Source organism: Varibaculum timonense (assembly GCF_027694345.1).
GTDB lineage: Bacteria > Actinomycetota > Actinomycetes > Actinomycetales > Actinomycetaceae > Varibaculum > Varibaculum timonense_A.
Genome location: NZ_JAQEVU010000005.1, coordinates 173014 through 225983, shown reverse-complemented (window position 1 = coordinate 225983; position 52970 = coordinate 173014). Strand labels below are relative to the sequence as shown.

Annotated in this window: 37 protein-coding genes and 2 rRNA genes (1 of these 39 running past the window's edge); 12 read left to right on the top strand and 27 right to left on the bottom strand. The window is 51.0% G+C overall.

The features are described 5' to 3' along the window. Positions 1-99: 99 nt before the first annotated feature. From PG728_RS05995 to PG728_RS05980, 4 genes are all read right to left on the bottom strand, one after another. A 23S ribosomal RNA gene (locus PG728_RS05995) occupies positions 100-3182 on the bottom strand. A gap of 288 nt (positions 3183-3470) precedes the next feature. After that, a 16S ribosomal RNA gene (locus tag PG728_RS05990) occupies positions 3471-5009 on the bottom strand. Together the 16S and 23S rRNA genes form the textbook arrangement of a ribosomal RNA operon. A gap of 533 nt (positions 5010-5542) precedes the next feature. After that, positions 5543-6808 carry a tyrosine--tRNA ligase gene (gene tyrS / locus PG728_RS05985; protein WP_270626363.1) on the bottom strand — a complete coding sequence of 422 codons (1266 nt, stop codon included), beginning with the start codon at positions 6806-6808 and terminating at the stop codon, positions 5543-5545. Positions 6809-7011: 203 nt separating this feature from the next. Further along, positions 7012-8079 carry a PTS transporter subunit IIC gene (locus PG728_RS05980; protein ID WP_270626361.1) on the bottom strand — a complete coding sequence of 356 codons (1068 nt, stop codon included), beginning with the start codon at positions 8077-8079 and terminating at the stop codon, positions 7012-7014. Between the two features lie 83 nt (positions 8080-8162). Here PG728_RS05980 and PG728_RS05975 point away from each other — a divergent pair, with 83 nt between their 5' ends. Beyond that, positions 8163-8915 (top strand): NUDIX hydrolase, encoded by a 753-nt coding sequence (locus PG728_RS05975; protein ID WP_270626359.1) that lies wholly within the window; start codon positions 8163-8165, stop codon positions 8913-8915. A gap of 165 nt (positions 8916-9080) precedes the next feature. Here the strand turns inward: PG728_RS05975 and PG728_RS05970 are convergent, their stop codons facing one another. The 3 genes from PG728_RS05970 to PG728_RS05960 form a co-directional block, all read right to left on the bottom strand. After that, positions 9081-10217: a phosphotransferase enzyme family protein gene (locus PG728_RS05970; protein WP_270626357.1), complete on the bottom strand. Its 1137-nt coding sequence runs from the start codon at positions 10215-10217 to the stop codon at positions 9081-9083. Positions 10218-10366: 149 nt separating this feature from the next. Next, positions 10367-10678 carry a hypothetical protein gene (locus tag PG728_RS05965; RefSeq protein WP_270626354.1) on the bottom strand — a complete coding sequence of 104 codons (312 nt, stop codon included), beginning with the start codon at positions 10676-10678 and terminating at the stop codon, positions 10367-10369. 15 nt (positions 10679-10693) lie between these two features. Then, a complete protein-coding gene (locus tag PG728_RS05960; protein WP_408648207.1) occupies positions 10694-12472 on the bottom strand; it encodes a sodium:solute symporter family protein in 1779 nt (592 codons plus the stop codon). Positions 12473-12702: 230 nt separating this feature from the next. Between PG728_RS05960 and PG728_RS05955 the strand changes: the two genes are divergently transcribed. Then, a complete protein-coding gene (locus tag PG728_RS05955; RefSeq protein ID WP_270626350.1) occupies positions 12703-14646 on the top strand; it encodes an OPT family oligopeptide transporter in 1944 nt (647 codons plus the stop codon). Between the two features lie 398 nt (positions 14647-15044). Here the strand turns inward: PG728_RS05955 and PG728_RS05950 are convergent, their stop codons facing one another. The 4 genes from PG728_RS05950 to PG728_RS05935 all read right to left on the bottom strand — a co-directional run bounded on the left by PG728_RS05950 (position 15045) and on the right by PG728_RS05935 (position 17867). Continuing rightward, complete coding sequence (locus PG728_RS05950; protein WP_270626347.1) at positions 15045-15218, bottom strand: hypothetical protein; 174 nt, start codon at positions 15216-15218, stop codon at positions 15045-15047. A 423-nt stretch (positions 15219-15641) separates the two neighbouring features. Beyond that, a complete protein-coding gene (locus PG728_RS05945) occupies positions 15642-16205 on the bottom strand; it encodes a GNAT family N-acetyltransferase (RefSeq protein WP_270626344.1) in 564 nt (187 codons plus the stop codon). 68 nt (positions 16206-16273) lie between these two features. Further along, the gene (locus PG728_RS05940) at positions 16274-16570 is read right to left on the bottom strand and encodes a ferredoxin family protein (RefSeq protein ID WP_270626341.1); all 297 of its coding nucleotides are present in this window, start codon (positions 16568-16570) and stop codon (positions 16274-16276) included. Position 16571: 1 nt separating this feature from the next. Continuing rightward, positions 16572-17867, bottom strand: coding sequence for an FAD-dependent oxidoreductase (locus PG728_RS05935; RefSeq protein ID WP_270626339.1), 1296 nt, complete (start codon positions 17865-17867; stop codon positions 16572-16574). A gap of 129 nt (positions 17868-17996) precedes the next feature. On the opposite strand from PG728_RS05935, the gene hrpA reads away from it, so the two are divergent. After that, a complete protein-coding gene (hrpA, locus tag PG728_RS05930; protein WP_270626337.1) occupies positions 17997-22814 on the top strand; it encodes an ATP-dependent RNA helicase HrpA in 4818 nt (1605 codons plus the stop codon). A 3-nt stretch (positions 22815-22817) separates the two neighbouring features. Here the strand turns inward: hrpA and PG728_RS05925 are convergent, their stop codons facing one another. The 3 genes from PG728_RS05925 to PG728_RS05915 all read right to left on the bottom strand — a co-directional run bounded on the left by PG728_RS05925 (position 22818) and on the right by PG728_RS05915 (position 25279). Next, the gene (locus PG728_RS05925; protein WP_072510725.1) at positions 22818-23078 is read right to left on the bottom strand and encodes a hypothetical protein; all 261 of its coding nucleotides are present in this window, start codon (positions 23076-23078) and stop codon (positions 22818-22820) included. A 66-nt stretch (positions 23079-23144) separates the two neighbouring features. After that, positions 23145-24653 (bottom strand): serine/threonine-protein kinase, encoded by a 1509-nt coding sequence (locus PG728_RS05920; protein ID WP_270626335.1) that lies wholly within the window; start codon positions 24651-24653, stop codon positions 23145-23147. Positions 24654-24745: 92 nt separating this feature from the next. Next, positions 24746-25279 (bottom strand): SprT-like domain-containing protein, encoded by a 534-nt coding sequence (locus PG728_RS05915; RefSeq protein WP_072510723.1) that lies wholly within the window; start codon positions 25277-25279, stop codon positions 24746-24748. A 45-nt stretch (positions 25280-25324) separates the two neighbouring features. Here PG728_RS05915 and PG728_RS05910 point away from each other — a divergent pair, with 45 nt between their 5' ends. Next, entirely contained in the window at positions 25325-26002 is a 678-nt protein-coding gene (locus PG728_RS05910) for a TetR/AcrR family transcriptional regulator (RefSeq protein ID WP_270626333.1), read from the top strand. An 82-nt stretch (positions 26003-26084) separates the two neighbouring features. On the opposite strand, the gene PG728_RS05905 is transcribed toward PG728_RS05910, so the two are convergent. Then, entirely contained in the window at positions 26085-26615 is a 531-nt protein-coding gene (locus PG728_RS05905; protein WP_072510721.1) for a phosphoribosyltransferase, read from the bottom strand. 269 nt (positions 26616-26884) lie between these two features. On the opposite strand from PG728_RS05905, the gene PG728_RS05900 reads away from it, so the two are divergent. Continuing rightward, the gene (locus PG728_RS05900) at positions 26885-27364 is read left to right on the top strand and encodes a low molecular weight protein-tyrosine-phosphatase (protein ID WP_072510720.1); all 480 of its coding nucleotides are present in this window, start codon (positions 26885-26887) and stop codon (positions 27362-27364) included. 762 nt (positions 27365-28126) lie between these two features. Here the strand turns inward: PG728_RS05900 and PG728_RS05895 are convergent. Beyond that, on the bottom strand, positions 28127-29608 hold the full coding sequence (locus tag PG728_RS05895) for an amino acid permease (protein ID WP_270626330.1): 1482 nt from the start codon (positions 29606-29608) through the stop codon (positions 28127-28129). 655 nt (positions 29609-30263) lie between these two features. After that, positions 30264-31994, bottom strand: a complete 1731-nt coding sequence (locus PG728_RS05890) for an ABC-ATPase domain-containing protein (RefSeq protein ID WP_270626329.1) — start codon at positions 31992-31994, stop codon at positions 30264-30266. A 116-nt stretch (positions 31995-32110) separates the two neighbouring features. On the opposite strand from PG728_RS05890, the gene nrdF reads away from it, so the two are divergent. Beyond that, positions 32111-33085: a class 1b ribonucleoside-diphosphate reductase subunit beta gene (gene nrdF, locus PG728_RS05885; RefSeq protein WP_270626328.1), complete on the top strand. Its 975-nt coding sequence runs from the start codon at positions 32111-32113 to the stop codon at positions 33083-33085. Positions 33086-33449: 364 nt separating this feature from the next. Here nrdF and nrdE read toward each other — a convergent pair whose 3' ends face one another. The 3 genes from nrdE to nrdH form a co-directional block, all read right to left on the bottom strand. Continuing rightward, positions 33450-35606, bottom strand: coding sequence for a class 1b ribonucleoside-diphosphate reductase subunit alpha (gene nrdE, locus PG728_RS05880; RefSeq protein WP_270626326.1), 2157 nt, complete (start codon positions 35604-35606; stop codon positions 33450-33452). Further along, positions 35591-36004, bottom strand: a complete 414-nt coding sequence (gene nrdI, locus PG728_RS05875; protein ID WP_270626324.1) for a class Ib ribonucleoside-diphosphate reductase assembly flavoprotein NrdI — start codon at positions 36002-36004, stop codon at positions 35591-35593. Before nrdI ends, nrdE begins: the two co-directional genes overlap by 16 nt. Before the next feature lie 140 nt (positions 36005-36144). After that, on the bottom strand, positions 36145-36393 hold the full coding sequence (nrdH, locus tag PG728_RS05870) for a glutaredoxin-like protein NrdH (RefSeq protein ID WP_270626322.1): 249 nt from the start codon (positions 36391-36393) through the stop codon (positions 36145-36147). A gap of 883 nt (positions 36394-37276) precedes the next feature. Here nrdH and PG728_RS05865 point away from each other — a divergent pair. The 3 genes from PG728_RS05865 (at position 37277) to PG728_RS05855 (ending at position 39627) form a co-directional block, all read left to right on the top strand. Beyond that, complete coding sequence (locus tag PG728_RS05865) at positions 37277-37738, top strand: S-ribosylhomocysteine lyase (protein ID WP_270626320.1); 462 nt, start codon at positions 37277-37279, stop codon at positions 37736-37738. Between the two features lie 15 nt (positions 37739-37753). After that, positions 37754-38635, top strand: a complete 882-nt coding sequence (locus tag PG728_RS05860; protein ID WP_270626318.1) for a phosphorylase family protein — start codon at positions 37754-37756, stop codon at positions 38633-38635. A gap of 119 nt (positions 38636-38754) precedes the next feature. Next, the gene (locus PG728_RS05855) at positions 38755-39627 is read left to right on the top strand and encodes a polysaccharide deacetylase family protein (protein ID WP_270626316.1); all 873 of its coding nucleotides are present in this window, start codon (positions 38755-38757) and stop codon (positions 39625-39627) included. Positions 39628-39699: 72 nt separating this feature from the next. Here the strand turns inward: PG728_RS05855 and PG728_RS05850 are convergent, their stop codons facing one another. Together PG728_RS05850 and PG728_RS05845 are read right to left on the bottom strand one after the other, a co-directional pair. After that, a complete protein-coding gene (locus PG728_RS05850) occupies positions 39700-40887 on the bottom strand; it encodes an ADP-ribosylglycohydrolase family protein (protein WP_270626314.1) in 1188 nt (395 codons plus the stop codon). 146 nt (positions 40888-41033) lie between these two features. After that, entirely contained in the window at positions 41034-43040 is a 2007-nt protein-coding gene (locus PG728_RS05845; RefSeq protein WP_270626313.1) for a hypothetical protein, read from the bottom strand. Between the two features lie 248 nt (positions 43041-43288). Here PG728_RS05845 and PG728_RS05840 point away from each other — a divergent pair, with 248 nt between their 5' ends. Next, positions 43289-44752 carry a hypothetical protein gene (locus PG728_RS05840; RefSeq protein WP_270626311.1) on the top strand — a complete coding sequence of 488 codons (1464 nt, stop codon included), beginning with the start codon at positions 43289-43291 and terminating at the stop codon, positions 44750-44752. A 150-nt stretch (positions 44753-44902) separates the two neighbouring features. Here PG728_RS05840 and PG728_RS05835 read toward each other — a convergent pair whose 3' ends face one another. Continuing rightward, complete coding sequence (locus PG728_RS05835; RefSeq protein ID WP_270626309.1) at positions 44903-45676, bottom strand: HAD-IIB family hydrolase; 774 nt, start codon at positions 45674-45676, stop codon at positions 44903-44905. Between the two features lie 557 nt (positions 45677-46233). Between PG728_RS05835 and PG728_RS05830 the strand changes: the two genes are divergently transcribed. Continuing rightward, the gene (locus PG728_RS05830) at positions 46234-46464 is read left to right on the top strand and encodes a hypothetical protein (RefSeq protein ID WP_072510708.1); all 231 of its coding nucleotides are present in this window, start codon (positions 46234-46236) and stop codon (positions 46462-46464) included. A 1-nt stretch (position 46465) separates the two neighbouring features. Here the strand turns inward: PG728_RS05830 and PG728_RS05825 are convergent, their stop codons facing one another. Beyond that, positions 46466-47593, bottom strand: coding sequence for a zinc-binding dehydrogenase (locus tag PG728_RS05825; RefSeq protein WP_270626307.1), 1128 nt, complete (start codon positions 47591-47593; stop codon positions 46466-46468). Positions 47594-47998: 405 nt separating this feature from the next. Between PG728_RS05825 and PG728_RS05820 the strand changes: the two genes are divergently transcribed. After that, complete coding sequence (locus tag PG728_RS05820) at positions 47999-48754, top strand: sulfite exporter TauE/SafE family protein (protein WP_270626306.1); 756 nt, start codon at positions 47999-48001, stop codon at positions 48752-48754. Positions 48755-49539: 785 nt separating this feature from the next. Here PG728_RS05820 and PG728_RS05815 read toward each other — a convergent pair. The 3 genes from PG728_RS05815 to rpsQ all read right to left on the bottom strand — a co-directional run. Then, positions 49540-51132, bottom strand: a complete 1593-nt coding sequence (locus PG728_RS05815; protein WP_270626369.1) for an MFS transporter — start codon at positions 51130-51132, stop codon at positions 49540-49542. A 92-nt stretch (positions 51133-51224) separates the two neighbouring features. Next, the gene (locus PG728_RS05810; RefSeq protein WP_270626305.1) at positions 51225-52424 is read right to left on the bottom strand and encodes a Gfo/Idh/MocA family protein; all 1200 of its coding nucleotides are present in this window, start codon (positions 52422-52424) and stop codon (positions 51225-51227) included. A 314-nt stretch (positions 52425-52738) separates the two neighbouring features. Then, positions 52739-52970: the 3' portion of a 30S ribosomal protein S17 gene (rpsQ, locus tag PG728_RS05805; protein WP_072510704.1), read on the bottom strand. The gene runs 53 nt beyond the window's last position; 232 of the gene's 285 nt are visible here — the last part of the coding sequence; the start codon falls outside the window, past its right edge; its stop codon occupies positions 52739-52741.

The window sequence follows — 52970 nt, the reverse complement described above, 5'->3', positions numbered from 1 at the left end:
GGGGGGGTGTTCTTGTGGAACTATTTTTTTTGAGAGTGAGTGTGAGCGTCTTTGTAAGCTATGGTTTTTGGGATGTGTCTTGTTAGTTTTGTGTATTGGTTTTGTTTTTCCCGGTTGTTTAGTACCAGTCAGCTTTGCGTTTTACAACGTGTACACTTCTGGCCTATCTGCCCAGTAGTCTGCTGGGAACCTTGTGGAGACCTTATCTTAAAGCAGGCTTCCCGCTTAGATGCTTTCAGCGGTTATCCTTTCCGAACGTAGCTAACCAGCCGTGCACCTGGCGGTACAACTGGCATACCAGAGGTTCGTCCATCCCGGTCCTCTCGTACTAGGGACAGGCCTTTTTCAAGTCTCAACGCGCGCAGCGGATAGGGACCGAACTGTCTCACGACGTTCTGAACCCAGCTCGCGTACCGCTTTAATGGGCGAACAGCCCAACCCTTGGGACCAACTCCAGCCCCAGGATGCGACGAGCCGACATCGAGGTGCCAAACCATGCCGTCGATATGGACTCTTGGGCAAGATCAGCCTGTTATCCCCGGGGTACCTTTTATCCGTTGAGCGACAACGCTTCCATAAGCCATTGCCGGATCACTAGTTCCTACTTTCGTACCTGCTCCACCCGTCAGTGTCACAGTCAAGCTTCCTTGTGCACTTACACTCGCCTCCTGATTACCAACCAGGATGAGGAAACCTTTGAGCGCCTCCGTTACCATTTAGGAGGCAACCGCCCCAGTTAAACTACCCACCAGGCACTGTCCCTAACCCAGATAATGGGCCCAGGTTCAGACAACCAGCAACATCAGAGTGGTATTTCACTTGTCGACTCCACAAAAACTAGCGTTCCTGCTTCAACGTCTCCCACCTATCCTACACAAACACAACCAGCCGCCAATACCAAGCTATAGTAAAGGTCCCGGGGTCTTTCCGTCCTGCTGCGCGTAACGAGCATCTTTACTCGTAATGCAATTTCGCCGAGCTCGCGGTTAAGACAGCACAGAAGTCGTTACGCCATTCGTGCAGGTCGGAACTTACCCGACAAGGAATTTCGCTACCTTAGGATGGTTATAGTTACCACCGCCGTTTACCGGGGCTTAAATTCACCGCTTCGCAAAAACGCTAACAGTTCCTCTTAACCTTCCGGCACCGGGCAGGCGTCAGTGCGTATACATCGCCTTACAGCTTCGCACGCACCTGTGTTTTTGATAAACAGTCGCTTCCATCTTGCTATTGCACCCCACACCCCCTAGAACAGAAAACGCTCTTCAAGGGGCGGGGCCTCCTTCTCCCGAAGTTACGGAGGCAATTTGCCGAATTCCTTAACCACGATTCACTCGCTCGCCTTAGTATTCTCTACCCAACTACCAGAGTCGGTTTAGGGTACGGGCGGAACAAACCCTCACAACGCAGCTTTTCTTGACAGTACAGACCCACCCTGTTATCAACCCAAAAAAATGGATTCCACCATCACCCCTCACCCTTAACGCCTCCCGGATTTGCCTAGAAGACAGGCTACAGGCTTGAACACGGTAAACCACCACCGCGCCAGGCAATCTCACTGTGTCACCACGAAGCTAAAACCTTTAAACCAAAAACCCGAAACCCCACAAACCATTAAACCCCCGAAAGGGAAAAACAGTAAAAAGAAGTGTCAAGCTCAAGAAATAAAGACCAAAAAACGGTTCTGTCCCGGTAGCAGAATATCAACTGCTCAACCATCGACTACGCCTGACGGCCTCGCCTTAGGACCCGACTAACCCAGGGCGGATAAACCTTCCCCTGGAACCCTTAGTTTATCGGCGCCAGCGATTCTCACGCTGGACTCGCTACTCATGCCTGCATTCTCACTCCCACACAAAACACGACCCGTTACCAGACCGCTATAACCATGCAGGACGCTCCCCTACCCCGTAACACAAAAAGTGTTACAGCCACAGTTTCGGTGGCATGCTTAAGCCCCGCTACATTATCGGCGCACAATCACTCGACCAGTAAGCTATTACGCACTCTTTCAAGGGTGGCTGCTTCTAAGCCAACCTCCTGGCTGTCAACGCAACTACACATCCTTTCCCACTCAGCACACACTTAGGGACCTTAACCGATGATCAGGGCTGTTTCCCTCTCGACAACGAAGCTTATCCCCCGCTGTCTGACTGCCCCGCCAACTTAACGCGCATTCGGAGTTTAGCAGATCTCAGTAACCAACAAGGCCCATCAACCAACCAGTAGCTCTACCACACGCAAGCTAAAACGAGACGCTATACCTAAATATATTTCGGGGAGAACCAGCTATCACGGAGTTTGATTGGCCTTTCACCCCTACCCACAGCTCATCCCCCAGGTTTTCAACCCTGGTGGGTGCGGTCCTCCACGACGTTCTACCGCCGCTTCAACCTGGCCATGGGTAGATCACCCCGCTTCGGGTCTATGCCACGCAACTATCTCGCCCCCAGGACTCGGTTTCCCTACGACTACCCCACAACGGGTTAACCTCGCCACGCAACATAACTCGCAGGCTCATTCTTCAATAGGCACGCCACCACCACACCAGCCCGAAGGCTCCATGGCTCTGACGGCTTAAAAACGCTTGGTTTCAGGAACTATTTCACTCCCCTCCCGGGGTACTTTTCACCATTCCCTCACGGTACTAATCCACTATCGGTCACCATGCCCGTCCAGGCTTACCCAATGGTCTGGGCAGATTCACACGAGATTCCACGAGCCTCGCGCTACTCGGGAACAAAACCCAACGCCATGCATGCAAAACCAGCTACCCGACTATCACGGTCTACGGCCAGGCATCCCAACCCGTTCACCTCTCACATGCAAAAACGCTCCAAGAACCGGCAGATTCTCAACGACTTCGTCCCACAACACCGCCCGCGCAACCCCTGCCGAGTATCACACGCAAACGGTTTAGCCAACACCCGCTATCGCTCACCACTACACACGGACTATCTCACAAAAGGCGGTACTAAGATGTTTCACTTCCCACCCTACCAACACGCACCTATCAAAACTTCAATGCGCGCCAACCACACACAACTATGGTTAGGTTACCCCATTCGGAAACCCCCGGATCAACGCACGCTCGCTAACTCCCCGAGGCTATCGCCAGCCACAACGTCCTTCATCGGCACACGATGCCAAGGCATCCACCAAACGCTCAAAACAAAAAACAAACCAATAAACAAAAAAAACACCATCACCCAAAAAATGGGTGACCGCGAACAAGATTCTCTACAAAAAACAAAGCATCACAAAGACACTCACATCCACTCTCCAAAAAACAAACAACCAACCCAAAAAACCCAAAGAATATAAACCCTTTGAAAGCCAATGAGTCAAACAAACAAACCCAACAAAAAGCCTGATTGTTCCTATACCCGATAGCCCCCCAAAACCCCAAAGCCCTGGGGGAAAGTGTTTTCCCGTTCCATTTGCGCAATAATAAACAATAATCTCCCTAGAAAGGAGGTGATCCAGCCGCACCTTCCGGTACGGCTACCTTGTTACGACTTCGTCCCAATCGCTAGCCCCACCTTAACCCGCTCCCCCTCAAAAAGAGTTAGGCCACAAGCTTCGAGTGTTACCAACTTTCGTGACGTGACGGGCGGTGTGTACAAGGCCCGAGAACGTATTCACCGCAGCGTTGCTGATCTGCGATTACTAGCGACTCCACCTTCACGGGGCCGAGTTGCAGACCCCGATCCGAACCAAGACGCCCTTTAAGAGATTCGCCCCACCTTACGGTATCGCAACCCTTTGTAGACGCCAATGTAGCATGCGTGAAGCCCAAGACATAAGGGGCATGATGATTTGACGTCATCCCCACCTTCCTCCGAGTTAACCCCGGCAGTCTCCCACGAGTCCCCAACACAACTTGCTGGCAACATAGGACAAGGGTTGCGCTCGTTGCGGGACTTAACCCAACATCTCACGACACGAGCTGACGACAACCATGCACCACCTGCACACCAGCCAAAAAGGAAAACCCATCTCTGGATCGGTCCAGTGCATGTCAAGCCTTGGTAAGGTTCTTCGCGTTGCATCGAATTAATCCGCATGCTCCGCCGCTTGTGCGGGCCCCCGTCAATTCCTTTGAGTTTTAGCCTTGCGACCGTACTCCCCAGGCGGGGAACTTAACGCGTTAGCTACGACGCAGAAGACAAAAAAGCCCCCCACACCCAGTTCCCAACGTTTACAGCATGGACTACCAGGGTATCTAATCCTGTTCGCTCCCCACGCTTTCGCTCCTCAGCGTCAGTAACAGCCCAGAGACCCGCCTTCGCCACCGGTATTCCTCCTGATATCTGCGCATTCCACCGCTACACCAGGAATTCCAGTCTCCCCTACTGCACTCAAGCCAGCCCGTACCCACCGCAAACCCACAGTTAAGCCATGAGCTTTCACGACAGACGCAACCAGCCACCTACAAGCCCTTTACGCCCAATAATTCCGGATAACGCTCGCGCCCTACGTATTACCGCGGCTGCTGGCACGTAGTTAGCCGGCGCTAATCAACCCCTACACTCAACACACCCAATAGTGCGCCTTGTTCAGAGCAAAAGAAGTTTACAACCCGAAGGCCTTCATCCCCCACGCGGCGTCGCTGCATCAGGCTTGCGCCCATTGTGCAATATCCCCCACTGCTGCCTCCCGCAGGAGTCTGGGCCGTATCTCAGTCCCAATGTGACCGACCACCCTCTCAGGCCGGCTACCCGTCAAAGCCTTGGTAAGCCATCACCCCACCAACAAGCTGATAGACCGCGAGCCCACCCTTTACCGAAACAAATCTTTCCCACCAACCCCATGCGGAGAAGACGGAACATAAGGTATTAAACACCCTTTCAGGAGCTTATCCCAAAGAAAAGGACAGGTTACTCACGTGTTACTCACCCGTTCGCCACTCTCACCAAAGGTGCAAGCACCCTCGGATCCCGTTCGACTTGCATGTGTTAAGCACGCCGCCAGCGTTCATCCTGAGCCAGGATCAAACTCTCCAACAAAAACCAAAAACAAAACCCACCAAAAAAACAGCAGGCAAAAACGATCCAACCCAAAAAGAGCCAAACCAAAATGGTTCAAGCCAGAAAACAATCCAGCAAAAACAAACACCAACAATCAAAAAACAAAACGTTCCAAAATCATCAGCATCAAAAAAACAAAAAACAGAAAAAACCAAACCACCCACCAAAAACAGCAGGCAACCCAGTCAATCCCACACAAACAAAACAAAAAAACACAACTATCGAGAACACAAACAACCAAACCACAAACCAACCAAAAACAATCAGTAAAGGGTTCTGCGCGAAAAACGCGCGAGTCTCAGTCTAACAGATTTTATTTTCAACTTTCAAGTTTTTAGAAAGTGAAACAAGCCATAAAGACTCTTTCAATCTGTAAATACTAAGTCAAACAATCCCGCCCACTGAGCCAGAACCGAAGTTCTTTGCCGGGGCAACAGGTAATAACTTACACAGCGGAGAACTAAAACTTCAAACTGAGAAGCGGTGAGCTGCCACACACCCAAGTTTTACACCTATTCATGCAGGTGAGCGGCCGCTAGGTTCCTCTTCCCTTTCCTAAACAGCACCAGCGAACCCGGAAGCACGTCCTCGTGAACAATCACCCTATCCGGGTCCGTAACCTTTTGATTGTTTAGGTAGGCTCCGCCGTTCTTAATTGTACGAATCGCCGCGCCGCGCCCCTTCTCGAAACCTGCTTCTATCAGCAAATCTACTAGATTAGTCTTGCCGATTTCTACGGTAGCAGCCGGTAAATGGGCAGTTGCTCCCTTCAGAGTTGCGCCATCTACTTTCTGCAGGTCACCTCCACCCCATAGGGCTTCGGTCGCCGCAATCACCTGGTCAAGAGCTTTTTGCCCGTGTACCAGACGGGTAACCTCACCGGCCAGAGCCTTTTGAGCTTCCCGCTTATGGGGGCGGTCGGTTACCTCTTGCGCCAGCGCCTCAATCTCGTCTCGAGACAAGAAAGTAAACACTTTCAAGAAGCGGACAACATCTGCGTCCTCGGCTCCCAGCCAGAACTGGTAGAACTCGTAGGGAGAGAGCATTTCGGGGTCAAGCCAAATTGCCCCGCCCTCAGATTTGCCGAACTTGGAGCCATCGGCCTTAGTGATGAGCGGAGTCGTCATCACATGGACATCTTTGCCCTCGACCTTGTGGATTAGATCCATACCGCCAACCAGGTTGCCCCATTGATCATTCCCACCGGTTTCTAGAGTGCAGCCATAGCGACGGTATAGTTCCAAGAAATCGTAGGCCTGGAGAATCTGGTAACTGAACTCGGTATAGGAAATACCTTCGGAAGAATTAAGCCTGCGGGCTACGGCGTCTTTAGCAAGCATAGTTCCCATTCGGAAGTTCTTGCCCAGGTCACGCAAAAGTCCAATCGCGCTGAGGTTTTGAATCCAATCCATGTTATTAACCATGACTGCCGGGTTATCGCCCTCAAAATCAAGGAAATGGCTAATTTGCGCACGTAAACGCTCAACCCAGGTAGCAACTACCTCTTTGGGTTGCAGCTGCCGCTCAGCCGTCATTCGCGGATCCCCAATCAATCCGGTTGCTCCCCCAACCAGGGCTAGAGGACGGTGTCCCGCATTTTGTAGGTGTCGCATCATGATTAACTGCACCAGATGCCCATGATGCAAAGAGGGAGCAGTAGGGTCGAAACCGCAATAGAAAGTAACCACTCCATCAGCTAGGCTAGAGCGCAGTTTTTGCAGGTCAGTATGCTGAGCGAGTAGACCTCGCCACTGAAGTTCATCAATAATATCGCCCACGATTATCCTTTCCCTCTAGGCAAAGGGGACTCCGCCCTAATTGCCACTAGCTATTGTCTGCTCTTAGGACTTAGTTTAGCGAAGTGGCGAAAACTGGTTTTCCCAGGGCTTCAATCTGGACGCACAGCGCTTTAGCTAGCTATCCCATTTTGGGATTTTCCCGAGGACGAATTCGGAGTTTTTATCAGGGTTAGCAGGGGAAACTACTTTTCAAGTAGCATATCGCCGCCTTTAATCCAGCCTTTTTTACGCATTAGTTCTGCGAAAAGTAAAGACAAAGCAGCCGGGGCTATGAAATGCAGTAGCAAAATCATGCCCAATAGCGTCGGCGCCGAAGTAGTAGCTCCCATAACATTCCAGGTCATGATCTGCCCCACTAAACCGGAAGTCCCCATTCCTGAGCCAGCCGCATTTGACTCCATTTTGAACACCATGGTGGCGATAGGTCCGAGTATTGCAGAAGCCAGAGTGGGGGGAATCCAAATCAGGGGATGGCGCATAATATTGGGGACTTGCAACATGGAAGTGCCGATACCCTGGGAGATTAGACCGGAAACCTTATTTTCTCGATAGGACGCGACCGCAAAACCTACCATTTGGGCGCTGCACCCTACAGTGGCTGCCCCGGCAGCTAACCCCGACAAGCCAAGCACTATTCCTAACGCTGCTGAAGAAATTGGCAGGGTCAAAATCATGCCCATTAGCACTGCCACGATGATTCCCATAAGGAATGGTTCTCGCTCAGTCCCCCAGTTAATGATGGCTCCCAGAGAGGTCATTAACCGTGAAATACCCGGGCCAATCAGCAGACCAATAATCGCCCCCGAGGTGACGGTCACAAAGGGAGTTACCAGAATATCTACCGGAGTTTTACCCGAGACCAAAAGACCAAACTCGACTGCCACAAAGGAAGCTATAAATGCTCCTAAGGGCTCTCCAGGACCTTGCAGATGCATAGTGATTCCCTCAACGATTCCGCCGTTTATTATTTTGGCGGCGTGCGCCCCTATCATTCCGGCTAATCCGGTACCTACTACTACGAAAGTTGAGGCTTTTAGCCGATGAGCAACGCCGATGCCGATTCCCGCACCGGTGAGTACGGAGGCTACTGACCCGATTAACACCAGGGTTTTACCGATTATTCCCGGGATAAAACCTCCAATTTGCACCATGATGGTTCCGATAATCAGGGACGCAAACAGACCGTGCGCCATCCCGGTCATAGCATCAATAAAAAATAGCGACAACCAGCCTTTTATGCGTTGTTTCATCTGCGGATTTCCTTTTAGCTATTTCCCATATTTTAGTTTTCGTCTCTTAGTCGAAAACTGGATTTAAGCTACCATAAGACTTTGTGAGAACACAACCTCGAGATTCAAATGGAGTCGCCGTTTATCGCCACGAGGCACTAGCTGTGGTCTTACAGGTTCGCACTCACCCAGACGATCAATGCGAAAACACTATCAGCGCCCTAAAAAACCCCAGACCACCTTGTCTACAGGTATTAGTTGCCCGCCGCTCCCATCCCCCCTTTCAGGGAATGTACGCCCTCCCCTCCGGTCCGCTAGAACCAGAAGAAACCCTGGGAGCCAGCGCTTTTCGACATCTTTCACAGAAAATGGACATTGGCGCCCTGTCCTATATGGAACAGATTGGCACCCGTTCCGACGCCCATCGCGACCCCAGCCAACGCACCGTAGCCACCGCCTATTTAGGGCTGGTTCCCGCCGGAATCAATACCGCACTTCCCGCTCACGCCCGCTGGATAAGCCTCAATCAGCTTCCAGAAATGGCCTACGACCATGCCGATATTATTGGCGAGGGCGCAGACAGGCTACGCGCGAAACTCTCCTATACCAATATAGCGTTTGCTTTAGCTCCCCCGGATTTCACTATCGCCGAGCTAACAAACATTTATCGGGCAGCCCTGGGGCGGGAAGTTTCACCTACGAATCTACAGCGGGTACTTAGTCGGCGCGGACAGCTTATCCCCACCGGTCAGCAAGAACGCCCCGGCAGCAAAGGAGGGCGACCCGCCCGGCGTTATCGTTTCACGAAACAGACCCTACAGGTAACCGATCCCTTCGCGATTCTGCGTCCTTCCTAATTCCCCTAGCCCCAAAGAGGGGCTTGACCATTTATGACCCCACATCCTAGGGATTCGCGGGGAGGAAGGACTCCCCCCCCCCCAACAAAAGCTACCTAGACGGTAAGAGGAGGGCAGAGTCTGTTAGAAATCCTTAGATTTAGCCAAGATTTTCAGAGAAGATTTTCAGAGACGACTCCCCGCACTAGAGGCATATTTTTCAACAATCTGTTGCATTTGGGAGAACTTATCATCCATATCCGCAACTAATTTCTCCTGGGTACGAGCCCTATCTAAATTGTGTTGCGGACGGTGAATCTTAAAATAGTTATCCCCCAGCAGATAGTCAGTCAAAAACCGCATCCCGCATTCATAGGTCATCACCTGCGCCCCCAAAGGCAACAGTTCAATCTCTAAATCAGTTAGGCTTCCTTGCAGCCCCTCCAAGAAGCCTTTAGTAAACGCCGCAAACAGCTCCATAGAACACGACACTTTAGAGAGGTCAGTTTCGTCCTCCGCACCAGTAGAAGCTCCGAAACGAATGGAATCCCCAAAATCATTCATTGCCAGTCCCGGCATCACGGTATCCAAGTCAATGACCGCGATAGCTTTACCGGTGTCCGCATCTATCAGTACATTGTTGAGCTTGGTATCGTTATGGGTTACCCGCAAGGGCAGCTTTCCAGCTGCTTGCAAATCGGCAAATGCGTGCGCCAAATGCTCGTATCGGCGATAAAAATCAATATCTTCCCTAACCTGGCTGACTCGCCCTAGTGGATCAAGAGCTATCGCGTCCTCGAACTGAGAGAAGCGATCAACAGTGTCATGGAAGCGCGGAATTACTTCGTGTAAAGAATCTGCTGGAAAATCAGCCAGGCGACGCTGAAAACTGCCGAAAGCTATACCAGACTGATAAAAATCCTGCGGATTCTCAATCAAATCTAAGGTGAAAGCAGTGTCTATATAGCTGTACATCCGCCACCAGTTCCCGTCCGGATCGCGGTAACAAGGATAGCCGTCAAAAGTGCGGATTATTCGCAATGTCTCCCGATCTGGGTCACCGCCCTCCTGTTGGATACGTTCCCGTAAAAACTCGGTAACTGCCGCAATGTTTTCCATTAACTGCACGGGATTAGTAAAAATATCGGTATTAATACGCTGCAAAGTCAGTGGCAGTTCGCTGCCGTCCTCTAGGCGACATTTCGCCAACAAAGTCTCGTTGATGTGTCCCGAGCCGTAAGGGTTAGCGGTTAGGAAATCACCTTTAACCCGAAAATTATCAACTGCCCGCCGCACCTGCGCAACTCGTAAATCCTGCATCATCTAGTTCCTTTAACTACCATTGGCCAATCAGCCTTGACAAACCCAGCAAAAATATTAGCCCGCCTTTTCACCAGTTCTCAAAGAGCGAGCACGCAACCATTATCTAAGCCTACATTGCGTGCCCGCTCTTTGCGGATTAAGCAAACCGATTACTTATGTGTCTGTCTCGAATCTGTATTTTCGCGTACATGGTTAGTTTCTTCCTCCGGATGCCCCATACCAGCATCTGGATTAAACCAAGTCCACGCCAAGAAAACCAGGGAAGTGACCAGTAGCCCCACCCCAGAATACATATTGGCATTAATCGGGGTGTTATTTATTCCCTCCAGATTATTGGCAACATAGTCAGGAACCGTAGCAGGTTCAATCAAAAGCCCACAAACAATCAGGAAAACCCCAATAATGCCCAGTACCAGACCGCAAATAATCCGAATATCGTAAGGATGAATCTTTCGTTTCATAACAATTTACCTCCCCTAGTGGAACACCGAATTCAAGACGATTACCAAAACAGCTGCCACAATCGCCAGCGGAATCGGACGGCGAAGTAGTGGCAACTTGTGAAGATTCGGATCAATGCGGCGTTCCTTAGGTGTAAGCGACCAGACGAAGCCCTCCAATTCAGCGTATTCCTTGGGCTTGGTGAACACCGACACCACCACGTTTACCAGGACACCGACCACGAAAGCCGCACCAGCCGCGATAAATGCTTGACCTTGACCGGGCAGAACCAAAATCTCATTCCAACACAAAACATTGACAAATAGCGCTGCTAAAGTACCAAATAACAAACCGGTCCAACCACCAGAGGGAGTTGCCCGCTTCCAGAGCATACCGATAATGAAAGAAGCAAACAGGGGCGCATTGAACATAGAGAACAATTGCTGAAGCAAATCCATAATGTTCGGATACAGCGAGGCAATCAACGCAGTAAATACCGCTACTGTACACGCCACGATAGTGGCATTACGTCCCACTTTCAGATAGTGCTCATCGGATTCATTCGGTTTGAAATAGGCTTCATAAATATCAACCGTAAACACCGTGTTAAAGGCAGATACGTTCGCTGCCATCCCCGCCATAAAGGAAGCGAGCAAACCGGCAATCGCCAAACCTAGCAAACCATTAGGAAGCAAATCCCGCATCATTAGCAGCATGGCATCGTTATAGCTAACTTCATAACCCGCCGGGACGTGTGAAGATAGCTTCGCGAGCGCTTCCTCGCCTACTGCCATATAGTCTGGCCCGCCCTTTAATTTCACGATTTCAGGAATCAACACCCCGGCAACCATACCGGGGATAATCACGATGAAAGGAACAAACATTTTAACGAAAGTCCCAATAATCGGGGTCTTTTGAGCGGCAGCAATAGAATCTGAGGCCATTGCCCTTTGCACTTCAACGAAGTTAGTTGTCCAATACCCGAACGCGAGAACGAAACCTAGCCCCATGACTAGACCGAATACGGAAAGCACCGGGGAGCTAAAGCCCGAAAGCAAGGTGCCTGGCCATGAATGGAGCTGGTTATTTGGATCTTGATAGGAGGCAGCAGTAGCTTGCGTAGCCCATTTAGTAATTTTTTCAGTCAGCCCTTGATAACCCCCTACGCGGTACAGACCAATGAGGGTTACTGGCAGTAGCGCCGCCACGATTACGAAGAACTGGAGTACTTCATTATAAATAGCAGCTGCTAGACCCCCGATACTGATGTAGGTGAGCACGATTAGCGCTGCAATAATCAGGGAAATCCATAGCGGGATTCCCAACATTCCGTTGACGATTTTACCTAGCAGATACAGGTTTACACCCGCAATTAGTAGCTGGGCAAGCGCAAAAGAAAGCCCATTAATTAGGTGGGCGGCTTTGCCGTAGCGTTTAAGCATAAATTCGGGAACCGAGCGAACTTTCGAGCCATAATAGAACGGCATCATCACGATGCCAAGGAACAGCATTGCCGGAATCGCTCCCAGCCAGAAATAGTGAAAAGTGGGTAAACCATACTGGGCGCCGTTCGCGCTCATACCCATGATTTCAACTGCCCCCAGGTTCGCGGAGACGAAAGCCAGACCGGTAACCCAGGCCGGTAACGAACGCCCACCAGTCAAGAATTCGTCAGATGAACTGGCTTTTCGTTTCATCATGAACCCTACGGCCACTACGAAAGCAAAGTAGATAACTATCGGAAAATAGTCATATAACTTTGGTTCAATCAGGGTTGTCACCTCAGTAGGTGTTAATAATATCGGGCGGATCATTCCCTCCCCCTCTTCTCAGAACTTCATTATTCTTTCACTGCTCAAGCTTTCATGCCGTTAAAAGTATTCGAGCAGGAACATCTGTCAGTATAGTGTTATTGTCTCCACACAAAGGACGATTTTAATAACTTTTATCTTTATCTTTACTAATAAATTTGATTCTAGGATTTTCTAATACTCCTGTTCGGTCGTATCCTTTTCATGTATTCCAGGCAGGAGAACGCATATTAATGACAACAGAATCTAAAACAGCAGTAAAAGAACTAACTATTCGCGGAGTGATTATCGGGGGAATCATTACCTTAATTTTCACTGCCGCCAATGTCTACCTGGGGTTAAAGGTGGGTCTGACTTTTGCCACCTCTATTCCGGCGGCCGTTATTTCCATGGCGATTCTGCGGTATTTCAAAGATCATACCGTGCAAGAAAACAACATTGTGCAGACCATTGCTTCAGCGGCTGGCACTTTATCGGCAATTATTTTCGTCCTGCCCGGTCTGATTATGGTCGGCTGGTGGAGCGGCTTCCCCTATTGGACTACCGCCCTCTTATGTGCCATGGGCGGGATTTTGGGGGTTACCTATTCTATTCCCTTACGGCGCGCCCTCGTAACCGGTTCTGACCTTTCTTTTCCCGAGGGCGTAGCGGCGGCAGAAGTCCTAAAAGTCGGGGACACTAGCGAAGGAGCCGCCGACAACCGCCGCGGCCTGCACGTGATTGTTTGGGGAGCGATTTCCTCCGCATTTTTCAGTCTGCTCACTAATCTTAAAGTCGCGCTTTCCTCTGTCACCACCGCTTTCAAAGTGGGAGCGGGGGGCACTATGGTGGGAACTAGCCTGTCCTTAGCGCTTATCGGGATTGGGCATTTGGTAGGTCTGGGTGTCGGCATTGCCATGATTTGCGGCATGGTAATCAGTTATGGGGTGCTACTACCCTACTTTTCTTCTGGGCAGCTCGGCAGCGGGGATATTTCCGAGGGCGTGCAAGCGATTTTTGCCTCCGATGTACGGTTCGTGGGGGCGGGCACCATCGCCATTGCTGCTATCTGGACGTTCTTAAAAATCATTGGACCGATTTTTCAAGGAATGCGCGAATCCATTAGCGCGTCTCGTAAACGTAAAAGTGGATTCACCCTCCCCCCGCAAGAACGAGACCTGCCCGCTTCTTGGGTTATCGGTATCACCCTAGCTTTAATGATTCCTATCGGGGTTCTATTGTGGCTATTCTTGCGAGGCAGTTCCTTAGAGCATCACACGGGTGGACTAATTTTCTTGTCAATCGTGTTTATTTTGGCACTTGGGCTGGCAGTTGCCAGCGTCTGTGGCTATATGGCGGGACTGATAGGTTCGTCGAACAGCCCGGTCTCTGGGGTGGGAATCTTGGTGGCAATTCTGACGGCTCTGGTAATTAAACTAGCGACTCCGGCCGATGCCGACCCTAAGACTCTTGTCGCCTACACCCTGTTCACGGCGGCAATCATATTTGGTATTGCCACTATTTCTAACGACAACTTACAAGACCTTAAAACCGGTCAATTGGTGAACTCTACCCCTTGGAAACAGCAGGTGGCGCTGATAATAGGAGTAGGATTCGGCTCTTTAATAATTCCACCGGTGTTACAGCTGATGAACACAGCTTTCGGATTTCAAGGAGCCCCGGGTGCGGGCAAGAATGCACTGGCTGCTCCGCAAGCCTCTCTGATTGCTGAACTTACCAAAGGGGTATTTGGAGGCGATATTGACTGGAGTCTGCTGGGATTAGGCGCTGTAATCGGAGTGGCGATAATCGTCATTGATGAACTGCTAAAGCACCTGACCTCTCGCTATTCCCTGCCCCCGATTGCAGTCGGGATGGGAATGTATCTGCCTATCACCCTCACCATCTTGATTCCGGTTGGCGCTACCTGCGGAGTTCTCTTTAACCGCTGGGCTAAAACCAGAAAGAATCCGGAGGCGGCTTCCCGAATGGGAACTTTGCTGGCTACCGGGTTAATCGTGGGGGAAAGCCTGTGGGGCGTAGTTTATGCCGCGATTGTGGGTGGTACTGGCAGCGGAGAGCCGCTGGCAATAGTACCTGATTCCTGGTCGGGAACGTCCTCCCTGGTCGGGCTGGCTATTTTTGTCGCTATAGCACTTTGGGGCTACCGCTACGCAAAGAAACAGGCTTCTGCCTAAAAGATTTCCAAAAACACCAACACTTATTGCTATTTCCTTTGCTATTTGTAGCATTGCTTGGGTAGGCAACATTACGCGCCGTTTTCACCCTCCACAGACAAAACCACCCTCCCAATACCGGCAAAACACCCCAATTTCAACCACATTTCCCATCTCGGGAGGGCGATACTGCACCGGGAGGGCGGAAACGTCACCCAAAAGGGCGGAACCGGTAAGGGATGTGTAAGCACCGACAAGAAGGGCGAGGGCGGTTTTTGCCTCGCGCCCCGAAATCCGGAAAATGCTCTCGCATTTTCACGGATTTAACGCCCGAAGCCAACCCCTCGGCATAAAACCACCCCCGCACCGGCAGCTTTCAGACACATCTCCAGGCAACCACGACCCCTAGTGCAGCATTTTCACCCTCCCGAGACAAAACCGCCCTCCCAATGCCGCCAAAGAGCCTCCATATTGACCACAATTCCCATTTCGGGAGGGCGCAACTGCACCGGGAGGGCGAAAACGTCACCCAAAACAGGCGGGGAGCCTAGGTTTTTCCTCCCGCCCAAGAAATTTGGAAAACGTAGCGACATTTTCCAAATTCTTATGCCCACCGCACCCACTCGGATAAAACCTAGGCTCCCCGCTCGCTAATACCAAACCCACCAAAGACGCTGAGACATAAGACTTCGCAAGGAACCCACTAAGCACCCCAAGACAGATTCACGCAAAAAGAAAAAATTTCAAATCACAAGGGTGCAACCGCTAAGAAGGTATGGGAGTAACGATTAGAAAGACCGGAGATAGTTTCGTCCAGACAGGTGCGAGGACGGGTATATGCCGAGGGATAAGCAAGGAAAGCAAGGGGCGCGGCCGGTAAAAGATACGAGAGGGGCTTGACCGGCGTAGCCGGTCACGGGGTCCCCGGAGTGCTTTTACCGAGCCAGCCCCGCACCGGGACACAACAGGTAGCAACCCACCGCACCCACTCGGATAAAACCAATCCCCCGCGCAGCCTATAGCCAGCGGCCGGGAAACTGCACCACACTGGCCTGCGGCTCCACCAATTTCACCAGGTCGCGATGTTCGATTCCAGCATCCAGGTAGGGGTCGCGGGCAGTAACTAGGTGGTAGCCGAGTTTTTGATAGAACCCGATTACTGGAGCCTGCGCCGCGACTTGCAACAACACCACTCCGCCGCCCTCGGAACTCCCCCAATTACTAAGCGCTAAACGTTCGGCACCGAGTACCAGTTCTTTACCGTTACCGCACCCGCGGGCGGCAGGCAGTACGACGAAACGTCCTAAATTTCCGGTTATAGTGTCCCGCGGTAACTGAGGAAACATTTCTGCGAGGTCGGCTGGAATCCCGATTTTCGGTGGGGTAATCCGGCCGGCCGCGATAGTGCCGGAGGCATCTTCACCTAAAAGGTGGATGGTTCCCTTAGCAAAGTCGATATCGTCTATTTCTAGGTCAAGGGAGATTCCTTGTTCCCGGTGGAAAACCGCGAGGCGGGTTGCAAAAATATCGAGAATATCGCGCGCGCTTTCAGCTCGGCGGACTTGCATAGCGGTGCTCATACTTTTAAGGATATTTATTTTTTGTTTCTAGGGGAGACTTCCGAGGGGAATTTCCAAATAAATAGCGCTTAGCCCTGGCGGTAACTAATGCCCATCATAGAGCGCGGGTAATGCCATTTGAGCACCCCAGGAGGAGCTACTGCCAGGCAGGTGCCACATTCTAGGCAGGCGGCGTATTCGATATCGACTGACCCGTCCTCGCGGGCGGTATAGACATGAGCAGGGCAAACGCGCTCTAATAGTTTGCCGGCGCCCGTGGATTTCGCTAGTTCTTGGTCGATAACGATATGAGATTCTTCTTCGTCAACCTCATAAATATTGGCGCTAAGTCTCTCAGATACGGATTCGGGAAGGTAATCAGTCATTTTAAATCGACCTCACTGCTTGTAAACCGAGCTTCACCAGGCGGCGCATACTCAGTGGCGATTTCTTCAACGCTGCCCGCGTCACTGGTAATAGCCGCTGTCGCGGGGTGGTATCCAGGTTATAGACCCCGTGGAACACGTCCGCCGCGAGCTGGCCTACCTGACCGTATAGTTCCTGGTTGTGTAGGAACTGTGGCGCGCGCGCGAAAGTTTCCATATCTTTGCCCACGAAAGTCGCCTGGTAGTTTTCTAGATATTTATTTAACGAGGACGTGCTATAGTTTTCTGCTTTGAGCGCTATGTCAATGGCGCTGGCGGCGGCTTGGGCAGATCCGGCTGCCAAGTCCATTCCGCGAATCGTGAACCCGGTGTTGAGGGTGAAACCGGCGGCGTCGCCTATCAGAATCAGCCCGTCATGTACCAGTCCTTGTTGCATGGATTTACCACCCTCGGCTACCAGATGGCAGCCATATTCGAGCAGTTTCCCTCCGCGCAGGAACGGTTCGATATAGGGGTGCTGTAAGAAATGATCATGCAGTTCAGAGGAGGATAACTGTTTTTTCTTCAGGTCATCTAGCATTGCCACGATTCCGATAGATACCGAGTCGCGGTTGGTATACAGGAAACCGCCGCCAGCTACCCCCTGGGTGCAGTCCCCTACCATTTGATAGGCCGCGCCCTCGCCCTCTTGCAGGTTGAAGCGTTCTTTCAGGGTTTCTTCCCCTAGCTGGATAACTGATTTCACCCCCACTCCCAGGTGATTCAGCGGCTCTTTAGGCCGAATCCCGGCATATTGCGCGAGGAACGAGTTTACCCCGTCAGCTGCCACGATTATTTTGCCGTAAACCGTGTCTTCCCCTGCGCGCACCCCACAGAATTTGCCGTCCTCGCGCACCAGTTCATCAACTTTCATACCCGGCATAATGGTGGCACCGGCTGCTTCTGCCTGCTCCGCGAGCCAAGGGTCAAGTTTGGCGCGCAGAACACTGACCGCGTTTACCGGCTCTGCGAGACGCTGATCCCAATAATCCAGATTGACCGCGGAGATGGGGTTCAGGAAGGACAAAGTGTTCTTGGTGATTTTCCGTTCAACTGGGGCTTTTTCAATAAAGTCGGGGAAAATCTGGTTCATTACCTGGCAGTAAAACACCCCGCCCGAAAGGTTCTTAGCCCCCACTTCCGAGCCGCGCTCAATCAATAAGACCTGGTGACCATCTTTTGCTAAAAGGTAGGCACATACCGTTCCGGCGACGCCGCCACCTACGATGATGACATCGAAATCGTATTCCACACTCATGTTTTATCTCGCTGCCTCCACTGAGTGGATATTACCTATTCAAGGTCTCCACTTTATCGCAGTTAGCAGCTTGTAATAATGACAGCGGCTCGATAACCGCTAGACTTTGCTCAGAGGTAAAGGAGGGCGATGAGCGAGCAGCACGCAGCTAGCAAACAGGATAAGCGCCCTGCGCGAGCCGAAAAAATCGATAAGGAAGCGAAGCAGCCTGCCCGCCGCCACGCGAAAACCTTAAATAATGCGCCTGCTCAAATAAGTTTTCCCACCGAACTTCCAGTAAGTGCCCGGCGGCAAGAAATCGCCGCAGCTATCAGGAATAACCAGGTGGTAGTGGTTTCCGGGGAAACTGGTTCCGGGAAAACTACCCAGATACCAAAAATCTGCCTAGAGCTGGGCAGAGGACGCGGCGCCCTCATCGGACACACGCAGCCGCGCCGGATTGCTGCTCGCTCGGTGGCTACCCGGATTGCCAGTGAGCTGGGGGAAGAGCTGGGTAAAACCATCGGCTTCCAGGTGCGTTTTACCGATGTGGTCTCTAGCAAAACCATGGTGAAGTTAATGACGGACGGGATTTTGCTCGCGGAAATCCGCACCGATCCCCTGCTGAAACGCTATGACACTATCATTGTGGATGAAGCCCACGAGCGCTCCCTGAACATTGATTTTATTTTGGGGTATTTGGCGCGCCTGTTGCCACGCCGCCCGGATTTGAAAGTCATTATCACCTCGGCAACTATTGATTCCCGGCGTTTTGCTGAGCATTTTTCTCGCCCCTCTTCCCCGGTGCCGATTATTGAGGTATCTGGTCGCACCTACCCGGTTGAGATACGTTACCGCCCTCTGGATGGCTCGGATAGCGGGGATGAGGACGAAGTAGGAGAAGAGGAAACCCCCGGGGAGAACCGCAAGAACCTTTTTAACCAGCAGAAATCGGGAAGCGCCCGCGGTGAAGCGAAAGACCAAACCGAGGGAATCTGCCAGGCGGTTGATGAACTTTTTGCTGGCGAGTCCGGGGATATTTTGGTGTTTTTGGCGGGCGAACGCGATATTCGAGACACCGAGGTCGCCCTCGCCGCGCATCTAGGTTCGCGATATGTGCGCGCCGGCGAGCGTACAAACACTCCGGGAGCAGTAGAAATCCTGCCGCTATTTGCGCGATTATCCCCGGCAGAACAGCAACGAGTTTTTGCCCCGCACCCTTATCCGCGGATTGTACTGGCCACCAATGTGGCGGAAACTTCGCTAACCGTACCGGGTATTAAATATGTGATTGACCCTGGTCTGGCGCGGATTTCTCGCTATTCGCAGCGCACCAAAGTGCAGCGCCTACCGATTGAAGAAGTATCCCAAGCCAGTGCCCGCCAAAGGGCGGGGCGTTGCGGGCGGATTAGCGAGGGGATTTGCATCCGCCTGTATTCGGAAGAAAATTTCCTGGCACGCCCGCGTTTTACTGAACCCGAGATATTGCGTACTTCCCTAGCTTCGGTGATTTTGGCGATGGCCTCGCTAAACCTGGGGAAAGTGGCCGATTTCCCCTTTATTGATGCCCCGGATCCGCGGCAAGTCCGTGACGGGGAGCAGTTGCTTTACGAATTGGGGGCTCTTTCGGAGCGGAGCGAAAACGCCGAGGGATATCGCCTTACCAAGTTGGGCAAACGCCTCGCCAAGTTACCGATTGACCCCCGACTGGGGAGAATGCTGCTAGAGGCGGAGCGGCGCGGATGCGTATCGGAGGCATTAGTTATTGTTTCGGCGCTGTCGATGCAAGATGTACGCCTGCGACCTATAGAGCATCAAGAGGCCGCAGATCTAGCCCATTCGCGTTTCTTAGATTCCAGTTCTGATTTCCTGACTTACCTGAATCTTTGGCGCTACCTGCGCACCCAATCCCGTGACCTGTCCGGGAGCGCTTTTCGAAAAATGTGCCAACGCGAATTTTTACATTACTTACGTACTCGAGAATGGCAAGACCTAACCCACCAACTGCGGCAGCTTTTAAAAGAATTGGGAATCAGTGCCCGCCCCTTGGCGAAACCCTCCCGCTCAAGCTACCCGGTAGACCCGGAATCCCGAGACCTGATTGCGGCTTGTCAAAGCCTTACTTCCAAGCATTCTGACACGGACGCAATTCACCGTTCTCTGCTGGTCGGAATGCTATCTGGGATTGGCAATTGGGATCAGCGCGCCAAACAATACCTGGCGCCGCGTGGCGCTCGCTTCATGATTTGGCCCGGTTCGGGGCTCTCAAACCACACTTTCGATTGGGTAATGGCTGCCGAACTGGTGGAAACCTCCCGGCTTTTTGCCCGCAACGTTGCCCGGGTTAATCCTGATTGGATTATTCACGCCGGAAAGCACCTGGTGAAACGTTCTTATGGGGAGCCGTATTGGTCGAGCAGGAAAGGCAGCGCAATGGTGCCGGAGCGCATTACCCTGTATGGCCTCACGATTGCCGCTGATGTGCCGGTTCCCCTGTCCCGCCTGGGCAATCGAGAGATGCCTGCGCTATCGCCGGTAGCAGCTAATCTTGACCTGCCCGGCGAGCAAAGTCCGCAAACCGCCCGGGAGTGGGCGCGCGCCCTCTTTATCACTAATGCGCTGGTCAGAGGGGAGGCCCCTTTGAACTATCCCTTCTTAAAACGCAATGAAAAGCTGCTGCAACGCGCCCTAGAAGTTGAGCAGCGTACCCGCCAAGCCGGAATGGTTGCCGGCGAGGACGCTTTGTCGGCATTTTTCGCTGCCCGCTTGGGCAAAGAGGTAACCAATCCGGGAACTTTTGCGGCCTGGTTCAAACGTCAAGATGACCCCCATATTTTGGATTATTCCGAGGACGTGTTGTTGCCGTCTGCTGCTACCGCTTGCGCTCCCCGCAACTATTCCAGCGGTGAAGCCGCAGATAAATCGATTGGAAGCCAAACCAATCTGGCGGGCAAACTCACCCAGCTTTCCACTTCGGGTTTCCCTGACCACTGGGTGGGGGCAGAGTTTAGTTTGCCCCTACAATATCAGTTTGCTCCCGGCAAGGAAGAAGATGGCATTACCTGCCAGGTTAGCTTGGAACAGCTGCCCTACCTTAATCCGCAAGAGTTTCAATGGACAGTGCCGGGGCTGTGGCCAGAGCTGTTCACCGCGCTGATTCGGGCGTTACCGAAGGCGGTGCGCCGCCAGTTAGTTCCTGCCCCGCAGGTGGGGGCGGAAGTAAGCGCGTGGATTGAGCGGGAACTGGCCAATCCCCCGGCTGCTACCGGTACAGAGGGAAACCACGAACCTACCCCGGTGCAGATTAAACAAGAGGAAGCGCTGCAAGCTTCCCTGGGACGCCTAGCTGCTTGGGCGGGGATTGACACTGACATTAAAAACACTGGTAGCAGCAACAACCAGTCTCAGAGTCAAGGAAACGCCGGCAACGCGACAGCTACAGCCCCGCCAGTGTCTGCCAATAGCGCAGGGCGCGAAAAAAACACCGACGCCTCAAAAGACCGCACCCCCGCCGCTGCCGCTAGCGCTGCAAGCACTGTTGAAAAGGATAGCCACCGCAATCAAGCAGAATCCGCAAACAATAACCATCAAACTGCCCCCTCCCGTCCGCTGGCTCAGCTTTTCATCGCGGCTCTTGACCAGCTACGCGCCGTGGAGGTAACCGAGCAAGACTTTTCCCAGGCGATCACCACCTTGCCCGCCCATTTGCGGATTCGCTTTGCGTTGCACGTAGGGAAAGAACAAATATATTCTCGCGATCTCGAAAAACTGCAGAAGCGCTACGGTAAAAAAGGGCGCGCCGCCCGCAAACAGGTAATCCGGGAAGCGCTCTCGCAGGTAAGCAAAGCCGAAAGCAGACAGAAAAACCCTGTCCATTCCCAAACGAGGCGTAGCAATCAGGAAGCTACTAAGGCTTCCAAGCAGCGTTTCCCGGAAACAGATTATGCTCACACTTGGCCACAAATACGCGGGAAAGAAGCAGTATTACCTGCTGAGATAACCACTGCTGTTGGCGGGGTGCCTGGTAGAGCCTTCCCAGGCTTACTGCCACAGCGTCTTCCTCGCCCCTTTGGGCTATCCCTCCTTTCTGGTTCATTAACCAACCGCTATGAGCCACAAAATGCCGGTCAGTCAGCGACCAATCACAAATCTATTCCCGGACGAAAAGACTCAACTACCGATAATCGCAAGGCAAGTTTTCCGGTGCGGGTAGCGCTATTTGATACGCCCGAACCGGCCAAAATCGCCCACCACTTTGGGGTTGCCTGTTTGCTTTGTTCCCAGCTGCACCTACCTCCGGCAAGAATCTCAACTCGCTGGTCAGCACATCTAGCGCTTAACATTGCCGCGTTACCCTACGAGAAAGCGGTTTTACTGACAGATTTAGAGCTGTTAGCGACCCTTTCCTGCCTGAAGAAAGCAAAAGTTGATACCTGGCTGGTGCGTGACGCGAGTGCTCTAAGCCAGCTTGCCAGGGATTTTCGTGACCGGTTCGAGGACGAAGTTTACGCCCTCTCTAAAGAGTTGGCGAAGATTGGGGAAATATATCGTGAGCTAGGTTCTTCACTGTCTAAACATTTTCCGCTGAGTGCCATCGAGGATGTAACCCAGGTGCGCACCCAGCTGTCAAAGTTGATTTATCCCGGTTTCATTTGGGACTTGAACCAGTATTTCGATGATTTAGGGCGCTATCTGCAAGCGGTTCTTAACCGTTTACAAAAAACCCACCAAGGTCAAAACACTGGCAATCTCCAAGAACAGCAGGCTCTGGCTATTTGGGAGGACGCGCGCGACAAACTTGAAAAAAGCGCCGATACCGGGGTGAATTTCTCCCAGGTAGAAGAATTATTGCGCGCACGAGGACTGCTGGAAGAGCTGCGGGTTTCTATATTTGCACAGTCCCTGGGAACTCGAGAAAAAGTATCTTTGAAGCGTCTTACGAAACTATTAAAAGACAGTCGGCACTAGGGTCTACTTTGTCTGTCCACTATCGAAACGTTCTAGGACAATCCCTCCAACTAGCAAGATAACCCCGGTTTCCACCCGGAAAAGTATTTGGATTAAAGTTCCCAAACCGGGTAGCACTGTATGTAGCACCGGATTGTAGTTATAAGCATTGGGAATACTGGCAACCCACGGTCCGATAAGCGGGGCAAAAATCCCGGCAATAAACACCACAATCCCCAACACAATCAAGGTTCGTCCTTTACATAACCGCAGCTTCTCAACCATGATTTATCCCCTTTCAAGCAATCAGTAGCGGTTTTACCTGCACAGCAAAGGTAACATTGTCCCCCCCTATAGCAATAGTAAAGTTGCCGCGACTATCAGGGTGATTAGAGTGCCAACCCCTAAACCAATCGCTACCCCAGCGAAAATTTCGGTTTTCGCACCCGACCTTTTCCCAGTGGAGAGATTCGACGGAGAACCGGTTGGCGTGGGAACTGGTGGAAAATGAACTCGCGAAGAAGAAACCGCAGGAGTGGGCGGGATTTGCGGGATTTCACGCGGATTACTAACCGCTACCGGCACGCCCTCAGGCTTAAAAACAGATTCCCCTGCCCTGGTCGCGACCGGCTGTGTTTCCTCCGGGGCTCCCCCGTCCGTCTGGATTGCTGTTTCCAGCACCCCTACGCCCTCATCAGCATTAACCATAATCGCGGGAGGTAAACCTACAGCTTGCCCAGCGGCTACAACTGGCGTTACCGGATAATCAGCTAGGTGACCGAGCGCCGTCTGCCCCGACTGCGTTTCTGCCTCATTATGAGCGGGAATAATCGGTTTTACGGAAGCAAGTGAAGTTTTCGCATCTGGCGGAGAAACGCGCACTACCTCGGCTAATGGCTGCACAGGTGGAGGTTCGGTAAAAACGTCCAGAGCCCCTAGGGAGCGCACCTTTTCAATTACCGATTTCAAGAGGACGTAGGTCTGGGCAGCACTAGGGCGCACCGAAGTTTCTTTTGCGAGCATTTGGGTAATCACATTCCACAAGGCGCTGGGAATTCCCGGAAGCATTCCCGGCATATCGTAGAACTGATGGTTTAATACCTCCCCCACAGAGCCTCTAAAGGGGGTAATTCCACAAAGCAACTCGTAAAGGATTACCCCCAGGGAATAAACATCAGTTTTAGAACTAACCCCTTTGCCCTCAATCATTTCGGGAGCCATGTAATAGGGCGTGCCGGAACGTTTCGTGGTTTGGATTTCATAGCGAGGATCAATCCACCTGGCTAAACCGAAATCTGCGATTTTTGGGATTAGATAACCACCCTGCTGCTTTAACAAAATATTGGAGGGTTTCAGATCACGATGCACAATCCCTGCTTGATGAATCAGGGAAAGACCCGCGGCAATCCCCATACAATAGTAGACGGCATCAAGAGGGGTTAGCGTTCCCTTGTGTTTAAGCAGCTCCCCCAAATCTCCACCATCGGTATATTCCATGATGATTGCCATATATTCCGGGGTTTGAATCAGGTCATACACTTCCACGATATTTTGATGCCGCACCCCGGTTACCAGGTCTTTCTCCATTCGGAAACGTTGCACAATCCCCGGTTTAATCGCCAGTTTGGAGCGCAGAATCTTCGCGGCATAAAGATTTCCCTGCCGGTCAGCCACCTGCCAAACTTCACCCATCGTGCCTGACCCTAGGGCTTTCAACAGGCGATAGCCAGCGATAGTACCTGCCACTTGTAAAGGATATGCAGATGCCGAGACAGAAGGCACTGTAGGAGACATGGCCTGATTCTGGACAGAAGACGGCGCCGCCCCAAGATTAGCCGTTATCTTCTGCTGACCGCTCATACTTCCTCTTTAAACCAGCCCTGTCACTTTCATCATTCAGTTTAAGGGTTAAACAGAGTGAAGTGGGTATTGTGCGCTATCTTGTTTTGAACCTATCGTTTTCCAACTATCTTTCGCAGTTCTCGCAGGTAAGCAGGATGATGTCTAGGTTTTTCACCCCGGCACGTCCAAGTGAAAATGTTCTCTGCTTTAAAGTCACGAGAACATTTCGAACAGGCTAAAACCCGAGTGGGAGTGCGGAAACGCTCCACGCGATGACCGGCTTTACACACCCCTATCCAGGGCGCAGGTAGGGAGGGCGCATCCGCAGGTAGCGTACGTTCAGCTCGTCCTCCGAGATTTTTAACTGCCTGCTGCCAGCGCCGACCATGCCCCGCCCGCGGTCCAACCAGGGCGTGAGCAACCTCATGTAACACGACTTCCCGCGCAGTAGCACAGTCATAAAGCGGTATCAGGTAGCGGGAAAAACTGATTCGTTTATCAGCAAAATGACACGCCCCTGCACGACGACGGGCGTGATCCACCCCGACCTCCCAATCCTGCAATCCGCAGGCATCAAGAGCGCGCCGTGCCAGTTGTAAAACCTCGTCCAAACTACCTACTTTCAGAAAAGCCAGATAAACCATAAACTAGGGCTGTTCCCCTGAATCTTAACGGAGGCAAACTCCAATATGACAACATCACCAGGCAGACCACAGGCAGTGTCGGTCAGACGGACATTAACACGCGAAAAACTATTCGCTGCGGCACGTGAACTATTTGCCAACGAAGGACTAGGGAAAACCGGGGTGAAACCCCTATGTGAAGCCGCCGGTTTTTCACGCGGAGCTTTCTATTCTAATTTTTCAGCCTTTTCCGATTTTTTGCGTCAATACATTCACGGCGAATTTGCCCAGGTTTCTCGCCAGCTTTCCCAGGTACAAGCCCTCATCAAGGCATCTTTACCCCCGGAGGATAACCCCTCTACAGGTTTTTTCTTAACCTCCCATTGGTCACGGGTAGCGGCAGCCATTTCTGAAACCATGCTTTTTGAACGCGAATTCGTGCTGGTACTGACCGAACTACGGGTGTACGCAGCGCGAAATAGAGAATTTTTTCCGATTCTACGCCAAGAAATAACAGCCATTGAAGAACAACTAGCGCAAATAATTACCGGATACCTGCAAACTTTGGGTTTACGTCTACGCGTCGCCCCTCTAGATTGCGCATTCACCGTAATCGCTCTGTGGCAAGCAGACCTGATAAATCGATCCGGACAGGCAACTTCAGGACAAATAGTGCGCCCCTCTAGTCATTTCTTAGAAACTGCTCTCCCCTGCTGCCTGGCGGGAATGGTAGCGACAGAATAATCTGAGGGCTATACGCTAGGGAAAAGCAAAACCTGAAGCTCGTCCTCGTAAAAGGGAAACCCTGGCAGCAAGAATCCTTGCTCTAATGCCCTAGGCTCGCGCCACTTACCGGAGGGAGCGTAGACCAGGGGAAATTAATCCACTTATCGGTATGTTTCAGCACATAATCAGGCTTAATAATCGACCGAGATTTTACGTAGATACAGGCGGAGCGTGCCTCAGAAACCGCGACCCGTTCGCCCTCAGATCCCGAGGGAAGCCCACGTTCACGAATCAGGCGCATCACCAAATCGAGGGTTTTACCAGAATCCGCCACGTCATCAACAACCAATATTTTTTTACCAGACAGTGCGGAAACATCCATTAACGGAGGAATCAACACCGGTTCGGGCAAGGTTTCCTCTATATCGGTATAAAACTCTACATTCATAGTGCCGATAGCTTTTAGCCCTAACGCATATGACAGCGCCCCGGCAGGAAGTAAACCGCCACGCGCAACTGCCACCACCAGCTCAGGCATCCATCCGGAATCAACTATATTTTGCGCGATTTGGCGGGTAGCGTCCCCGAATCCTTGCCAGGTAAGAACTTCTCTATTGGTGTTATCTTCCATGGAACTAGCCTAGTCATCTTTAGGCAAGATTTTGAAACTGTGGCTAATATTTTTCTGCCACTTCATCGCTGTTCTGCTATCAACAGGCTAAATACTATTTACGAAAAAAGAGCTCCAATGTTGGGCATTACTCTCCGATTTTACCTGCCCATAAATATAAAGATATAAAGATATGAAAATAGCGGAGCGGATATCCCCTTACATACGCACTCGTTACGCCAGGATTCAGGGAATCAGGGCTACCAAACTCACCGGCGAAAGGATTTAAGATGACTAAAATACTATTCGTTTGTACTGGAAACATCTGTCGGTCAGTAATGGCACAAGCCGTAGCAACCCAAAAGAGCGAAGAAGAAATGCTTGATAACCTGTTCTTTGATTCGGCGGGGGTATCCGATGAGGAGCATGGTAACCTGCCAGATTATCGCGCGATTCAAATCTTAGAAGAGCATGGTTGGCTAGTTCCTACCCATTATGCCCGCCAGATACAACCTAGTGATTTTGAAGATTTTGACCTACTCTTAGCTATGACCAGCGGGCATCAGCGCGCCCTAACTCGTATGGCGCAACGCTGGGGAGCTGATGAAAGCAAAGTCCGTCTATACCGCGAGTTTGACCCCGAAGGCGCTCCGGGTGATATGGAAGTTCCAGATCCTTGGTATGGTGGGGCGCGAGAGTTCGCCGATACTTTGGAAGTAATTGAGCGAGTAACTCCGGTAATGCTGCAGGCCCTCTCCAGTCTCTCCTAGATATTCCCTCTAAAGGCGTAACCCATACCAAAGTTCGCGTGACGTTATCACCCTCCCAAGACAAAACCACCCTCCCGCATCTACAACTTCTAGGCATATAACCAGGCAACCACGCTCACCTGAGCAACTTTTCCGCCCTCCTGATTTCAGGAATGTGCGCCGTTTTCACCCTCCCGAGACAAAAGCACCCTCCCGATACCGGCAAAACGCCTCAATATCGACCACATTTCCCCTCTCGGGAGGGCGCAACCGCACCGGGAGGGTCAAAACGTCACCCAAAAAGGGCGCGGCGGGTAAATACGCGAAAGTAATGACAGAAGGGCGGGGGAAAGTTTGATCCGAGTAGGTGCGGTGGGCATAAGAATTTGGAAAACGCCGCCACGTTTTCCAAATTCTTGGGCAGGAGGACAAACTTTCCCCCGCACCCACAACTTCCAAACACGCAAAGGCGCGGCCGGTAAAAGATATGGGTTTAAGTACAGGAAAAGCAGGAGGAAAGTTTCTTCCAAGCAGACGCAGGTAGCAGTTTTATGCCGAAGGGTAGACACCCAAGCCACCAAGATTCCCTAGAATCGGATACCTGGTAATAAATCTAAAAATCTGTAAACCTTAGGGCGTTAAATCCGTGAAAATGCAAAGCACTTTTCACGGATTTCGGGGCGCGAGGCAAAAACCGCCCCCGCCGCGCGCGACAACCCTACAAAGTCGGTCCCAGAGACCCCGGAGTGCTTTTAGCAGCCAGATGGCAGCAAAGCTAAACCATTAACGCTGCTGCTTGGCGAGGGAAAGTTCCCGGCGACGACGGGCGGCAAATTCGGCTTGAATTTTGGCGTTACGGGGGATGCGCCGCATTAGGAACGACACTGCAGTAATCACTACAATCCAGACGACACTCGCTAGCATGGCATACAGGGTAGATTTATCTAGGGCGAGGACGAACACCATGCCCAGGATAAAAGCGCTGATTACGACTACCGAGAACAATCCGCCAGGCAGGGCAAAAATCGATTTACGATGCAGATGGGGCAAGCGACGGCGATACTCCACATAGGATGCAACAATCATTACCCATACGAACATAAACAACACGGAAGCTACCGATGTAACCAGGGTGAAAGCTTCCATGACGGTTCCCCCTACCGCCATTAAGGCGATGGATGTAAGCAGGAACAAACAGGTTACTATCAGGGCGTTTAGGGGCACTGAACGCCGGGAAAGGTTACGGAAAACCCGGGGGGCGTCGCTACGTAAAGCCATGGCGTACATCATGCGGGAAGTCGAGTAAACCCCGGAATTGCACGATGAAGCTGCGGAGGTCATTACTACTAGATTCACCAAAGAGGCAGCGAAAACTAGCCCTACTAGCGAAAACAATCCAACAAAGGGTGAAGTTTCAGGGTTAAGAGAGTCCCAGGGAGTTACCGACATTATCGCTGCTAACGCGAACACATAGAACAGTAGTACCCGAATCGGAATGGAGTTGATAGCTTTCGGTAATGATTTTTCGGGATCTTTAGTTTCGGCAGCGGTAGTGCCTACCAGCTCGATTCCTACGAAACTAAAAATAGCTAGTTGGAATCCGCCTAAGAATCCGGTGAAGCCGTTGGGAAAGATGGCGCTGCCACTAACGCCTGGATGTGACCACAGGTTAGTCAAGGTAGCGCGTTGCCCATCTGGGGAGGTAAATCCCACAATAACCATTACCGCTCCACAACAAATTAACGCAATTATGGCCACTATTTTTATCATCGAAAACCAAAATTCGGTTTCTCCGAATGCTTTTACAGTCATGGCATTTAGGGAAAACAGGAGCACTACCGTCAAAATTGCTGGTATCCATTGTGGTAGATGTGGCCACCAGAAACTAAAATAACCGGCGATAGCTATCACTTCCGCTGTTCCGGTCACAATCCAACATAGCCAGTATGTCCACCCCACTACGAATCCTGCGGTCGGACCTAGCAGGTCGGTGACGAAATCAGCGAAAGTTCCGTATTTGTGGTTGGAAAGCAACAGTTCACCCATACACCGCATTACCAGGTAGAGTACCGCACCAATAATGGTGTAGACCAAGAGAACTGACGGACCGGCGAGGTGGATAGTGCGCCCGGATCCCATAAATAATCCGGTTCCGATTGCCCCACCAATCGCGATTAACTGGATGTGCCGATTAGACAGGTTACGTTGTAATCCACCCGAATGACTTTGTATGATTTCATCAATATCTGCTGGTTTATTCGTCATTACTTTCCCTTACGCTAACCTGTTTTGTCTGCCTTGATTTTATGCGCATTTTCCCTCATGCAGTTAAGCGCGCTCACCTACCTCTCTTCCATTAGTTTCCCCAGAGGGCGATTAGACGGTACTAGACGCAGAGGAAACTTTCCCCCGCACCGAGGCGCAACAGGCAGCAACCAACGACAAGGGCGAGGACGATTTGTGTCTCGCGCCCCGAAATCCGAAAAGCTTTGGCATTTTCACCCTCCCAATACCGGCAAACCGCCCCAATACCGACCAAAATTCCCATCTCGGGAGGGCGCAACTGCACCGGGAGGGTCAAAACGTCACCAAAAAGGGCGCGGACAGTAAAAGATGTGGGAGTAACGCCAGGAACTACGGGGCAAAGTTTCGTCCGAGTGGGTGCGGTGGGCATAAGAATTCGGAAAACGCCGCCACGTTTTCCGAATTTCTTGGGCAGGATGACAAACTTTCCCCCGCACCGAGGCGCAACAGGCAGCAACCAACGACAAGGGCGAGGACGATTTGTGTCTCGCGCCCCGAAATCCGAAAAGCTTTGGCATTTTCACCCTCCCAATACCGGCAAACCGCCCCAATACCGACCACAATTCCCATCTCGGGAGGGCGCAACCGCACCGGGAGGGCGAAAATGTAGCGCGACTTAGGCGGAGTGGGCTTTTAGGTGGCGATAGCGGCAAAGCGTCGCGAAAATATCTTGGAGGCGGGGTGCAGCCAGGAACGCCGGGTAGCGTCCAGCGGCGAATGCCTGCCAACTGGAGGAGTCAAATTCGGCTGCGAAGCGGTGACAAGCGTCTGCGATGGTTTCTTTGCCGTTAGCACTGGTGACTAAAGCCCGGACCGCATAGGCAATAGCTTCTGCTTGTCCGGGATCAACTACTTGGGCGAGGACGGAAATATCGATTTCTTCCCGGTTAAGACGCAAAGTGGCGGTGCCTTCCGCGCGAGTTTTTTCGCGCCGCCCCGCAGGTGGAGGCGGGCAGGATAGCAGGAGACGTTTGCGCACTGCCACCTGCGGCCACTCGGGGGCTGCACTATCCGTACTGCTTGCCGCGTCTTCTGCCCCGTTCACTTCCCGCGCCCTGGCTGTGGCATCGTAGGGCAGATAATTCTCAAGCAATAACACCTGGTCGGCTAAATCCAGGAAATCTCCCGAGCCACCCATCACCATAATCGTGGAGACTTCCAGTTCATCCCGAATACCTCCCACCCGATCAACAAGCGGAATAATTGGCTCTGTGCGCACTAGCTTCCGCATTCGACTATCACGTAATAGCAGGTTGGTGGCCGAGGTATCTTCGTCAATCAACAGCGCCCGCACTCCACACTCTATTGCTTCGGTAATCGCCGCTGCCTGGGAGGTTGATCCCGAGGCATTTTCCGTAACAAACTGCCGCGTATCACTTCCCCCCGGAAGAGATCCGATAAATAAAGAAATATCGGTGCCAGTTATCGCCCGCCCGTCCTCGGCACGTACCTTAACCGCATCGGGCAAAGTGGCTACCAGTTCGCGCCCATCCCCAGGAATATGGGGATACACCGAACGCTCCAAGGCTTCTAGCAAGGTAGATTTACCGTGATAGCCACCCCCTACAATCACCGTGATTCCTTTGGGTATTGCCATTCCGGATATTTTCCCGCTATAGGGCAGCTCTACAGTTTGCACCAGAGACGAGGGCGCGTCCTCACCTAGCACCGCAGGAAGGCAGAAAGGAACCGCATTCTTCATGGGTAAATCGCTAATGCCGGAAGCCCGAGCCAGTAGCGCCCCATCAGCAACGAAAGCCACCCAGCCACGCTCATGAAGAATATTTTGCAACGCCACATGGTCTTTGAGGGTGTGAATATGGCGGGTGAGGTCGGCTATATCGGGGCCGTCGTCCTCCCCAAAACATACGACCTTGTAAATCAGTTCACAAAGGTCATAGTCGAGGAAACGCGCAAAGTTGTGACCGAGAATCCGCCGCCCCGCTGCCGGGAAAGGAACCTGTAGGCGCAGCTCTATCCCTTGCGCATTTATGGTAACCGAGGAGCGCTGCAAGATTTCCTGCCCGACTGGCGCAATCCTCAGCTCTGAGCCTGTTTTTCCGTGTGCGCGCGCTGTACCAAAGATTTTGCGGGCGCGACGCGCCAAAAAGTCGGCGGTTGCTGTTCGACCTAGCTTGTCCTCAACCATTTCTGGGGGAATTTCGGCGGTTTCTAGCGGAACCAGCACCCGACAGGCTGAGGGCGGGGCAAAGGGGTCAGACTGCACCCGGTCAATACAGAAAGTGAAATCCCCGAAACTCCATTGCCCAATCAGCTGTTTATAGCCCCCATAGGAGCGCCCATCTAGCGATTTTGTTTTCTTGATAAGTTCATCTGCCTCGCGCATAGTTACCTATTCTAGCCGGGCAAAGATTTGCCTTGTAGACTAGCTAGTATCCTCAGCTGTTTTCCGATTTTTGGAAGCGGCTGCGCGGTTATTTCAGAGGATGAAAGGATTTTTTCGTGACTGACAAGCTGAAACTGGCTGACACTATTCAGGCTATCAACTGGAACGATATTGAGGACGATAAAGATCTGGAAGTATGGGATCGGCTCACGGGGAACTTTTGGCTGCCCGAAAAAATTCCGTTGTCGAATGATTTGCCGTCCTGGAAGACTCTGAAACCGGAAGAACAGCTGATGACGAATCGGGTCTTTACCGGTCTGACCTTGCTAGATACTTTGCAGGGCACGGTGGGCGCGGTTTCGCTGATTCCGGATGCCCGCACCCCGCACGAGGAAGCGGTTTACACCAATATCGCTTTTATGGAGAGCGTGCACGCGAAGTCGTATTCTTCGATTTTCTCGACTTTGCTGTCTACCACCGAGATTAACGAGTCTTTCCGCTGGAGTGAAGAAAACGAGAATCTACAGCGTAAAGCGCATATCGTAGAAAAGTATTACCGGGGTGATGACTCTGAGAAACGTAAAGTGGCTTCTACCTTGTTAGAGTCTTTCCTGTTCTATTCCGGCTTTTACGCCCCTATGTATTGGTCGGCTCATGCCAAGCTGACTAACACTGCAGATTTGATTCGTTTGATTATCAGGGACGAAGCGGTGCATGGGTATTACATTGGCTATAAATACCAGCTCGCTGTTAATGAGTCCTCTCCGCAGCGGCAAGAAGAGCTCAAGGATTACACCTTTGACTTACTGACCGAGCTTTATGATAACGAAGAGTCCTATACCGAAGATTTGTATGACCCCCTGGGACTGACCGAGGACGTAAAGAAATTCTTGCGCTACAACGCCAATAAAGCCCTGATGAACCTGGGTTACGAGGCGCTGTTCCCGGCAGATTCTACCGATGTAAACCCCGCTATCCTAGCGGCGCTTTCACCGTCGGCGGATGAAAATCATGATTTCTTCTCCGGGTCGGGTTCGTCCTACGTTATCGGGGAAATTGTTGATACCGAGGACGACGATTGGGACTTCTAATTCTTTAGGGCGCAGCTGCGATTACCCAATAGTTAATAGTTGCGGGTGGGGAAGATTTAATTTTTCTTCCCCACCCGCAACTATCTGTTCGTTTATTAATTATCTTTCTGTTCTACCGATTGCTTGTGTTTTGGGCTAATGCCCATTCGGGCATTAGCCCTGTGTTTTGAATCAGTAGGGAAAAATGCTCTGCTGGGGTCGGTTTTAGGAGGGCGGAACTGTCTTAGGAGGGTGGAATGGTCGGGGGATTGATTAAAACTGCTGGTAAGGTTTCGTAGAATCACCCTCCAGCGACGTTATCACCCTCCAGCGAGCGAACGACCCTCCAGGTGCATTACCGCCCTTATGGTGCTTTACTGAAGCCCTAGAGCATACAGGATACGCAGCCCTCGACCTCAGTTCCCTGCAGGGCGTGTTGGCGCAAACGCATATAGTAAAGAGTTTTGATTCCCTTGCGCCAAGCGTAAATATAGTTCTTGTTTACCTCGCGGGTAGTGACCGTATCCGGGTAGAACAGGGTTAAGCTGAGCCCTTGGTCTACGTGCTGGGTTGCCACCGCATAGGTGTCGATAATCTTTTGGGGACCAATCTCGTAGGCGTCTTGGTAATACTCCAGGTTGTCGTTATCCATATAGGGTGCCGGATAGTAGACCCGCCCGATCTTGCCCTCTTTACGAATCTCAATCTTGGCCACAATGGGGTGGATCGAGGAGGTGGAGTTATTGATATAGGAAATCGATCCGGTTGGGGGTACCGCTTGCAGATTCTGGTGGTACATTCCGTATTCTCGAACGTTCTGCGCCAATTGCTCCCAATCTTCACTGGTAGGTACGTTGATGGAAGATTTTTCTAGCAGCTGATGGCATTTCTCGGTCTTAGGTGTCCAATCCCCGTTAATGTATTTTTCAAAATACTGCCCGGAATAATACTGCGAGTCCTCGAATCCTTCGAAGCGTTGCCCGCGTTCTTTCGCAATCTTGCACGAGGCTTTAATCGCCTCGAATGCCACGGTCATGAAATACATATTGGTGAAATCTAGGGCTTCTTCGCTGCCATAGAATACCTTTTCCCGCGCCAGGTAACCGTGCAGGTTCATTTGCCCCAAACCGATGGCGTGGCTCATCGCATTTCCGCGTTCAATCGAAGGCACTGCACGAATATTTGACAAGTCAGATACGCTGGTCAGACCGCGAATCGCGGTTTCAATGGTGGCGGAAAAGTCTGGAGAATCCATAGTTTTCGCAATGTTTAGCGAAGCTAGGTTACAGGAAATATCTTTACCCACCTGCTCATAGGTTAAATCTTCGTTGAACTCGCTCTTTTCCGAGACCTGCAAAATCTCAGAGCACAGGTTGGACATGGAGATCCGCCCCTTAATCGGGTTAGCGCGGTTCACGGTGTCCTCGTAAACGATATAGGGGTAACCGGACTCGAACTGGATTTCCGCCAGGGTCTGGAAGAAACGCCGCGCATCAATCTTCTTTTTGCGGATCCGTCCGTCCTCGACCATTTCCCGATAATGCTCGGTGATGGAAATATCGCTCATCGGTTTCCCATAGACCCGCTCTATATCGTAGGGGCTAAACAGGTACATGGGTTCTTTATTACGTGCCAGGTGGAAAGTAATATCTGGGATTACCACCCCCAAAGACAGGGATTTAATTCGGATTTTTTCGTCCGCATTTTCCCGTTTCGTGTCCAAGAATTCCATAATGTCGGGGTGGTGGGCATTTAGATAGACCGCTCCGGCACCTTGCCGCGCCCCCAACTGGTTGGCGTAAGAAAACGAATCCTCAAGCAGTTTCATTACCGGAACTACCCCGGAGGACTGATTCTCGATTTTCTTAATGGGAGCACCTGCTTCCCGCAGGTTAGTTAAGGAGAGGGCGACCCCTCCTCCTCGTTTTGAAAGCTGCAGGGCAGAATTAATACCCCGCGCAATCGATTCCATATTGTCCTCGATGCGCAGCAGGAAACAGGAAACCAGTTCCCCGCGGGCTTTCTTGCCCGCATTTAGGAAAGTGGGAGTAGCGGGCTGGAAACGCCCGGTCATGATTTCGTCTACTAGCTTTATTGCCAGTTCTTCATCCCCGCGTGCCAGGTAAAGCGCCACCATGCATACCCGATCCTCGAAACGTTCCAGGTAGCGTTTACCGTCGAAAGTTTTCAAGGTATAGGAAGTGTAATATTTGAACGCCCCCAAGAAGGTGGGGAAACGAAATTTGTAGGCATAGGCTCGCTTAAACAGGTCTTTAATGAACTGGAACTGGTATTGCTCCACGACTTCCTGTTCGTAATACCCCTGCTCTACCAGGTATTTCATTTTTTCTTCCAGGTCATGGAAGAACACCGTATTCTGGTTTACGTGCTGCAGGAAGTATTGGCGGGCAGCCGCCTTGTCTGCCTCGAACTGAATTTTCCCGTTTTTGTCATACAGGTTCAGTTCCGCATTTAACGCATGATAGTCCAGTTCCGGGGAGGGCGCGGTTTCTACTCCGGTGTCAGTTAGATTTTCTGCCAAAACTCACTCAGTCCTTTACGACATATCTCGACGTCCTGGGGGGTTCCCAGAAGCTCATACTTGTACATAAACGGGATATTTAATTTTTGGGCGAGAATATCGCCGGCAATGCAATACGCTTTCCCAAAGTTTGTGTTTCCGCTGGCAATAACTCCCACGCAGTGTTCGCGGTTGCTCTTTTCGTTTAAGAACTTGATTACCTGCTTGGGTACAGCCCCTTTGATGTTTCCTCCCCCATAGGTGGGTACCACAATCACGTAGGGCTCGTTTACATATAGGAATTCATCACGAGGACGCAGCGGAATCCTTTTATTGCGAAAGCCGAGTTTTTCTACGAAGCGTTTAGTGTTTCCGGTTGCGGAAGAAAAATAGACTAGCAGGGGTTCTGCATTACTCACCTTTGACCTGCCTTACTGTTTTCGCTTCCCGCTACATACCTATTGTTACCTAAACGCGCTACCGCTACTGCCGAAATACTCTGCCTCTTAGTGCCAAGTAATTCGGTCGGTATCTGTTACTGCTTTAGGACGGAACTTCCTTAGGCGGTAGCTGCTGCGCGAGCCGCGATTGCTATTCCTTTGATTTTGTCGGGACGGAATCCGCTCCAAGAATCGGTATCGGTTACCACTACCGGAGCCTGCACGAAACCTAAGGACTTTACGTGTTCGAGAGCGTCCAGATCTTGGCTCATATCAATTTCTGCGTAAGAAATACCCTGTTTCTTTAGGGCGCGTTTGGTCGCATCACACTGTACACAACGGGGCTTGGAGTAAACGGTGACGGACATGTTTCTGCGCTCCTTAATTTGGCTCTGTTCGTCTGCGCTATTCAAAGAATAACACCAGTGTAGTTTTTGCACCGACATTTTTCGGCGCTGAACTAAACACTACACCTAGTAGTTACCTAACGCTAATACCCCAAGATGGTGTGTTTGGGGATAACCGGTGGAAAGGAAGTGTTTTTCTGGGGATAGCTTGGGGATGGCTGCGCTTTACTGTCGAAGCGTCCCCTGTCTGCCTGGTATTTAAGCCCTTTTCTCCTTCATGATTCTTGGTGAGCGATTCCACCAAAAATTGTGGATAAAAGCCTCCTTCCGCGTGTCGCAAGTGTCCGCGCACAGGGGCGAATTCTACCCATAAATTGCCGCGCGAGGGAAAAGTTTGTCCTCCCGCCCAAGAATTCGGAAAACGTAGCGGCGTTTCCCGAATTCTTATGCCCACCGCGCCCACTCGGACTAAACTTTTCCCTCGCGCTAGTCCCAGATTTTGCTTCACGCCCCGAAATCCGTGAAAATGCTCTGGCATTTTCACGGATTTAACGCCTCAAGAATTACAGAATTTTAGATTTCTTACCTGGTATCCGACTTTGGAGGGATCTTAGTGGCTAGGAGTGTCTACCCTTCGGCATAAATCCGCCCCTGCACGCTCAGTACGTACCTTGCGGGAATCCCGCACCAGCTGTGCCCCTTGCGTGGGGGAGAAGTTTTATCCGAGCAGGCTAGGTGGGCGCAAAATTTGGAAAACGCCGCCACGTTTTCCAAATTTTTGGGCAGGAGGAAAAACTTCTCCCCCACGCCCACCCCAGACCCGCAGCGATGGCACGCTACTCCCACACGCGAACTAATCTCGATAAGGTGGTATCCAGAACTGCGATTAGCTAAGGAGAAAACTATGAGTGAACGCATGAACGTGGAATCTTTCAATCTTGACCACACGAAAGTGGCTGCCCCGTTTGTGCGGGTCGCAGACCGAAAGCAACTACCGGGCGGCGATGAGCTAGTCAAATATGATGTGCGATTTTGCCAACCAAACCAAGAACATTTAGAGATGAAAACTGTCCATTCAATTGAGCATCTGACCGCCGAACTGATGCGCAACCACACCGACAGGCTCATTGACTTTTCTCCTATGGGTTGCCAAACCGGGTTTTATGCCCTGATGTTGGGGGTAGAACCTGACGAGTTCGCCCAGCTACTGGCAAAGACTTTTGAAGATATCCAAAGCGCCCTTGCAGTACCGGCCGCAAATGAACGTCAATGTGGCTGGGGAGCACACCATAGTCTAGAGGGCGCAAAAGCGGCTACTTCCCGTTTTTTGGCGGCGCGAGACAGCTGGAATCAGATTTACCGTTAAAGATTGGGAATACTTATGACAACTTGTGACACCGTAGTTATTTGCGCGGAGCTCACCGAGCTGGCTCCTTTGGTAAACCGTTCTTGGCTGAGAGAGTGCCTATCTCAGCGCCACCAGGATTCTTACACTCCTGAGGATCCTAGGAAAGCGCTCCCTACCCCGGTAACAGAAGTTTCAGGTTTAGGTTTTTATCCCCTAGATTTTCCGGAAGTACCTTCCGGAATTCTCGCGGTTCAAAGCGGGGTGGGAACGGTTAATGCTGCCCGCGCTACCACTATCGCGATTGAGGTTCTTGGAGCTAAACAAGTGCTCTATTCGGGAACCGCTGGCGGTTTAGCTAAGGATAGCCAAGTGGGGGAAATTATTTTTGGTGACACCTATGTTTTCCACAGCGCTGATGCTACTGTTTTCGGGTATTTACCTGGGCAACTTCCGGGAATGCCGACCAGCTACTCTGGCGACCAGCGACTGCTGACTATCGCGGGTCACTTCCTAGAGGCTATGGGACAAAATAAGCGAGCGATAGCGGATTCTTTCATCACTCCACCAGGTGACGCCCCAGGATTTATATCTCCTAGTGAGGAAAACCAAAGTTCCCAGGCATTTGCAGCTCTGCAAGACGTGCCAGTTCGCTGTGGCACTATCGCGACCGGTGATTCATTTATCACCGATAAAAACGTTACTGAAATACGGGAAACATTCCCCACCGCCCTCGCCGCTGAAATGGAATCAGCAGCAGCCGCTCAGGTGTCATATTTATCAGACACCCCTTTCTTGGCAGTTCGCTGCATTTCTGACCTTTGCTCCCCGGATGGTCAAGATATTTATCATGGAAACTCTGCGGTTTGTGGAGCAATAGCAGCTGCCGCTACTATCTGCTTACTCCAATCCGCATAGCCTCTTACCCTGGGAAAATCCTGGATTGACCGCAATGGGCGGTTAAAGCGAAACTTTGAGCCCCATCAGATTAGCGCGTTAAGATTGGGGGACAACTTTAGGGAACGGTAGGAGAAAACATGGCCTTATCACGTAAGCGTCACCTTCAACTGATTATCGCAATACTGCTGGGGACGGCGCTATTGTGCACAGCGATAGCAATCGGCTTCGCCATGACTAGAAACACTAGCAGCAGTCAGCAGAAAGCAACTGCTTCTGCGTCCTCTTCGACGTCAAAAACTCAGCCCAGTCAGACCGTATCTCCTAGTTCCGACCCCACTACCACTTCAACTACTCCTACCCCTAGCCCCACCCCTACTCGGGAACCGGTTGATTGCACTAAAGAAAAATGTGTGGCTTTAACTTTCGATGATGGTCCGGGACCTAAAACTCCTGAACTTTTGGATATTTTGGCTAAAGAAAAAGTTCCTGCCACTTTCATGCTGGTTGGTAGAGCGGTAAATACCTATCCAGATACCGTCGCCAGGGAGGTTAAAGAGGGTCACATTTTAGCAAATCATACCTGGTCGCACCCACAATTAACCAAGATTTCCGATTCCAAGATAAACAGGGAAATCACCTCTACTCTGGACGCCATTAAGAAAGCGGTTCCTAACGCCGAAGTAAATCTAACTCGCCCGCCTTATGGGGCGTTTAATTCCCGGGTAACAGCGGCTCTTAAATCTCTAAAACAGTCAGTTATTTTATGGGATGTAGATACTTTGGATTGGAAGAACCGTAATCCACAATCGGTTCTTGAACAGGTAAAGAAGCAGACCAAAGCAGGTTCTATTATCCTGATGCACGATATTCATCCCACAACCATCCAGGCAGTCCCGGACATTATTAAGCATTTACGCTCACAGGGATACACCCTGGTAACTGTGCCTGAGCTTTATGGAGGCACGATGACTCCAGGTAAGGTTTATTTCGATCAAAATATGGTGCGATAGAAAAGCTCTAATCGACTTTTACTCGACCTTGAAGTATAAACTTCTGGCTCTAGCCTGCTGATATATAGGATTTTAGGGCTCTGGGGAGGTAATCGATTCTATCTGAGCATCGGGATGGGCAGTAATCAAATCGCTTAGAGACGCATTTGAGGTAATCATTCGCGCCATCCCTTTAGCACCTACCACTCCGGCGAGAGCAGTTCCCAGCCCCATCTCCGCTAGGGCATCAACTTTAAAACCTGGCCAGCCGTGCAGTTTTTTTTGTAAATCAGTTGGCACTTGCATCAGTCCGATTCCGGCAGCAAATAATGCCCCCACTAAGCCGGCTATACCATCAGTGTCCCCACCCAGCTGCACTGCCAGGGAAACTGCACGCCGAAAAGCATCTTGCCCACTTAGCGGGGTTTCGCTGTGCTCGATTTTTACTGCCTGCACAAGTCCTGCTACGGCTTGCAAAGCCGGAACCGCGTAGGTGTTATCACTTGGGGGTTTAAAATAGGTTTCTTCTGCCTGTTTGAGCCATTCGTGCCAGCGCTCACGGCTAGCGGGAGCCAGTAAACCTATACCGGCTCCCAGTTTTATTCGATTCGCCCAGGATTCATCCCCGGGCAGCGAATCGGTTACGGCGCTACGTATTGCCTCTGCATAGATTATTGCCGCTTCGGAGGCTATCGGATCTACATGGGTTAGTTCTGCCACTGCCCGCACTGATTCTGCCGTCCACTGTGGGTCTTGAATCCGAGTTACCCCTAAGATAGCGCTGCGGCAAAGCGGACCTGAGCCGCTAGTACGCCGGGTTCGCCGATGGAAATAGGCGGCAGCGGAACGCATTTTTCGCGCAGAATTGATATTTGAAATGTCATTAATCGTAGTTTCTAGTACTACTCTCGTAGGGGAATCAACCTTGCGAGTTCCTCCCTGATACCACGCTAGATAACGTGAGGCTACCGCATCGAGTCCTTCTTCGGTGGTCAGGTCAATCCCGGTGACTGCTACTTCTGCCAGGCAGATTGCCATTTGGGTATCTTCTGACCATTCTCCGGGTTTGAGACCGGAGTTTGACCCCAGCATTCTGGGACTTCCCACCAAAGGAGGGGTTTTGAACTCATACCCCACCCCTAGGGCACTGCCGCTGGCTTGACCTACCAGAACTGCGCTCGCCCTATCTGCCATGATTGCTAAGGGTGCTTGGGAGCCGCGGCGAACCAAGTTTTTTTCTTGAACGCCACTTTCGCAATTGTTTTCGCTCCCTAAAACCATCCTCTCAATTTTAATGCATCTCGCCCTTTAACAGGTAAAACCTAGGAATTATGCCCATTCCCTACCGGATTAGCTGCTGGCTAGAACAGAATAGTATTGCTCTAACCAGCAGCTATTGCTACTTTCTTACCTTAACTACCAGCGTTTTAACGCCGACGTGCCCGATAGAAAACCAGCAACCCTCCACTTCCCAGTGCAACTAACGCCAGTCCCAGCATTCCAGATACTTTCGCGCCGGTTGCCGAGAGCACGGTTGGCGGCTCTGGGGGAGTTGTCGGGGGTGGCGGAGTCGTTGCGGGTGGGGTGGTTGGCGGGGTGGTTGGCGGCGGAACCTGGTACTGTTCACTGGTTTCAGTCTCTGAACTGCGCATAGCTTGTGTACGCGAATCCCCGGCATAGGAAGTAACGAATACGTAGGTATCTTTGCAGGGAAACTCGTTTAAGCTGAGAGGTTTACCTTTTTTATCTTTGTCCACGGTATAGGTTCCGTTCTTGGCAGGCAGTTCGATTTGAGCGAGAGGTTTTCGCTTATTTGCGTCCATATTTTTAATTGGTTGCGGTAGACAGTACAGATCATTTCGCACTGTTTTTTCATCTGCTTTCCATTTGCCTTTACCGGTAAATTCGGGATGATTGTCTGGAAAACCTTTGAGTTCTACCTGGTCGGTTAGTATCTTCGATTCTTTATCTATTACTACTTTTGCCTGAGTTTTCACTGTTGGGGTGAAGGGCACTATCTGAGTCTCGGATTCTTCAAAGAAAGCGGGCACATAGTCGTCTTTCAAATAGGTGTCTGCTGGTTGTAGGGCGCGATGCGCGGCTGCTACAAAGGTATAGAATCCTGGCTTTTCAACCAGGTATGGGTCTTTTTCATTAGAGATGGCGACCCCGTTTTCCGCTTCTTCGAGGCTGGCGGGGGTGGCAGGTATTTGCCAGGTCTTTACTGGTTTAGCATCTGCAGGAATTTGCCCAGGCCCTTGTGCTTCACTAAAGGGACCATATAGCGACAAATCAATTTTTACAGTTTGCCATGTCTGTTTACCAGTGTTTTTACCCCACTGCCCTTCCGCTTTAACCGTGATTTTATCTATAAGCTGGTTACCCTGGTTTTGTTTGTGTATTTCTGCCTGGGTTTGGGTTTTTACTCTAAAGAACTGGCGAGGTTCAGCCGTTATAGAAGTGTTAGCGCTAAGAGCAGACAACGGACCGGCTATGAGTAAATCTTGCCAACGCTGATGCTCCCAGATTTCAAAGGTTGTTGGAGGCAGTCCTCGCACGTTTATTTGAGCATCAACTTTTCCCGGACCAGTCACTTCTATGGGAAGTTCTTTGAGGGCATTCGCGGAGAGGACGCTAATAGTATTAGCGTTTTTTGTTCCTTTGAAGCGGGCGGGACCAGATAGGGATACCGTTTCATTTAGGTTTGAGATAGCGTTTCCCGCTGAGCTTTGCACTATGGGCAACTTGAGTGTTCCTTCAGTTGATCCGGTCGATAGTTTTATTTCTGCCCCTCCTAGCTTGTAAGGTCCTGCATAGGATTTTGCCTGTGACAATAGCTCGTTAGCTCGACTTTTAATCTCGGCAGATTGAGTTTGCTGGGGCATCAGCCTGCCAGATAGGGAATGGATAGCATATACGGTTGCCCCGAGTTCTTTTTCTCCTTTTTCTATTGCACCTCGAAGCTGGCCTGCCAGATAGGCGACCTGATACTGTTTTTCTGCCGCAAAAACTGTGGTTGCACCCTTTTTCTTAGCGCTGATTTCAAATGTTGCCGCATTGGAGCGATATTCGCTACCAGCACTAACTGCTCGACGCCCTTGATAGCTGACCCATTTTCCGCGCGGAGAGTTGATTTGCCTGTCAGTAGCACACACCGCAACTTTGGTTCCATCTGTTGATTTGCGGGCATTTAGCTGCATTTTCGAGTTCCCGTAGTTTATCCATACGGCTCCGATATCTGCTGCCTGTGAGGGGGATTCTCCGGTGACTATGATAGCTGCCGAGAGCATAGCTAATACTGCTGCTACAGCGGTTAAGCTCAAGGTTTTCCGATATCGGCGATGACGGTGTCGTTTTGCGCTGATTCGAGACGGAATTTTTGCTTTATTTCCTAGGTTGCCCAGGTTGTTTGGGGGCTTTGTTTGTGTATCCATAGGGGAAGATTCCCATTTAGGACTCTGTGACGCTAGATCCTAAAAACTATTTGTGGAAACTGCGTAGTTTTCTCTATCTGGGGATACCGGCGCTCTGGGGATAATATCCAGCATTTTAGGTTTTTAGAGCATCAGCAACCTTAAAAGTTCAAGATTTTTGGGAAAACTGGACAAAACCCTCAAAATATACTTTAATCACAATTGAAACTTCTGTAACACCAGTAACTTCTAAAACAAGTTGGTTCCCGATGGTTAGTAAGAAAAAAATCTATAAAATAGCAGCTGGTATCCTTACCTTCGTAATGGCAATCACGCTGATACCACTGTCAGCCGCCTTTGGCGAGTCCGGTTTTCGCCCCGGAAATATTATTTCTGATGCCAATATGTATCAGTCCTCGCCCAGCATGACTCAAGCCGAGATTCAAAAATTCCTTCAAATACAAGGAGCAAATTGCAAAGGGAATGGCTGCCTAAAGAATTTACGCTTTGATACTCGTAACTACGCAGCTGACAAATACTGCCAAAGTTACCAAGGCGCAAAGAACGAGCCAGTTTCACAAATAATCTATAAAGTAGCTAAATCCTGCAAGATTAACCCCAAAGTCCTTTTAGTTACTATCCAAAAAGAACAATCGGGAGTCACCAAAAACCTAACCAAAACTACCCAAAATAAGCTCCTCGGTTATGGTTGCCCGGATACAGGCCCCTGCGATGAGCTTTATTATGGGGTACAAAATCAGCTCTACCGAGCAGCCAGGCAGTTCCAAAGATACCGGGCACTGCCCAAAAACTACACTTTCCGCGCTGGTAAAAACGCTACAATCCAGTTCTCCCCCAACTCCGACTGCGGATCAAGCAAAGTGAAAATCGAAAACGCTGCAACCGCTAGCCTCTACAACTACACTCCCTACCAACCTAACGAGGCCCTTCTGTCCGGTAACCCTGATTCGTGCTCTGCTTACGGAAACTATAACTTTTTCAACACCTACAAGCGCTGGTTTGGAGACCCTCGCGGAAGCGCCCCCACCACCCCTGCGAAAAACAAAGTTGATGTCCCAGCAGGAGGAAACACTGGAACCAGCAGTAACACCAAGGCTCAGGCTGAGGCTGAACAAAAAAACAAGCCCGCTAAACCCAGCCCTGCGCCCTCAGGAAAGAACCAGAAACCGGCGCAAAACGCAAGTAAACCCAACCCCCAGACTTCTACCGGGCATACCAACGCCACCCCGGCAAAAGATAGCAAAGATTCCACTACCACTAAACCGGCCGCTAACGCAGGCAGCGCCACGTCCTCACCCCAGCAAGACTCCAAGCCCGCGAGCAGCCCCGCGGCATCAACCGCTAAGGCAGGTAGCCAAAAAGAGGTGGCACCCGAAACCGCACCCAGCACTAACGGGAGGAATGCCTCCACCCCGGCAAAAACTTCCTCCTCAAGCGGTGCCAACCCAACTTCAGAGCCTAAAGACAAAGCTCACAGTCAATTACCGGCTAATACAGCTCGAAGCGCAAAACCTTCCGCCAAGCCGGTTACTTCACACAAGACAGAAACTATTTCTCAACCAAAGAGAAATGGGCAAACCGGTAAAAATGCTCTAGCTAGCACCGGTAGTGTCGGAGTGGTTTCGCTCTTAATCGCTGCGGCAATGTTTGTATCTGGGGTTGCTATCCGCCGACACGTTGTGAGTAACCGTCCTATTCGCGTTAATTGCTAGCAGCCTAGACCGCTATCGGTCAGTGCCTGATTATAATGCATTATTGCCGGGCACTGACCGATATTCACATCTAGAGTCTCTGAGCAACCTTAAATAGGGCGCGATTCTCTCGCGCACTCCTTGCGCAACATACACGTCGCCAATACTTAGCTATCCGCAACTATCCGCGCCCTCTAGAGAGGAAAGCACCTGTTCGATTATTTCTTGGGTCTGCTTTGGACCGGAAGTTGCGCGGGTCTGCACTCCGGTACGCACCGCAGGATAGTCATTACCATCCGGGTCGAGCCTATCGCCTACAAACAAGACTTCCCCAGGTTGAAGGGCAGTTTGTTCCAAAAACTTTTCAATCCCGTAGGCTTTATCAACCCCCCGCATAGTTACATCAACCGAGGTAGACCCACCAGAAAGCACAGTTAGTTCCGGCAAACGCGCTCCCACCTGGGACGCGATTTCTGCCCGTTTTACCCCTTCGCGATCCCAAGCGTCCTTTTCTTCCCGGTGAGCTTGCTGCCCGAGAGCTGAATACGTCAGCTGAGAACCACGGTTTTCGATAATTTCACCGACTGGATTTTCGCACCAGTACCCTAAGGAGCGCGCCACTTCTTCTATCACTTTTGTCGCTTTATCAACCAGTTCGGGCGGCATTTCGAGCAGATATTGGGTACACCAATCACCGTTTTCAAACAGGTAATAGCGGGTTCCACAAGTTGGCATTAGGTGCAAATTTTGCGGTTCATAGTTTAGGGGTTCAATACTGGTTAGCAGTTGCCGTGAAAACTGTTCAAACGAGCCCCCACTGATTACCCCGGTAGGGAGGACGCGGGTTAGCTGGGCGAATGTTTTTGCCATTTCGGGCTGCATTCCCTGTTTTGAGGGCGAGAGCGTTCCGTCTAAATCAAAAATCATGGCTTTTATCTGGTTCACTGTGCGCCTTTCTCTCGCCCGGCTTTACTGGTATCAATGGGGATACTAGCAGTCAAGTAGCTATTTTAGAGGTTTTGTCAGCATTGCACCGTCGAGCCTTTATCAGCTTGCGCATTTGCTTGCTCCTAAAGAGCAGCCTAGTGTACCCCTTTGCTGGTTGAGGCAGTTTTTTAAGGACGAGCGGGTCTATTTTCGAGGGCGCACTATGACCCTAGATTTCCCCCGCTTATCCTATGCGGTTTCTATTCTTTTTCGAGGGCGCGCCCTCGGGTTTGACCACCTAAGAAACGGCGTGGAAGGCGCGAGTTTTAGTAGTTCCCCGTGCAAAATGGGCGTATGTAACCGTTTTCATAAAAATGGTTTTAATCTAAATTACACCCCTTCTACCAGGAGTTTTAGCCACCTTGAACCCAGCCCCTAACCCGGGATTCTAATTTTTCACGCCCTCGTATTGACTACATGAAATCAAGCTTTCTATAGTATTCATGTAAACGTTTCCACGAAGAGGGAAGTTTCAGAAACTTCTCGAATCGCGATAACAGAAAGAGAGAATAAAAATGGCTAGCGTACTTGCCCCCTCAATCTCTAGAGCCTCCACTCGTCTCGAAGACCCAAAGATGGTTGCCACCATTTCCTTTGTCGCCTTAATGATTTTTGGAGTAGCAGTTTCCCTGGTTGGAGTATTTGCTGGGTTTACCATCACCACCATCTTGGGCGGACTACTAACCGCCGCCAGCGGTTTCGCTCTTGGCTGGTCCACCATCTATTTTGGTCTACAAGACAAATAAGCTACAGCGACATATCTACAACCGCGCGACCTTGTATTTTGCCCTGAGAAAGCAATTTATAGGTCGCGTTTGCTTCATTTAAGGGAACTCGCTTGGTAACGATTTTTTGATAACTAATCAAACCCTTAGCAGCCATACGAATTACTTCCGGCAAATCCTGGCGGGTACGAGCCCCATAAGACCCCAAGATACGCTGCGAGCGGCGCACCAGGCGATTGATCTCTACCTGGGCAGTTTGTACGCCTGCGCCCAGCCCAATCGGAACCATACGCCCTCCGTCTTTAATTACATCCAAGGCAGTATTCCAAGTTTCGGGACGACCGAGCGCTTCGAAAGCCACATCAACGCCCCGCCCTCCGGTAATCTTCAATACTTCTTCTCGCGCATTAGACGTTAGCGAGTTAATCACCTCGGTAGCACCCAGTTCTTTAGCGCTGGCGAGCTTGTCATCGGATACATCTATTGCCACAATTTGGCTAGCTCCAAAAGCCTTGGCAATCTGGATAACGTTTGAACCTACTCCCCCGGTTGCAACTACTGCCACCGATTCTCCAAAACGCAGGTCAGCGCTGCGTCGTACCGCCCCATAGGCAGTCAAAGCTGCACACCCGATAATTGCCGAGGAAACCAAATCCATACTTTCCGGCACAACAGCCACGGAAGTAGCAGGTACAACTGCATATTCAGCCAATCCCCCCATGGAATACATTGCGATTTCCCTACCATCTAGGTCAGCCAGGCGAGTAGCCCCATCATAGAGTTTTCCTTGTAAACGATTTAGCTCAAAGAAAGGTGCGCACAGGTCATCACGCCCTGATGCGCAGGCTTCGCATTGACCACAGGGCATGAGAAAAGCTCCGGAAACATACTGACCTATTTTCAGACCGGTATGTTCATTGCCTTCACCTAGCTCCACGATTTGTCCGGCAACTTCATGTCCGAGGACGCAGGGCTTAGGGAAATCAATAGCTCCCCCGATTACGTGTAGGTCGGAATGGCAAAGCCCACAAGCAGCAACTTTGATAAGTACCTCGCCAGCTCGGGGGTGAGGAGTGCGAATCTCATTCACTTCCAGTCCCTTGTCAATGTCGCGGAGAACTGCGGCTTTCATCGTCTCGGGAATCGTCATTTTCTGCTCCTTTGCTAGCTTTAGGGTGACACCTTTTTATCGGGAGGCTTTGGCTTAATTGCCGACCCTGCCAATTAGTCAATTAGTTCCAGTATGAAACAATTTTAGATGTTTGTCTATACATTTTAACAAATAATCTATTCCTGGCGACTGCAACCATGAAAGAAGCTAGAGATATAGCGGGTTAAGCACTAAAAATAGCTGTTTTTTGGCAACCCGAAGAACACTAAACAGTTAATTAGCGCTACTATAAAAATGTGCCAACAATAGAACTTTTTGGCTTTTCTTGGTCAAACCAGCTACCACGTTAAGGTGCTACCTGCCTAGAAGCCGGCAGTATTTATTAAGTGGTCACAGCTAAATATCCCGCCACGTTTTTAACCGAGCTGCGCACAAAGGAGGGTAATGTCCACTCTTAGCCCCGAAGTTATCTTCATTTTGGCAATCTGCGCTTTGCTGTGTGGACTCGCAAAAACTGCTCTCCCTGGTCTGGCGTGCATACCGGTAGCCATCCTCGCCGCCGTAATACCGCCCCGCACTTCCACTGCCCTGATGTTGCTGATGTTGCTTACCGGAGACTTACTGGCGGTTTGGACTTACCGCAAGGACGTGGATTGGAAAGTTCTGCGCGCGCTTTTTCCACCGGTAGTAATCGGGGTATTGATTGGCGCAGCTTTTCTGGCAACAGTTTCTAACCAGGTAATGAAAGTTTCTATCGGGATAATTATCTTGATACTGACCGCTATTACTTTGGGGCTAATCTGGTATGCACGTCGCAGCGGAGGCGACCTTGCTACCGCGATGAGTACTTCCCTACCTGCCCGCCTTTTTTACGGTTCGCTATCCGGATTCACTACGATGGCAGCAAATTCGGGAGGACCGGTAGTATCCCTCTATTTCCTAGCCTCACGTTTCGAGGTACGCCGTTTTATGGGAACGCAAGCCTGGTTCTTTTTTATTATCAATCTGATTAAATTGCCATTTTCTGCCGGAATTGGTCTGATTACCCGTGAACTTTTGCTGGTTTCTGCGTGCCTAGCTCCCCTGGTCCTTGGAGCAGCCCTCTTGGGGCGGCATTGGATAGGACGTATAGATAACAAAATCTTCGACCCCATTGTCACCATCCTGACCGTTTTGTCGGCTCTGCTATTACTGTTCTAAGTGCGAGTACGTCACTGGCACGACCAGTCGCAAGCGCAGGAAAGTCAGGTCTGCGCGCCATTTTCACCCTCCCAAGACAAAACCACCCTCCCAATACCGCCAAACCGCCCCAATACCTGCCACATTTCCCATCTCGGGAGGGCGCAACCGCACCGGGAGGGTCAAAACGCCACCAAAAAAGGGGCACGGCGGGAAAAGATGTAGGAGTAAAGACAGGAAAAACAGGAGGAAAGTTTCAACCAGGCAGATGCGGGGCGCAGTTTTATGCCGAAGGGCAGGATTTTGGAACATCAAGGGCACGGTCAGCGAGAGAAGCGGAAGCACTGACAAGAAGGGCGGGGGAAAGTTTGATCCGAGTAGGTGCGGTGGGCATAAGAATTCGGAAAACGCCGCCACGTTTTCCAAAGTCTTGGGCAGAAGGACAAACTTTCCCCCGCCCCCACAGCTTCCAAACATGCAAGGGCGCGACCGGTAATACAAATGGAAAGAAGACGCTAATTAGCGAGAGTAGGGAGGAGGATTTATGCCGATTAGACTAGGTGGGCGTAAGAGTTAGAAAAGACTAGAGTCTTTTCTAAGTCTTTGGGCAAGAGGCAAAAACCTCCTCCCCGGAGTGCTTTTACCGAGCCAGCCCCGATGTGGGAGACACCCACAAACCCCCGCACCCAGACCCAATAGGCAGAAACCTACAGGAAATGCGGGGGCGAGCTAGCTCGCCCCCGCATCACGTATTCAGCCACAAATAATAAGCCGCAGATTTACCGCTTTAAGCTTATATTTTTAGCCTATTTACTGTAGATACGCTCCATATAGGTTTCAATCTCATCAAGGGAACGCCCGGAAGTTTCAGGCATTATCTTGAAGAGAACCACCGCAATAACCAGGTTTAACACCCCGTAAAGCGCATAGGTGAGTCCTCCGCCAAATGCAGCAATCATCGGGGGGAATGTCCAGGTAATGACAGCGTTCATAATCCACATACAGAAGATGGCGGTTCCGTTCATAATGCCACGAACATTTGCCGGGAACATTTCGCCAAGCATTGTCCAAACCACGGTACCATTAGAGGACTGCACAACCAGCATAAATACAGCCATCATGGCTAATACTAAGTATCCCGCCCAGGTCGGCACTTCTGCTACAGACGCATGAGGTGCAATCATAAAGTGGAATATAAACGCGATTCCCAGCAAGATGATACCCACTAGGGTCACGTCCCAGATTAAAATCGTGCGCCGACGGAACTTGGTAATCAGCAACAATCCGAATACAGAACCTACTACGCTCATAACCCCGTTTGCTACCTGTGCGGTAATCGCCGCAGAAGTCCCCATTCCGGCGATATTTAGCACTTTAGGTGCGTAATACATAACCGTATTTACGCCGGTTGTCTGGTTTACGATTGCCAAGAATATGCCAACAAATAACAGTTTTCGCAGCCAGGGCGTGTTCATAACATGACGGAATGTACCCTTAGGTCCGTTCGCTTGGCTTTGACGTGCCCGCACCATCTCGTACATTTCTTCACTAATGTCCCCGTCTTTCTGGGGGTCGCGTACTCGTTTTAGCGAACCGATAGCGGCATATACTTCCTGTTGTAACACGTACCAGCGGGAAGATTCCGGCATAAAATGCATTCCCAGCCATAAAGCGATTGCCGGAACGGAACACAGAACTATCATCCAGCGCCAAGCGGAACCGTTACCGCTAGAAATAGCCATATTGGAGATGAATTCATGGATGGCTTGGGTATCGGAGCTGCCTAAATGTTTAGCAACCATATCATTCAGAACATCCCAAGAGTATTCACCGGCGGTGACTACTCCAGCGGGATCAGATTTTACGGTGATTTGCGGGCCACCATGCACAGAGTTAATAATCGCGTTCATCGAGAAGGCAAGTAGCTGCCCGGTCACAATCATCAGCTGATCTACGGCCACGATAGTGCCACGGATTCTCTTTGGAGCTGTTTCTGCCAAGAAAACCGGTACGGTAGCGGAGGCTCCCCCTACTGCTAAACCCAGGATTAGCCGGAACGGATACATTACCCAGATATTGGGGGCGAATGTATTCCCGATTGCACCCACAATAAACAGTATCGCTAGCAAAATGATATTGTGTCGGCGACCATACCGGTCGGAAAGTCGCCCTCCAAATAGTGCGCCAAAAGCCGCACCCAAGGTCAAGATTCCCCCAATCGCGCCCTCTTGAGCGGGGGTAATACCCATACCACCGGCTCCGTGTGGCATATACATATAGGGCAGTGCCCCGGAAATCACTCCGGTGTCGTAGCCGAATAGCAGTGACCCGAGGGTAGCAACCCCGGCAATAGCAAGAATGCCCCGCCGTTTGCCCGAGGGCGGCGTTTCTTGCAACATTTCATCAAGTTTTTCTTTACTCAACTCATTTAGAGGAGTTTTTCTTTGAGTTTCTTTCACGGATTTAGCTTTCTGGTTGCGGTTGAAAAGGATTATTTATCAAAGGTGGTAGCGCCACTTACTTTGGCTACTTCATGCCATTGACCGTCTGCCGCTGAGGAGACGGTTGCCTGGTCAATTTCTGCTGCTGACCAGCCGTCTGCTACCGAAGGGGCTATCTGTTTACCAGTTAGAACTCCTGAAAGGAACTGGTAACATTCGACAGCTTTCATATCGTCAAAGCCCATTGAGGTTCCTGCACCGGGTTGAAACCGCGAGAAGTGTGGATAATGTGGGTTTGCCATGGAACGGACATAGCCGTGTATATCGCCATTGTCTTGCCCAATACATACTTCTAGGTCATTGAGGTGCTCAAAATTCCACCTAACTGAGCCTTTGGTACCATATACTTCGACCACATATTCGGCTCTCGGGCCTACGCTTACCCGGGAAGATTCCAAGGTGCCAACTACGCCAGAGTCAAAGCGCACCATCATGGCGACATAGTCTTCGTTTCCAACTTCTTTCTTTTCGTCTGAAACTTCCCAGCCGCTGTGACCCACCCCGGCTTTGGTGGGAATAGGACGTTCTTTGATGAAGGTGTCACTCAGAGCTGAAACTGCGCTGATGCGGTCTCGTAATATGTATTGCACCAGGTCAGCTCCGTGACTCATTAGGTCACCAACTACCCCAGCACCGGCTTTTTCTCGGTCGTAACGCCAGGTGTACGGACCGAGAGGACTGGAGGCATAGTCGGCTATTAACCAGCAGCGAACGTTGGTAATCCGTCCTAGTTTACCTTCGGCTATGAGTTGGCGCGCCTGTTCAATTGCGGGAGTGTGGCGATAGTTGAAACCAACCGCGGTATTTAACCCTGCCTGTGCGGCTTTCTGCGCAATTTCACGAGATTCGGTAGCGTTTACACCCATTGGTTTCTCTATCCAAAATGGTTTTCCGGCTTTAGCGGCAGCTACTGCAATTTCGCAATGCAGGAAATTGGGTGAACAAATAGATACTACGTCGACGTCTGGGTCTGAAAGGACTTCCTGGTAATCTGCGACTGCTTTCTCGAACCCAAGGACTTCTACCGCTAATCTTTGGGTTTCTTCTATCGGGTCACAGGCTACGACTAGACGCACCTTCGCGCCCAGTTCGGGAAATAGTTCCGACATGGCTTTATAGGAACGCGTATGTAGACGCCCCATCCATCCTAGGGATATTACCCCTACCCCGATTTCTTTGGCATTTGCCATAAATACTCCTTACTCAGCCTCCATTGGCTGTTTTTAGGGGCGAGGACTAATGTCACTCAGCGATTAGTTCCGCACCCCCAAAATCTAGCAAAAAGTATTCTCCTTGTCTAGCATTTGACCTAACATACAAACATTCTTAGTAACTGTGGGGATAAAAAAGGGGAGTTTCGTGGATAACATCCACGAAACTCCCCAGTTATTACGGCTAAGGGAAATCGAGCTAATTAGCCCCTATAAACGCTAGCCATCTAAACCAATCTGGTTTTCATCAGCGCGTTTTAAAGCAACAAACTCGATTACCTGCACGCAAAAAGCTACTTAGCTTTCTCGATGATTTCGCTGACCCGCCAGCGCTTAGTCTTGGATAAAGGACGAGTCTCCATAATCCGTACCAAGTCACCGATGCCGCATTCGTTGTTTTCGTCATGTACCTTGTAGCGCTTACGACGGTTAATCACCTTGCCGTATAAGCGGTGCTTAACGCGATCTTCTACCTGCACGACAACCGTCTTGTCCATTTTGTCGGACACCACGTAGCCCTGCAGC

Coding starts and splice junctions, on each gene's coding strand:
- nrdH (WP_270626322.1), bottom strand. CDS start 36,393: ATGTCCGTCACCGTTTACTCCAAGCCCCGTTGTGTACAGTGTGATGCG.
- PG728_RS05850 (WP_270626314.1), bottom strand. CDS start 40,887: ATGGTTTTAGGGAGCGAAAACAATTGCGAAAGTGGCGTTCAAGAAAAA.
- PG728_RS05860 (WP_270626318.1), top strand. CDS start 37,754: ATGACAACTTGTGACACCGTAGTTATTTGCGCGGAGCTCACCGAGCTG.
- PG728_RS05905 (WP_072510721.1), bottom strand. CDS start 26,615: ATGGAAGATAACACCAATAGAGAAGTTCTTACCTGGCAAGGATTCGGG.
- PG728_RS05970 (WP_270626357.1), bottom strand. CDS start 10,217: ATGATGCAGGATTTACGAGTTGCGCAGGTGCGGCGGGCAGTTGATAAT.
- PG728_RS05895 (WP_270626330.1), bottom strand. CDS start 29,608: ATGACGAATAAACCAGCAGATATTGATGAAATCATACAAAGTCATTCG.
- PG728_RS05815 (WP_270626369.1), bottom strand. CDS start 51,132: ATGTTGCAAGAAACGCCGCCCTCGGGCAAACGGCGGGGCATTCTTGCT.
- PG728_RS05890 (WP_270626329.1), bottom strand. CDS start 31,994: ATGCGCGAGGCAGATGAACTTATCAAGAAAACAAAATCGCTAGATGGG.
- PG728_RS05940 (WP_270626341.1), bottom strand. CDS start 16,570: ATGACTGATTACCTTCCCGAATCCGTATCTGAGAGACTTAGCGCCAAT.
- PG728_RS05840 (WP_270626311.1), top strand. CDS start 43,289: ATGGTTAGTAAGAAAAAAATCTATAAAATAGCAGCTGGTATCCTTACC.
- PG728_RS05980 (WP_270626361.1), bottom strand. CDS start 8,079: ATGAAACAACGCATAAAAGGCTGGTTGTCGCTATTTTTTATTGATGCT.
- PG728_RS05955 (WP_270626350.1), top strand. CDS start 12,703: ATGACAACAGAATCTAAAACAGCAGTAAAAGAACTAACTATTCGCGGA.
- PG728_RS05950 (WP_270626347.1), bottom strand. CDS start 15,218: ATGTCGCTACGTTTTCCAAATTTCTTGGGCGGGAGGAAAAACCTAGGC.
- PG728_RS05810 (WP_270626305.1), bottom strand. CDS start 52,424: ATGGCAAATGCCAAAGAAATCGGGGTAGGGGTAATATCCCTAGGATGG.
- PG728_RS05960 (WP_408648207.1), bottom strand. CDS start 12,472: ATGATCCGCCCGATATTATTAACACCTACTGAGGTGACAACCCTGATT.
- PG728_RS05920 (WP_270626335.1), bottom strand. CDS start 24,653: ATGAGCGGTCAGCAGAAGATAACGGCTAATCTTGGGGCGGCGCCGTCT.
- PG728_RS05910 (WP_270626333.1), top strand. CDS start 25,325: ATGACAACATCACCAGGCAGACCACAGGCAGTGTCGGTCAGACGGACA.
- PG728_RS05925 (WP_072510725.1), bottom strand. CDS start 23,078: ATGGTTGAGAAGCTGCGGTTATGTAAAGGACGAACCTTGATTGTGTTG.
- PG728_RS05845 (WP_270626313.1), bottom strand. CDS start 43,040: ATGGATACACAAACAAAGCCCCCAAACAACCTGGGCAACCTAGGAAAT.
- PG728_RS05945 (WP_270626344.1), bottom strand. CDS start 16,205: ATGAGCACCGCTATGCAAGTCCGCCGAGCTGAAAGCGCGCGCGATATT.
- PG728_RS05965 (WP_270626354.1), bottom strand. CDS start 10,678: ATGAAACGAAAGATTCATCCTTACGATATTCGGATTATTTGCGGTCTG.
- PG728_RS05915 (WP_072510723.1), bottom strand. CDS start 25,279: ATGGTTTATCTGGCTTTTCTGAAAGTAGGTAGTTTGGACGAGGTTTTA.
- PG728_RS05820 (WP_270626306.1), top strand. CDS start 47,999: ATGTCCACTCTTAGCCCCGAAGTTATCTTCATTTTGGCAATCTGCGCT.
- PG728_RS05825 (WP_270626307.1), bottom strand. CDS start 47,593: ATGACGATTCCCGAGACGATGAAAGCCGCAGTTCTCCGCGACATTGAC.
- hrpA (WP_270626337.1), top strand. CDS start 17,997: ATGAGCGAGCAGCACGCAGCTAGCAAACAGGATAAGCGCCCTGCGCGA.
- PG728_RS05900 (WP_072510720.1), top strand. CDS start 26,885: ATGACTAAAATACTATTCGTTTGTACTGGAAACATCTGTCGGTCAGTA.
- PG728_RS05865 (WP_270626320.1), top strand. CDS start 37,277: ATGAGTGAACGCATGAACGTGGAATCTTTCAATCTTGACCACACGAAA.
- PG728_RS05830 (WP_072510708.1), top strand. CDS start 46,234: ATGGCTAGCGTACTTGCCCCCTCAATCTCTAGAGCCTCCACTCGTCTC.
- PG728_RS05855 (WP_270626316.1), top strand. CDS start 38,755: ATGGCCTTATCACGTAAGCGTCACCTTCAACTGATTATCGCAATACTG.
- PG728_RS05935 (WP_270626339.1), bottom strand. CDS start 17,867: ATGAGTGTGGAATACGATTTCGATGTCATCATCGTAGGTGGCGGCGTC.